This window comes from Actinacidiphila sp. DG2A-62, assembly GCF_035825295.1.
GTDB lineage: Bacteria > Actinomycetota > Actinomycetes > Streptomycetales > Streptomycetaceae > Actinacidiphila.
Genome location: NZ_JAYMGI010000002.1, coordinates 1319938 through 1377608 on the forward strand (window position 1 = coordinate 1319938; position 57671 = coordinate 1377608).

The window sequence follows — 57671 nt, forward strand, 5'->3', positions numbered from 1 at the left end:
CGGTGGCGCCCGCGGCCGGTGCGGCGGAGGCGGCGGAGGCGGACGACTGCGGGTACGGCGAGGCCATGGGGCTGCTCCCTGGAATGCGACGGCTGTCGGCTATGCGCGTCCCGGTCCCGGGCGTCCGCCCGGCGCCGGAGCACGCACCCCGCCAGGGTAGCCGTCAAGGCCGCGACGGCTCGAAGCCATTCCGAGGAGCGGACGGGTGGTGCCGGAAGGTGTCAGAATCGTCCCTGCGAGTATGAGAGTCGACAATGTCGACCACGCACGGCGGTCCGCGCCGTGCCCGCAGACCCCTGGGAGTGCGATCGATGCCCGGTCCCATCCAGTCGCTCGAACGCGCCGCGGCAATCCTGCGCCTGCTGGCGGGCGGTGAGCGCCGGCTGGGCCTGTCCGACGTGGCCTCCTCGCTGGGCCTGGCCAAGGGCACCGCGCACGGCATCCTGCGCACCCTGCAGCAGGAGGGCTTCGTCGAGCAGGACCCGGTCTCGGGCAAGTACCAGCTGGGCGCCGAGCTGCTGCGGCTGGGCAACAGCTACCTGGACGTGCACGAACTGCGGGCCCGCGCCCTGGTGTGGACCGACGACCTGGCCAGGTCCAGCGGCGAGGCGGCGTACCTGGGCGTGCTGCACCAGCAGGGCGTGCTGATCGTGCACCACGTCTTCCGGCCGGACGACAGCCGGCAGGTGCTGGAGGTGGGGGCGATGCAGCCGCTGCACAGCACCGCGCTGGGCAAGGTGCTCGCGGCGTTCGACCCGGTGGCGCACAGCGAGGCGGCCGAGGGCGAGCGGGCGGCGCTGACCGCGCGCACGGTCACCGCCGCCGCCGACTTCGAGGCGGTGCTGGACCTGGCCAGGGCGCGCGGCTGGGCGGCGGACCTGGAGGAGACCTGGGACGGCGTCGCCTCGGTCGCCGCGCCGGTCTACGACCGCCGCAGGATGCCGGTGGGCGCGGTGGGCATCACCGGCGCGGTGGAGCGGGTGTGCGACGCGGACGGCATCAGGTCCCGGCTGGTGGCGGCGGTGCGGGACTGCGCGCGGGCGGTCTCCCGCGACCTGGGCGCCGGGCGCTTCTGAAGTCCGGGGCGCCCCGGGTTCGGACCCGCCCGGGGGCGCGTCCGCGCGCCCTCCTCGTCCGGTCGGCCAGGCGGCCCTTGACTGGTCGGTCACACAGCTCTTGACCCGCTGACATCCGGCGAGCAAGACTGCCAAACAGCGGTCGACAATGTCGAACACCGGACGGGACCGGAACGCCGCTCATGGACGAAGACAAAGGAGTCGCTGTGTCCCATGGCCATATCGTCGTAGGCGAGCTCTTCGGCACCGCCGTGCTGATCCTGCTGGGCGGCGGCGTCTGCGCGGCCGTCACCCTGAAGAAGTCCAAGGCCAAGGACGCCGGATGGGTGGCGATCTCCTTCGGCTGGGGCCTGGCCGTCCTCGCGGGCGCCTACATCGCCAACGGCTACTCGGGCGGCCAGCTCAACCCCGCGGTGACGCTCGGCGTCGCGATCAAGAGCGGCGAGTGGGGCGACGTGCCCTTCTATCTGATCGGCCAGTTCGCCGGCGCGATCATCGGCGCGTTCCTGGTGTGGGTGGCCTACATGGGCCAGTTCCAGGCGCACCTGACCGACCCCGAGGTGGTCAAGGGGGCGGAGGGCGACCCCGCCGGGCCGGCCACCGACGACCCGAAGCTGCCCGGCGGCCCGGTGCTCGGCGTGTTCTCCACCGGCCCGGAGATCCGCAACCCGGTGCAGAACCTGCTCACCGAGATCATCGGCACCGCCGTGCTGGTGCTGTTCATCCTCACCCAGGGCATGACCAAGGGCCTGGCCCTCAACGGCCTGGGCATCCTGCTGACCGCGCTGCTGGTGGTCGGCATCGGCCTGTCGCTCGGCGGCCCGACCGGCTACGCCATCAACCCGGCCCGCGACCTGGGCCCGCGTATCGTGCACAGCCTGCTGCCGCTGCCGAACAAGGGCGGCTCGGACTGGGGCTACGCGTGGATACCGGTGGTCGGCCCGCTGGCCGGCGCCGCGATCGCCGGCGGCCTGTACCGGCTGGCCTTCACGTAAGACCGGCGCGCCGCCCCGCCCACTCCTGCCACCCGACCCCAGCGCACCCCTCCGAGGAGCACCACCGTGACCGAGACCCCCGCGAAGCAGCCCGCCGCGCACGGATCGCACGGCAGCGGCCCGTTCATCGCCGCGATCGACCAGGGCACCACCTCCAGCCGCTGCATCGTCTTCGACCGCGACGGCCGGATCGTGGCCGTGGACCAGAAGGAGCACGAGCAGATCTTCCCCCGGCCCGGCTGGGTGGAGCACGACGCCGCGGAGATCTGGGCCAACGTCCAGGAGGTGGTGGCCGGCGCCATCGGCAAGGCCGCCCAGGACGTGCCCGGCTTCACCCCCGCCGACGTCAAGGCGATCGGCATCACCAACCAGCGCGAGACCACCCTGCTGTGGGACCGGCACACCGGCGAGCCGGTGCACAACGCGCTGGTCTGGCAGGACACCCGCACCGACGCGCTCTGCCGCGAGCTGGGCCGCAACGTCGGCCAGGACCGGTTCCGCCGCGAGACCGGCCTGCCGCTCGCCTCCTACTTCGCCGGCCCCAAGATCCGCTGGCTGCTGGACAACGTCGAGGGGCTGCGCGAGCGCGCCGAGGCCGGCGACATCCTCTTCGGCACCATGGACTCCTGGGTGATCTGGAACCTCACCGGCGGAGTGGACGGCGGCGTGCACGTCACCGACGTGACCAACGCCTCGCGCACCCTGCTGATGAACCTGCACACCCTGGACTGGGACGAGAAGATCCTCGCCTCCATCGGGGTGCCCGCCGCGGTGCTGCCCGAGATCCGCTCCTCCTCCGAGGTCTACGGGACCACGAGCGTCGGCGGGCTGGCCGACGTGCCGGTGGCCTCCGCGCTCGGCGACCAGCAGGCCGCGCTGTTCGGCCAGACCTGCTTCGGCAAGGGCGAGGCCAAGTCCACCTACGGCACCGGCACCTTCATGCTGATGAACACCGGCGGGACCCCGGTGAACTCCTACAACGGCCTGATCACCACGGTCGGCTACCGGATCGGCGAGGACGCGCCGGTCTACGCGCTGGAGGGCTCGATCGCGGTCACCGGCTCGCTGGTGCAGTGGATGCGCGACCAGATGGGCCTGATCAGCACCGCGGCCGAGATCGAGACGCTCGCCTCCTCGGTGGCGGACAACGGCGGCGCGTACTTCGTGCCCGCCTTCTCCGGTCTGTTCGCCCCCTACTGGCGGGACGACGCTCGCGGCGTGATCGCCGGGCTGACCCGCTACGTCACCAAGGCGCACATCGCGCGGGCGGTGCTGGAGGCCACCGCCTGGCAGACCCGCGAGATCGCCGACGCGATGACCAAGGACTCCGGCGTCGACCTCACCTCCCTCAAGGTCGACGGCGGCATGACCTCCAACAACCTGCTGATGCAGACGCTGGCCGACTTCCTCGACGCGCCCGTGGTGCGCCCGATGGTCGCCGAGACCACCTGCCTCGGCGCGGCCTACGCGGCCGGCCTCGCGGTCGGCTTCTGGCCGGACACCGACGCGCTGCGGGCGAACTGGAAGCGGGCGGCCGAGTGGACGCCGCGGATGGACGCGGACCAGCGCGACCGCGAGTACCGGAACTGGCTCAAGGCCGTCCAGGCGACCATGGGCTGGATCGAAGAGGAGCACTGAGACACACCATGACCACCCTGCACGCCGTCCCGGCCCTCGGGACGCATCCGACCTCCGGCGCCAACCCCGGCCGGGCGCAGACCCGTGACCTGCTCGGCCGCGCCACGTTCGACCTGCTGGTGATCGGCGGCGGCATCCTCGGCATCACCACCGCCTGGCATGCCGCGCAGTCGGGGCTGCGGGTGGCCATGGTGGACGCGGGCGACTTCGCCGGCGCGACCTCCTCGGCGTCGTCCAAGCTGCTGCACGGCGGCCTGCGCTACCTGCAGACCGGCGCGGTGCGGCTGGTCGCCGAGAACCACGTCGAGCGGCGCGCCGTCTCTCGGGACGTCGCGCCGCACCTGGCGAAGCCGCTCACCTTCTACCTGCCGGTGTACAAGGGCGGCCCGCACGGAGCGGCCAAGCTCGGCGCGGGCGTCTTCGCGTACTCCGCGCTGTCGGCGTTCCGCGACGGCGTCGGCCACGTCATCACCCCGGCCCGCGCGGCGCGGGACGTGCCGGAGCTGCGCACCGAGAACCTGCGCGCGGTGGCCGTCTACGAGGACGGCCAGATGAACGACGCGCGGATGGCGCTGATGACGGTGCGGGCCGCGGTGGACGCCGGGGCGGTGGTGCTCAACCACGCCGAGGTCACCGGGCTGCGCTTCACCTCCGGCCGGGTGACCGGCGCGGAGCTGCGGGACCGGCTGGACGGCGCCGAGTTCGGCGTGGACGCCCGGCTGGTGCTCAACGCGACCGGGCCGTGGGTGGACCACCTGCGGCGGATGGAGGACCCGGCCGCCGCGCCGTCGATCCGGCTGTCCAAGGGCGCCCACCTGGTGCTGCGCCGCACCGCGCCGTGGCAGGCGGCGCTGGCCACGCCGATCGACAAGTACCGCATCACCTTCGCGCTGCCGTGGGAGGACATGCTGCTGCTCGGCACCACGGACGAGGCGTACGAGGGCGACCCGGCCGATGTGCGGGTCACCGACGCGGACATCGCGCAGATCCTCGACGAGGCGTCGCTGTCGGTGCGCGACCGGCAGCTGTCCCGCGACCTGATCACGTACTCCTTCGCCGGGCTGCGGGTGCTGCCCGGCGGGCCGGGCGACACCGCGAAGGCCAAGCGCGAGACGGTGGTGACCGAGGGCCGCGGCGGCATGCTGTCGGTGGCCGGCGGCAAGTGGACCACCTTCCGGCACATCGGCCGCACGGTGATGGACAAGCTGGCCGCGCTGCCCGGACACCCGCTGTCCGAGGACATGGAGCCGATGGACCGGCTGCCGCGGCACGCGCCGCTGCCCGGCTTCGCCAGCCCCGGCGCGGTCGCCCACCGGCTGCTGGTCGACGGCGCCGCGCCGGGCCCGCGGATGGCCGCGGACACCGCGCGCCACCTGGCCGGGCACTACGGCTCGCTGGCCTTCGACATCGCCCGGCTGGCCAACGAGGACCCGCGACTGGCCGAACGCGTCCACCCGGACGCCCCGGAGATCTGGGCGCAGGTCGTCTACGCCCGCGACCACGAGTGGGCCGAACAGGTCGACGACGTGCTGCGCCGCCGCACGACGCTGACCGTGCGCGGCCTGGACACGCCCGAGGTGCGGGCGGAGACGGCCCGGCTGCTGGCCGAGCGCGCCCGGGACTGAGCGGGGGCTGGCTCGGGGACTGACTCGGGGGCCGGACCGGGGTTGGTCCGGGTCCACCAGGGACTGAACCGGGACTGACCCCGGACCGAACCGGGGCCGGTCCGGTGCTGGGCCGGGGCCGGTCCGGGGTTACTGCGGGTCGGTCACGCCGGTCAGGGCGTCCAGCTCGGCGAAGAGCACGGCGGGTTCGGTCCCGCCGTGCTCGGCGAGCAGCGCCCGCCAGCGGTCGCGGCCCTCGCGCCAGTACGCCGCCGGGTCGCCGCTCGCCACCGCCCGGAGGGTACGGGCGGGCAGTTCGGCCTCCGCGGCCCGGGACGGGGTGAGCCAGTGCGCGGTGCTGTGCTCGGCGAGTCGGGCCATCCACAGCAGGTGGCGGGCGGCGTGCGCGAGCGCGTCCTGCGCCCGCAGCCGCTCGCCGCGGGCGGTGACGTGCAGGGCGAGCACCAGCCAGTTGGCGAACCGGCCGCACAGCTCGGCGATCTCGTCCGGCGCGCGGGGGATCGCCGGCCGCTGCGGGAGCGCGGCGAGCACGGGTGCGAGCAGTCCGTCCCGGTCCACCACGAGCATCCGGTCCACCGGCGCGCCGCGGTGCGGCCAGTGCGCGACCGACGCGATGTCCGCGGTGGTCGCGAAGTGGAACTCCCCGCGCACCGGGCCGGGGAAGAACGCGACGTGCGTGCCGAACTCGTTGCGCACCACCAGCCGGGCCGGCGCCACCCGCGCGCACCAGGCGGCCGGGTCGACCTCGGCGTGCCGGTCCGGCCGGAAGAACAGCCAGAACTCGACGTCGCTGTGCGCGTCCCCCTCCCCCGCGGCGAACGATCCGTACATCAGGGCGGCGCCGAGCCGGTCGTCGCCCTCGCACAGCTCGCGGGCGCGGGCGATCAGTTCGTGCTGGATCACGCGGGACAGTATGGATGGTGGCCGGAAACAGCCGCACCCGGTTTGCCGTGGCATCGGTGGGCGGGCGCCACGGCGGCGCATAATGGCCGAAAGACATCGGAGGGCTGGCCGCGGGCGCCGGGGCCCGCGACACGGGGAGCAGCGGACATGGCGGTCACCGACGAGGCGATCGGGAAGATCAAGGAGATGATCGTCTCCGGCGCGCTGCGGCCGGGCGACCGGCTGCCGAAGGAGAGCGAGCTGGCGGCCGAGCTGGGCCTGTCCCGCAACTCCCTGCGCGAGGCCGTGCGCGCGCTGTCCCTGATCCGCGTCCTGGACGTGCGCCAGGGCGACGGCACCTACGTCACCAGCCTGGACCCGCAGCTGCTGCTGGAGGCGATGAGCTTCGTGGTGGACTTCCACCGCGACGACACGGTCCTGGAGTTCCTCGCGGTGCGCCGCATCCTGGAGCCGGCCGCGACCGCGATGTCCGCGGCGCTCATCTCGCAGGACGCGCTGGACGCGCTGGAGAACGCGCTCGACGCGCTCGGCCAGGAGCCCTCGGTGGACGAACTCATCGCCTCCGACCTGGAGTTCCACCGGGGCGTCGTCCGGGGCTCCGGCAACTCGGTGCTGGTGTCGCTGCTCGACGGGCTCTCCGGGCCCACCACCCGGGCGCGGATGTGGCGCGGGGTCACCCAGGACGACGCGGTGAGCCGCACGCTGCGCGAGCACCGCGCGATCCTGGCCGCCCTGCGCGACCGCGACGCGGAGACGGCCCGCGCGTGGTCCACGATCCACATCGCCGGCGTCGAACAGTGGCTGCGCGCGAGCCGGTGACCCGGGGCCGCGGTCACCGCCCCGCGCGCGCGGCGTGCGCCGCGGCGTGTGCCGCGACCGTCGCCGCCAGCGGCAGCGGCACGTCCTCGGCCAGCAGCCCGCGCTCGACCAGCGCGTGCCACAACGCGTCGGGGACGTCCCGGCCGAACAGCTCGGCGTTGTCGCGGACCTCGGCCGCGCTCGCCGCGCCGACCAGCGCGCAGACCACCGACGGGTGGCCGAACGGGAAGCGCAGCGCCGCCGCGCGCAGCGGCACGCCGAACTCCTCGCACACCGCGGCGAGTTCCCGCGCCCGCCGGACCAGCTCCGGGGGCGCCGCCGCGTAGTCGTACGGCGCGCCGGGCCGCGGGTCGGCGAGCAGGCCGGAGTTGTACACGCCGCCGACGACGACGCGGGTGCCGCGCCGCTCGCACACCGGCAACAGGTCGTCCAGCGCGGTGCGTTCCAGCAGGGTCCAGCGGCCGGCGCACAGCACCACGTCGAGGTCGAGGTCGGCGACCAGGCGGGCCAGCACGTCGCTGCGGTTCATCCCGAAGCCGATCGCGCCGACGACGCCCTCCTCGCGCAGCGCGGCCAGCGCGGGGAAGCCGGTCGCGTACACCTCGTCCAGGTGGTCCTCGACGTCGTGCAGGTAGACGATGTCGACGGCGTCCACGCCGAGCCGCCGCAGCGACGCCTCCAGGGTGGCGCGGATGCCGTCGGCGGAGAAGTCCCAGACCCGGGCCCTGGGCGGGACGTCCACGAAGCCCTGGCCGTCCGGCGCCTCGCCGGGCGCCAGGTCCCGCAGCCGCCGGCCGACCTTGGTGGACAGCAGGTACGAGCCGCGGTCGCGCCCGGCCAGCGCCCGCCCGAGCCGCTCCTCGGAGCGGCCCAGCCCGTAGTGCGGCGCGGTGTCGAGGTAGGTGCGCGCGCCGCCGGAGGTGTCGAAGGCGGCGTCGACCGTCGCCCGCGCCTCCTCCTCGCCGATCGCCCGGTAGAGGTTGGCCAGCGGAGCGCAGCCCAGGCCGAGCCGGGGCAGTGCGGGTACGGGCATGGGGTCGTCCTCTCCTCTCGTCCGCGCACGGTCGGGAGGATCATCGCACCGCGTCGCGCGCATCGTCACGCGCATCGTCACGCGCCCCGCACCACCAGACATCGGATCTCTGGTCGGTGATCCGGCCGACCACCGGGCGACCGGGCACGACGCGCCGGGGATCTGCCCGGACCGGGCCGGGCGACCCGCCGTCGCGGTTGGGGCCCGGCGGGCGGTACGCCGTAGGCTGGTGCCGCACGGCAGGCGGCGGCACGGAAAGCGGCGCGGACCTGCGAACAGCACAGCAGCCGGACGGGGACGGCACCGCCCCCTCCGGTCGGAAGGAGGCGCTGGGTGATCGAGCTCGAGGGCGTGCCCGAGCTGATCGACCCGGTCATGGTGGCCGCGTTCGAGGGCTGGAACGACGCCGGGGACGCAGCATCCACCGCGGTCGGCCACCTGGACCGGGAGTTCAAGGGCGAGGTCTTCGCCGCGCTCGACGCGGAGGACTACTACGACTTCCAGGTCAACCGGCCCACGGTGTGGATGGACGGCGGGACCCGCAAGATCACCTGGCCGACGACCCGGCTGTCGGTGGTCCGCGTCCAGTCGCCCAGGCCCAGGGACCTGGTGCTGGTGCGCGGCATCGAGCCCAGCATGCGGTGGCGTTCCTTCTGCAACGAGATCCTCGGCTTCGCGCACGAGCTGGGCGTGGAGATGGTGGTGGTGCTCGGGGCGCTGCTCGGCGACACCCCGCACACCCGGCCGGTGCCGGTCACCGGCGTCACCTCCGACGCCGACCTGGCCACCGCGCTGAATCTGGAGGAGTCCCGGTACGAAGGCCCCACCGGCATCGTCGGCATCCTCCAGGAGGCGTGCACCCACGCCGGCATCCCCGCGGTCAGCCTGTGGGCGGCGGTTCCGCACTACGTCTCGCAGCCGCCCAACCCCAAGGCGACGCTGGCGCTGCTCAACCGGCTGGAGGATCTGCTGGACCTGCGCATCCCGCAGGGCGAGCTGCCGGAGGACGCGCGCGCCTGGCAGGTCGGCGTGGACCAGCTGGCGGCCGAGGACAGCGAGGTCGCCGAGTACGTCCAGACGCTGGAGGAGGCCCGCGACACCGCCGAGCTGCCCGAGGCGTCGGGCGAGGCCATCGCCAAGGAGTTCGAGCGCTACCTGCGGCGCCGCGACCCCGGCGACTACGCGACCTCCGAGGGCGGCGACGGCGTCCCGCAGTTCCGCGACCGCACCCCGCCGGCCCGTGACACCGCGGATACGTCGGACGCCTCGAAGGACGCGGGGGACGCGGCGGACGCCCCCGACGACGTCCGGGACGCCCGGAGCGCCGACGACGGCGACGGCGACGGCGAGGCGGCCGAGGCGGACCCCGGCGAGGATCGTGGCCGCGACCGCGGCGGCGAACGCGACGGCGAACCCGGCGAGGACCGCGGTCAGGACGGCGACACCGCCGGCTGACGCCGCACCCGGGCCGTACGCCCCCGGCCGTGCGGCGCCCCTCGGATCGTGCGGCAGCCGCGCCCGCACGGCTCCGGTGGGCCCCGCCGCACGCGCACACCGCGCCCGCGCACGAGCGGCGCCCGCCTCCCCGGCGGGCGCCGCTCGCCGCTGTCGGAACCGGAAGCGCCGGCGCGCGTACCGGACCGCGCCGCCGCGCCTAGAGCGCCACTCCCAGCAGCGCGTCCACCGCGCGGGAGGCCAAGCCCGGCGCGCCGGTGTCCGTGCCGCCGCCGGCGGCCTGCGCCGCCGCCCACGCGTCGACCGCGGCCAGCGCGCGCGGCGCGTCCAGGTCGTCGGCCAGCGCCTCGCGGATCTGCTCGACCAGGGCGTCGGCGGGCGGCCCGTCCGGCCGGGAGACCGCGGCCCGCCAGCGGCCGAGCCGTTCGACCGCCTCGGCGAGCACCGCGTCCGTCCACTCCCAGTCCGACCGGTAGTGGTGGGCGAGCAGCGCGAGCCGGATCGCCGCCGGGTCGACGCCCTCGCGGCGCAGCGTGGAGACGAAGACCAGGTTGCCCTTGGACTTCGACATCTTCTCGCCGTGCAGCGCCACCATGCCGGCGTGCACGTAGGCCTTGGCGAAGGGGTAGTCGCCGGTGAGCACCTGGGCGTGCGAGGCGCCCATCTCGTGGTGCGGGAAGGCCAGGTCGGAGCCGCCGCCCTGGACGTCGAAGCCCATGCCGAGGTGGTCGAGCGCGATCGCCACGCACTCGATGTGCCAGCCGGGCCGGCCCCGGCCCAGCGAGGCGCCGTCCCAGCTCGGCTCGCCGGGGCGGGCCGCCATCCACAGCATCGGGTCCAGCGGGTTCTTCTTGCCCGGCCGGTCCGGGTCGCCGCCGCGCTCGGCGGACAGCGCCCGCATCGCGGCGGCGTCGAGCCCGGCGACCTTGCCGAAGTGCGGGTCGGCCTCGACCGAGAAGTAGACGTCGCCGTCCAGGTCGTAGGCGGCGCCCGCCTCCCGCAGCCTCTCGACCAGCGGCACGATGCCCGGTATGGCCTCGACCGCGCCGATGTAGTGCGCCGGCGGCAGCATCCGCAGCGCGGTCATGTCCTCGCGGAACAGCGCGGTCTCGCGCTCGGCGAGCGCGGTCCAGTCGTCGCCGGTGGCCACCGCGCGCTCCAGCAGCGGGTCGTCCACATCGGTGACGTTCTGCACGTACTCCACCTGGCGCTTCGTGTCCAGCCACACCCGCTGCACCAGGTCGAACGCGTTGTAGGTGGCCGCGTGACCGATGTGGGTGGCGTCGTAGGGCGTGATCCCGCAGACGTAGATGCGGGCGACCGGACCGGGGTCGACGGTGACGGGACCGCCGGTCGAGGTGTCGTGGAGACGGAGGACGCGTCCGGCGCCGGGAAGGGCGGGGACGTCGGAGGCTGGCCAGGCATGCATGAGAGGAGACTAACCGGACGACCCGGCAGCAAAACGGCGGGGAGCAGCGACGACGCCCTGTCGGCCCCGGTCCGGCGGCCCGCGGGGCCCGCGCCCCCGACCGGCCCCGACCGCTGCCGGCGGGGCCGCGCGGTGCTCAGACCGGCGGCCAGGGGATGGCGGGCCACCCGCCGCCGGGCGAGGGGTGCCTGCCGGTCTCGCGCAGCCGGTCCACCCGCTCCCGCAGCGCGGCCGTCTCCGCCTCGGTGAGCAGCTCGGCCAGCCGGTCGCCGAGCGGTCCGCGCAGGTCCGCGGCGATCCGTTCGAGCACCGGTCCGGCCTCGTCCGGCAGCGGTTCGCCGGCCCAGCCCCACAGCAGGGTGCGCAGCTTGTCCTCGGTGTGGAAGGTGACGCCGTGGTCGATGCCGTAGAGCCGGCCACCGGCGGCGGGGAGCAGGTGGCCGCCCTTGCGGTCGGCGTTGTTGATCACCGCGTCCAGCACGGCTATCCGGCGCAGCCGCGTGTCGTCGGCGTGCACCAGCAGGGCGGTGCGGCCCTCCTCCAGCTGCGCCTCGGCGACCCGCTTCCAGCCGGGGCCGGCTCGCGGTCCTCGGTGAGCGCGAGCAGCGCGCCCTCCTCGTCGCCGGCCGAGTCGATCCACAGCTGCACCATGCCCTGGCCGTACGGGCCGTCGCGCAGCACGGTCGGCGGAACCAGCCCCCAGCCGGTGGCCTCGGAGACCAGGTACGCGGCGACCTCGCGCTCGGCCAGGGTGCCGTCGGGGAAGTCCCACAGCGGCCGCTCACCGGACACCGGCTTGTACACGCAGGCGACCGTACGGCCCTGGTGGGCGCACTCGCAGTACAGCACCGCGTTGGAGGCGTCCTGGACCCGGCCGCGCACGGTCAGCTCGCCGTGGGTCAGCGCCGCGATGTCCGCCGCCGGGTCCGCGGCGGGCTCCGCGGCCGGCTCGGCGCCGGCGCTCAGGCCGACCTCCGGTAACCGTTCTGACGCGGGCATACGTGTCCTTCCGGGTCCAGGGGCAGGCTGCACAGCGGACAGGGCGGCCGGCAGGCCGAGACGACGTCGAGGGCGCGCTTGGCGAAGGAGCGGGCCTGGGCGCCGGTGAGCAGCACCCGCAGCAGCGGCGGGCCGTTCTCCTCGTCCTGGAGCATCTCCTCCTCGGTGGCCTCCAGCTCCTCCTCGTCCTCGGCCGCGATCTCGACCAGGGCCTGGGCCTCGATGACCATCCGGTCGTGGGCGCCGTCCCATGCCAGCGCCATGGTGCCGACCCGGAACTCCTCCTCGACGGGGACGTCCAGGGGCGCGGTGTCGGACAGCTCGGCGGGCGCGACGGCCGGCACCGGCGCGTTGCCGCCGCTGCGCCGCACGACCTCGTCCAGCAGTTCGTCGATGCGCTCGGCGAGCGCCGCCACCTGGGTCTTCTCCAGCGCGACACTGGTGGTCCGGCCCTTGGCGGTGGCCTGCAGGAAGAACGTCCGCTGGCCGGGCTGGCCGACGGTCCCGGCGACGAAGCGGTCGGGGTGTTCGTAGAAGAAGACCTGACGCGGCACGCCTTGCTCCGTTTACTTGTCTGAACGGTGGGGAGTCCGTGGTGCTCAGCGGTGGTGCCGCCGGTCATCCACCCTACTGCGGAAGCCGATCACGAGGGGCCGGTGGAGCCTCCCACCACGGCGTCGCCCGCCGGGATCGCGGCGGCGCCGTCCCCGGTGGCGGGCGACGCCCCCTGCGGCGCGTCCGCGGGCCTGGGCGGGGGCGCGAGGCCGCTGAGGTCGCCGGTGTCGCCGAGCCGGAGCAGGAACGGCCGGTGCGGGGTGTAGCCGATCGCGGTGACCGAGCAGGGCGCCGCGGTGATGCGCTGGAAGAGGTCGAGGTGCAGCCCGAGGGCGTCGGCGACCAGCGCCTTGATGATGTCGCCGTGCGAGCAGAGCGCGTACACCGCGTCCGGGCCGTGCTCGGCCTCGATCCGGGCGTTCCAGTCGCGGACCGCGTCCACCGCCCGGGCCTGCATCGCGCGCAGGCTCTCGCCCTCCTCCCCGGGGAAGACGGCGGCCGAGGGGTGGCGCTGCACGGTCTCCCACAGCGGCTCGGCGGCGAGCTCGGAGAGCTTGCGGCCGGTCCAGTCGCCGTAGTGGCACTCGCCGATCCGCTCCTCGGTGTGCAGCGGCAGTTCCGGGCGGGTGTCCAGGAGCGGTCCGACGGTCTCCCGGCAGCGCTGGAGCGGGCTGCAGACGACGGCGGCCAGCGGCAGGCCGGCCAGCCGGGCGGCGAGCGCGGTGGCCTGGGCACGGCCGGTCTCGTCGAGGGCGACGCCGGGACTCCACCCGGCCAGCACCCCCTCCGCGTTGGCGGTGGAACGGCCGTGCCGGACGAGGATGACGGTGGGCATGTCCGCCACCGTAACCCTTGGGGCGCGCGGGCGTTGTGCTGGGTGACGGCCGTGGCGGGGAAGATCCCCCGAGCCCCCACCACGGCCGCGGAAAATCCCGGCGGATCGCGGCATCCGCGGCGCCGGGCACTCCTCGCTGCCGCCGCGCCTCGATAGGGTGCCGGTGCCAGTCGCCGCCGACCGCCGGGCGCGGCGTTGACCGCGGGCCCCGGTGGGCGTCGGGCGACGGGCCCCAGGGGCGTGAGGCCCCCGGGCGCCGGTATCGCGAAGCGGGTGGAGATGTTCGGCAAGGCCACGAGGAGCCGTCCGCAGGCCCCGCCGGGAGCGGCCGCGGCAGGCGCGGACTGGTCCCCCTACCCGCGGCTGGAGGACGCCGCGCGGGTGTACTTCCTGCACGCGGACGTCGCGCTGGAGGCGATCGACGGCGTGCTCGGCCGCCGCCGGGTGCGCGGTTTCACCCTGGAGCGGGTGGTGGACCTGACCGACGCGGGCACCTCGGTCTGGCAGGAGGCGGCGGTCTGCGACGGGCGGCGGCTGATCCTGTGGCACAGCGAGGAGCTGGCCGACGACACGGCGCCCGGCGGCACGGTGCTCGACTCCTCGGTGCAGGTGCTGCCGCTGGACACGATCGGGCACGTCGGGATGCGGACGCTGGTCGGCAGGGACGAGCGGGGCGGGCGGGTGGACCGCGGCGTGCACCTGGTGCTGGCCACCGCGACGCCGCACGAGCTGAGCGCGGTGGCCCCGGAGCCGGGGTCCGCGCTGCCCGCGTCGGCGAAGCTGCGCCCCGAGGCCTTCCGCTTCAGCAAGTCGCTGGACGACGGCGGGGCCGGGCAGATAGCCCGGCTGATCGCGTTCGGCCGGCTGATGGGCCGGCTGGTCCCCGGCGTCTGACGCGGCGTCCGGGGTCGGCGCGTCCGGCCGCCTCGATCCGGTGCGCCCGGTACCCCCGGTCGTGCCCCGCTGGGGGGTGGGTCACGCCAGGCCGGCGTGCTCCAGGGCCTGGACGCCGGCCCGCAGCGAGGCGATCCGCTCGTCCAGCGTGAAGCCCGCCGGCGCCAGCGTCAGCGTGGTCACACCGGCCTCGGCGTACTCGCGCATGCGGTCGGCGATCCGCTCGACCGGGCCCAGCAGGCAGGTGGAGTCGATGAGTTCGGCCGGCACCGCCGCGGCGGCCGCGTCCTTCTCCCCGGCCAGGTACTTCTCCTGGATCTCCGCGGCCTCCTTCTCGTAGCCCATGCGGCCGGCCAGCTGGTTGTAGAAGTTCTGCTTGCGACTGCCCATGCCGCCGATGTAGAGCGCGGTGTACGGGCGGAAGAGGTCGGCGAGCGCGGGGACGTCGTCGCCGACGGCCAGCGGCAGCGTCGGGCACACGTCGAAGCCGTCCAGGGTCAGGCCCGCCTTCTCCCGGCCGACCCTGATGTGCCGCAGCGCGGTCTCCTCCAGGTGCGCGGCGGAGGGGAAGATGAGCAGCGCGCCGTCGGCGATCTCGCCGGTCTGCTCCAGGTTCTTCGGGCCGATCGCCGCGATGTACAGCGGGATGTGCTCGCGGGTGGGGTGGACGGTCAGCTTGATCGGCTTGCCCGGGCCGCCGGGCAGCGGCAGCGTCCAGTGCTCGCCCTGGTACGTCAGCCGTTCGCGGGACATCGCGCGGCGGACGATGTCGACGTACTCGCGGGTGCGGGCCAGCGGCTTGTCGAACGCCACGCCGTACCAGCCCTCGGAGACCTGCGGGCCCGACACGCCGAGGCCGAGCCGGAACCGGCCGCCGGACAGCGAGTCGAGGGTCGCCGCGGTCATCGCGGTCATCGTCGGGGTGCGGGCGGGGATCTGGAAGATGGCCGAGCCGACGTCGATCCGCTCGGTCTGCGCGGCGACCCAGGACAGCACGGTCGCGGCGTCGGAGCCGTACGCCTCGGCGGCCCAGCAGACCGCGTAGCCGAGCCGGTCGGCCTCGCGGGCGACCGCGAGGTTGTCCGCGTCCATGCCGGCGCCCCAGTAGCCGAGGTTGATCCCGAGCCGCATCCCGATCCCCTTTTACTGATGAGTAACGTCGTTGTCCTCCCGGACTGTAGCGCCCGTACGCGGCAGGCGTCGCCTGTCGGGTACGTCACTGCTGCCCATTCGGCCGGTGCGGGCGCTAGCCTCAGCGGTCATGGAGCAAAGGCATCTCGGCCGGACCGGGCTGCGCGTGTCCCGGTTCGGGCTGGGCACCCTGACGTGGGGGCGCGACACCGGCGAGCGCGACGCCGCCGACCAGTTGAAGGCGTTCTGGGAGGCGGGCGGCACGCTCGTCGACACCGCGGACGTCTACAGCGACGGCGGCGCGGAGTATCTGCTGGGCCGGCTGGTCGAGGACCTGGTGCCGCGCTCCGATCTGGTCATCGCCACGAAGGCCGGCAGCGTGCCGGACCCCGACCGGCGGTTCGACTGCTCCCGCGGCCACCTGCTGTCCGCGCTCGACGCCTCGCTCCAGCGGCTCGGCACGGACTACGTGGACCTGTGGCAGGTGCACGCCTACGACGAGGGGACGCCGCTGGAGGAGACGCTCCAGGCGCTCGACATCGCGGTCGGCTCGGGGCGGGCCCGGTACGTGGGCGTGTCCAACTTTTGCGGCTGGCAGCTGGCCAAGGCGGCGGCCTGGCAGCTGGCGGCGCCGGGACGCACCCCGCTGGCCAGCACGCAGATGGAGTACTCGCTGCTGCAGCGCGGCGTGGAGCGGGAGGTGCTGCCGGCCGCGGCCGATCTGGGGGTGGGGCTGCTGCCGTCGTCGCCGCTGGGGCGGGGGGTGCTGACCGGCAAGTACCGGCACGGCACGCCGCCGGAGTCGCGCGGCGGCTCGCAGGACATGGCGGCGTTCGTGGCGCCGTACCTGGACGAGACCGCGCGGCTCATCGTGGACGCGCTGGCCATAGCGGCGGACGGGCTGGCGGTGCAGCCGCTGCACGTCGCGCTGGCGTGGGTGCGGGACCGGCCGGGGGTGGCCGCGCCGATCCTCGGCGCGCGCAACGCCGCGCAGCTCACGGCGGCGTTGTCGGTGGAGGCGCTTACGCTGCCGGAAGAGATCAACCTGGCGCTCGACGACGTGTCGGCGCCGCTGCACCGCTACCCGGACCACGACTGGAGCACGCTCTGAGTCCACGCCGGGCCCGTCCCCGGCGCCCGGTCCGCGCCGGGCCGCGGTGGGTCCGGCGTGCACTCCCCCGGGCCTGCTCCGGCCCGGTCCCGCGGCCCAGGACCCGCACCACGGAAGGCTTGTCGCTGTGACCCCCGAACCCACCCGCCCCGACCTCGGCGCCCTCACGGCGGCGGTGCGCTCCATCGAGCGCGGCGAGAACCCCGCGGCCCCGGCCCCCCGCGGCGACGCGGCGGCGGCCCGCCGCAGACGCCGCGAGGCGATGGCGGAGGAGCAGGCGGCGCTCCAGGCGGCGGAGGCAGCAGAGGCAGCCGGCTCCGCCGGCTCGCCCCCACCGCCCGGTTCCCCCGGGACGTCGCCCGAGCCGAGCGAGGACGAGCCGGAACCGGCCGCGGCGGACGCGGAACCGGAGGCGGATGCCGCCCGGCCCGTGCGTCCACCCGCGCCGGAGCGGGACGATGCGGGCGAGGACGCCTCCCCGGCCCCGGCGGACGGGCGCGTGGCGGGCGGCGGACCCGCGGGCGACCGGACCGGAGACGCCGACGACACGGACCCGGCAAAGGCAGAAGCAGAGGCCGCAGGCGCGGCGGACGACGAGGCCGCAGGCGCGGCGGCAGGCGGTCGACGCTCCGGCGGCGCCGCGGACGGCCCCCCGGGCCGGCGGACGGGCGCGTCCCTGAGGGCGACCGGTTCGCGGCTCGCGACGGGGGGGCACCGGAGGGCGCAGCCCCGGAGACCGCGGGTTCGGCTGCGGCGAGCGGCGCTCCGGAGGCGGCGGTCGGTGGCCGTGGTGTCGGGGGTGCGCTGGAGGCCCGTACGGCACGGGGTGCGCGACCGGACGCCGTGGGGCGGGCCGAGGCGGACGTGGCGGATCAGGCGGGCGCGGGCGCTGCGTCGCCCGGGGGACCGGGCGCGGCGGGCCGCGGTCCGCGAGCGGCTGACGCCGACGCGTCCTCGGCGGACGGCGCGCGCGCCGCGGGAGCTGCGAGCGGGTCCCCGGGAGCCGGGCGGGTCGTCGGCGGCGCGGAGGCGGTGCGGGGCCCGGCGGGCGCGTTCTCCGCCGCCGGGAAGGGGGACGGTCGCCCCGGTGATGCCGGCCGCGACGGTGCCCGGGGCGCCGGGGAGAGCCTGGCGGGCGGACGGGAGCGGCGGGACGCGGGGGCCGCGCAGGGCGACGTACCGGGCGGGGAGCTCGCGGGCGGACGGGAGCGGGCCGCACGGGGTGCGGGCCCTGGCCGGGGCGCCGCGGTCGTCGCCGTCGGGGGGCGGGGGGACGTCGACGCTGGGGCCGTTGCCCGGGTGCGGGAGGTGCTCGTGGCGGGCGGGGCTCCGCAGGAGTTGGCGGAGGAGGCCGTGCGGGTGCTCGGGCGGGGAGCCGCGGAGACGCTCAGGGACGACCCGTGGGCGGTGCTCGGGCTGGAGGGAGTGCGGCCGGAGCACGCGGACGCCTTCGCCCGCGCCGTGCTCGGCGCCGAGGCGACGCCCGGCGACGACCGCCGCTGCCGCGCGCTGGTCGGCCACCTGATGGAGCTCGCGGCCGAGCGCGGCCACACCGCGCTGACCGGTCAGGCGCTACAGGCCGCGCTCGCGCAGAACGCCGTGCCGGACCCCGCCGCCGCCGTCGCCGCCGCGGTCGAGGACGGCCGGCTCCTGGTGTTCCGCGCCGACGGCGACGACGAGCCGCAGGACGCGGCGGACGGCGAGGACGGCGGGGACGGGGACGCCGCCGACGCCCCCGTGCTGCTGGGCCTGGACCGCTACGCCCTCGCCGAGGAGAGCCTCGCCGACGGCCTGGTCCGGCTGCTGCGCTCCTTCGAGGCGGAGGCCGCGGACACCGACCCGGCCCTCTGGGAGCGGGCCGCGGCCGACGCGCCCTCGCCCTCCGCCGCCGAACTGATCCGCGCCGTCTCCGGCAGCGGCCTGGTGCTGCACTCCGGCGGCGAGGCGGCCCGCGCCGAGCCCGTCGCCCTGGTCGCGGCCGCGCGCGCCGCGGGCCTGCGCGCGTACGCCGCCGCGTACACCGACGACGGCAGGCGGCGGCTGGCCGCGGCCCTCGGCGGCGGCGCCGCGGGTCCCCGGCCCGCGCCCGACGCCCCGGACCGTGTGGCCGCATCGGACGCCGGCGTGGACGTTTCTGAGGCCGGCCTGGACGCCTCGGAGGCCGCCGTGGATGCTTCGGACGCCGCCGTGACCGTCGAGGACCTGCTGGACGGCGCCCGCGGCCCCGGCCGCAACCCGGACGGCAGCCTCGCACTCGACCTGCTCGCGGTGCTCGACGCGCCCCAGCTGTCCGTCGTGGAGGCCACCGACCTCGTGGAGGCGCTGCCGGACGGCGCCCGCCTGGTGCTCAGCGGCGACCCGTACGCGCTGTGGTCCGCCGGTCCCGGCCGCGTCTTCGCGGACCTGCTGGCCGCCAAGGTCTGCCCGCGGGTCACCTCCCGCACCCCGGACCCCGGCCCGATCGGCGAGCTGGTCTCGTGCGTGGGCGTCGGCGAACTCGCCGCCGTGGACGCGCCGGACAAGGAGGTCGTCGTGGTCCCGGCGCGGGACCCGCGCGAGGCCGTGCACCGCGTCGTCCAACTCGTCGCCGACTCGGTGCCGCGCGCGATCGGCGTGCCCGCCGACCGTACGCAGGTGATCGTGCCGGCCCACGGCGGCCCGGTCGGCACCCGCGCGCTCAACGCGGCGCTGAAGGAGCGGCTCAACCCCGGCCCCGGCAGGTTCGCCGGCTTCGACCCGGGCGACCGGGTGGTGCACGTGCCGCGCCCCGGCCGGGTGCTGCCGGCCACGGTGGCCGGCGCGGACCAGGACGGGCTGCGGCTGGACAGCGCGGACGGGCCGCTGCTCGTACCCCGCCAGGACGTGGCGGCGACGGTACGGCACGGCTGGGCCGTCACCGGCCACCAGGCGGCGGGCATGCGCTGGCCCGCGGTCGTGGTCGTGGTGCCGGGCGACGCCGGCCCGCTGCTCACCCGCTCGTGGGTCTACACCGCCTTCGGCCGCGGCGAGCGCCACCTGTCCGTGGTCCAGGGCGCGGACCAGACCCTCCCCCAGGCCGTCGCGGGGCCGGCCGCGAAGGACCGTACGACCCGCCTGGTCTCCGTCCTGCGCGAGCTGGCCGCGGAGGGCTGACGGACCCGGGACCGCCGCCCGGGCAGGGCGGGGCGGACGGACCGACGGACGGACGACCCGGCCGGACGACCCGGCCGGGCGGCCCCGGCGGGGGGCGGCCCGGCCGTCGCCGGGGTCAGTCCGTGTCGAGCGCGCTCAACTCGTCGTCGAAGACCGCGCTCACGTCGAAGCGGCAGACGACGAGTTGGGGATCGGCCTGGTCGAAGGGGGCCTCCAGCCATTCGCCCGGTTCGCTCGGCTCGGCCGCCGCGACCCAGAGCGTGGAGTCGCCCTCCTCAAGGCCGAACTCCTTGTGCCGCTGCGCGATCTCGTCGGGCTCGTACTCCCCGAAGATCACGCCGAGCGCCCCGCCGACCGTCGTCTCCGCGTCCGGGTCGTCCTCGCCGGCCCGCCTGGCCTGGGCGAAGAGCCGCTGCGGCTCGACGATCGTGTAGTCGCGGCGGATCAGCACGCTGACCGCCTCGGGGTCCTCGGGCCGGCGTACTCCGGCAGTCCGTCGCCGGCGGCACCTCGAAAGGGGTCACCTCGTCGTAGGTGTCGTACAGCAACTCGTCATAGGTCTCGGCGGCCGAGGCCAGCGCCTCGAACGCCGCGAAGACGGCGGGATCGTTCTCCCCGGTACGGTTCTCGATCGCTTCGAGGTGGAGGTCGAGCGCGGCCTTGACCGCCTCGACTGCGGCACGGACCTCGGCCGCCGCGGGCTGCACGTCATCAGACATGAGGCGAACGCTATCCGCACCGGGGCGTTGCCCGCACAATAGATAACGATGCCGGAATACGAATTCAGAGAGATGTACGTGCCGCGCGGGGTCTCCCGCAAGGAAGCGGCACGGTTGCTGACGGACGAGGCCGAGTACAGGCACTGGGAGCTGGACCGGGTCCAGCTCTATCCCGACGGCAGCCGGCGGGTGCGGCTGCGACGCCGCATCATCCGACAGGTCCGGGCCACGTGGTGAGCTGTCGCTGAACGCGCGGTGGCCGCGGGGTGATCCCGCGGCCACCGTCGTCTCGGGCCCGCGCCGGACGCGGTGCCGGGTCGCGCCGGGCAGGCGTCGGGCGCCGGGCCCATCTCGGGCGCCGGGCCGGGCGTGCGCCGGGCGCTGTGCCCTGCGCCGCGCCTGCCCTCCCGTCAGCGCCGGGCGGCGCTCGCACGGCGGTACAGCACCGTGCCGCCGAGCAGCAGGGCGCCGGAGGCCGCGGCGGCCAGTCCGATCCCGTCCGCGCCGGTGTGCGCGAGGGTGGCGGCCGAGCCGTCCGCGACGGGGGTGTTCGCGGCCGGGGTCGTGTGGCTCGCCGGGGTGGCCGGGTGCGTCACGGGCGTCCCGCCGCCGGGGGTTCCGGGCGTTCCGGGAATGCTGGGGGTGCCTGGGGTTCCGGGCGTTCCGGGGTTGCCGGGGGTGCCCGGCGTGCCAGGCGTACCCGGGTGACCGGGCGTGCCAGGAGTCCCGGGGGTGCCAGGGGTGCCAGGGGTGCCAGGGGTTCCGGGCGTACCAGGAGTGCCCGGGGTCCCCGGCGTACCCGGGTGGCCGGGCGTACCGGGATTGCCCGGCGTACCGGGCGTACCCGGGTGGCCAGGCGTGCCGGGATTGCCCGGCGTGCCCGGGTGGCCGCCCGAAGGCGACGTCGACGTGTTCGCGCAGGAGTTGCCGAACACCGGGTTCAGCAAGCCCACGACGTCGATCGTGTTGCCGCACGCGTTGACCGGCAGGTGCACCGGCACCTGCACCGCGTTGCCCGAGCCGACGCCCGGCGAGCCCACGGCCGCGCCGGATGCGCCGGCGTCCGCGGAAGCGACACCGCCCGCGGCGGCGAGGACTCCGCTCGTCGCCACGACGGTGAGCAGGCCCTTCTTCGTGACCTGTCGCATGTTGTCCCTGCTTTCGATCGACCGGGGCGCCCGTCGGTCCTGCGTGCCGGTCCCCGGAAAACGGAGAGCGGCCCCGGGGCGCGGCTCTGCGCCTGGGGCCGTCCCAGCCCGGCCGTTCCACGGCCGGCGGGGATCACGACGAAGCGTTGACGCAGGTGTTGCCGAAAGCGGGGTTGAGCAGGCCGATCACGTTCACGGTGTTGCCGCACGCGTTCACCGGGATGTGCACGGGGACCTGGACCACGTTGCCCGACAGCACGCCCGGGGACTGGACGGCGGCGCCCTGCGCGCCGGCGTCGGCGGCGGCGATGCCGGCGCCCGCGAGCACGAGACCGCCGGTGGCAGCCGCGACGGCGGCGACCTTCTTAATCATTTCTTCCTCCTCATGGGACAGGTGTGGTCCCAGCCGCGGACCACACCCGTCGTAACGACGCCATGGGGGAAGGGCTACGAACGCAGTCGATCATTCACCCGTACCGGGGACACGCCGAACGGGCGGTCAGGTGAGCCGTCGGATCGTCGGATCGGCCGGCGCGCAACGGCCCGGCGAACCGAACGGCACGGCGAACCGAACGGCACGGCGAACCGAACGGCTCAGGCGTTGTCGATGAAGTGGTCGAGCACCCGGACGCCGAACCTCAGCCCGTCCACCGGCACCCGCTCGTCCACGCCGTGGAACATCCCGGCGAAGTCCAGCTCGGGCGGCAGCTGCAGCGGCGCGAAGCCGAAGCAGCGGATGCCCAGGGCGTCGAAGGACTTGGCGTCGGTGCCGCCGGAGAGCATGTACGGCACGGCGTGCGCGATCGGGTCCTCGGCCTTGAGCGCCGAGCGCATCGCCTCCACCAGCGAGCCGTCGAAGCTCGTCTCCAGCGCCTTGTCGGAGTGCAGCGTCTCGCGCTTGACCCGCGGGCCGAGCACCCGGTCCAGGTCGGCGAGGAACTCCTCCTCGTAGCCGGGCAGGAAGCGGCCGTCGACGTGCGCGGTGGCCTGGCCGGGGATCACGTTCACCTTGTAGCCGGCGCCGAGCATGGTCGGCGCGGCGGTGTTGCGCAGGGTGGTGCCGATCATGCGGGCGACGCCGCCGAGCCGGGTGAGCGTGGTCTCCATGTCCTCGGGGTCCAGCTCGACCCCGAAGGCGTCGGACAGCTCGTCCAGGAAGCCGCGCACCGAGGGGGTGACACGGACCGGGAACTCGTGCCGGCCGAGCCGGGCGACGGCCTCGCACAGCTCGGTGATCGCGTTGTCCTTGTTGGTCATCGAGCCGTGCCCCGCGGTGCCGTCCACGGTGAGCCGCATCCAGTGCATGCCCTTCTCGGCGGTCTCGATCAGGTACAGCCGCCGGTTCTCGTCCACGGTGAACGAGAAGCCGCCGACCTCGCCGATCCCCTCGGTGACGCCCTCGAAGAGGTCGGCGTGGTTGTCGACCAGGTGCCGGGCGCCGTAGACGCCGCCGGCCTCCTCGTCGGCGAGGAAGGCGAGCACGATGTCGCGCGGCGGCTTGCGGCCGGTGCGCAGCCGGTCGCGCACCACCGCGAGGGTCATGGCGTCCATGTCCTTCATGTCGACCGCGCCGCGGCCCCACACACAGCCGTCGGCGACCTCGCCGCCGAAGGGGTCGCGGGTCCAGTCGGCGGCGTTGGCCGGCACCACGTCGAGGTGGCCGTGGATGAGCAGCGCCGGGCGCGAGGGGTCGGCGCCCTCGATGCGGGCGACGGTGGAGGCGCGGCCGGAGTGCGACTCGAAGATCTGCGGTTCGAGGCCGACCTCGGCGAGCTTGGCCGCGACGTACTCGGCGGCGGCGCGCTCGCCGGGGCCGGAGTGGTCGCCGTAGTTGCTGGTGTCGATCCGGATCAGCTCGCTGCACAGCTCCACGACCTCGTCCTGGCCGCTGCGCGCGGCGTCGTCCGCGCCCGCACCCGTGCCCGTGGCCGTGCTCGCGCCCCGCCCGGGGACCGTCCCGCTCGTCGACTCGCTCACCTTGGTTCCTCCTGTTTCCCCGCTGCTTGCGCGAAGGGTCTCCCGTGACTGTCCCATCCTCCCCCGCGACCCCCGCACGGCCCAAGGGACGGCCGCCGGCCGGTGATCGCCGACGCCCGATCTTTGCTATGGTTTACCCGGTCGCCACAGCCCCGACAGGTTGCGGTGACATCCACCGGGTCCGGGTGGCGGAATGGCAGACGCGCTAGCTTGAGGTGCTAGTGCCCTTTATCGGGCGTGGGGGTTCAAGTCCCCCCTCGGACACTCGCACGACACACCACGGCATCGCCCGGGTCGGGATCGGCTCCCGCCCGGGCGTTGTGCTGTGCGCCCGCGGGTCGCCGCGTGGCCGAAACTCCGCGCAGCCGCTCGCACGCGGTGCGTGATCGCCGTCCGGGTGGGGCAGAACGTCTAAGCCCGTCGGGAGCCGGGCGCGACTGTCCGCGACGGGGACGGAGGGTGACGGTGCCGGGAGCGCCCGCGCTTGAGCTGCGATCCGTGCACCGCGCCTACGGGCACGGGCCGTCCGCGACGGTGGCCCTGGACGACGTCTGCCTGACCGTCGGGAGCGGTCGGTTCGTCAGCCTGATCGGGCCCAGCGGCTGCGGCAAGTCGACGCTGCTGCGCCTGGTCGCGGGCCTTGAGGAGCCGGACCGCGGCGAGGTCCTGGTGCACGGGGTGACCCCGGCCGAGGCGTGCGCCGCCAAGTTGATCGGCCTGGTGCCGCAGAGTCCGGCGCTGCTGCCGTGGATGTCCGTGCTGCGCAACGTCACGCTGCCGCAGAAGGTCAACCGCGGTGCGGCCGGGCGCCGCGAGCGCATGGCCGGCTTCGCCGAGCGGGACGCGGCGCCGTCGGCCGACGACATGCGCCGGCTCCTCGTCAGGGCGGGGCTCGGCGAAGTGGTGCACAAAGTTCCGGCCCAGTTGTCCGGCGGCATGCGCCAGCGGGTGGCGATCGTGCGCGCCTTCGGCCTGCGGCCCGACCTGCTGGTCATGGACGAGCCCTTCTCCGCGCTCGACGAGTTCACCCGCGAGCGGCTCCAGGACCAACTGCTGGACCTGTGGGAGGAGTTGCGGACGACGGTGCTGTTCGTCACCCACTCGGTGGCCGAGGCGGTCCGGCTCTCGGACACCGTGGTCGTCATGGCCCGCGCCCCCGGCCGCATCGTGGACGCCGTGCAGATCGACCTGCCCCGGCCGCGCGGCGAACACCTCCTCGCGGAGCACCGGTTCCACGCGTACGAGGACCTGGTCAGGGACCGGCTGCGCCGCGCCTGGCACGACGACGGCACATCGAGCGCATGAGGCGTATGAGGCGCACGAGGCGCACGAGAGAGGCGAGGCGCCCACGGGACCTGACGCGCACGAGGCAGGGGGGACGGATGACGCCGGGCGCCCGGTCCCTGGCCGCCCGGGCGCGTCCCGACGTGTGGCTGCCGCTGGTGGTGATGCTGGCGGTGCTCGCCGCTCTGTGGGAGTACGGCGCCCGGCGGCTGCCGTATCTGCTGCCGCCGCTGCGCGCGGTCGGCGGTTCGCTGACCTCGCACCTCGGCTACTACGTCGACAACGCCTCGGTCACCCTGGGCGAGGCGACCGCGGGGCTCGCGATGGGGTTCGCCGCCGCCTTCGTCCTCGCGGTCCTGACCAGCGAACTGGCCGTCGTCCGGCGGGCGGTGATGCCCGTCGCGGTCGTCCTCAACGTCACCCCGCTGGTCGCGATCGCGCCCGCCCTGGTGGTGGCCTTCGGCTTCGGCCCGCTGCCCAAGCTGATCATCACGGGCCTGATCTGCTTCTTCCCGATCCTCATCAACACCGCGACGGGCCTGCGGTCCGTGCCGCGACCGGTGCTCCAGGTGTACCGGACGGTCGACGCCGGCCGGCTGGAGGTGCTGTGGCACCTGCGGGTGCCGTACGCGCTGCCCTACCTCTTCGCCGCGCTGCGCATCGTCCTGCCGCTGTCGATCATCGGCGCCGTGGTGGCCGAGATGTCCGCGGCGGGCTCGACCCGCGGGCTGGGCACGGCGATCGGGACGGCCTCGTCGATGAACCAACTGCCCGTCGTCTACGCGTCGATCTTCGTGCTCGCGGTGATGGGCGTGGCCCTGCTGCTCGCCGTCACGCTGGTCGAGCGCCGCGTCCTGCGCCGGCACACCGGCGCCCCCGACTGACCCCTGGAGACGCCCATGCAGCCGCGCCCGCACCACCGCCTCCTCCGGTCCGCGCTCGCGGGCCTCACCGCCCTCGCGCTGGCGGCGGCAGTCGCGGCCTGCGGCTCCGGCTCGGACCCCGGTCCCGACGGCAGGTCCCGGACCGGCGCCAGGGGTTCGGCCGTCTCGGCGGAGCGCTGCGCCCGGAACGAGGCGGCCGGCCGGATCACCTACCTCTCCGGATACCAGTACCAGTCCTCGGTGTCGATCCTGGAGTACGTCGCCGCGGCGAGGCTGGGCTACTTCGACGACCTGTGCCTGACGGTGACGCTCAGGCCCGGCACCGGCGACACCGCGCAGAACACCAAGCTGCTGGCCAGCGGGCAGGCGACGGTGTCCGCCGTCGCCGAGCAGGACGTCATCCAGGCCCGCGCCAACGGGATCGCCGTCGAGGGCGTCTCCTCGTACTCCGATGCCGGCCTGGACGTCCTGATGACCAACAAGGACATCACCCGGCTCCCCCAGCTCGACGGCAAGGAGGTCGGCCACAAGGGCTACGTGCCGGCCGCCGTCGAGGCCATGATGGTCCGGGCGGGGGTCGACTGGGACTCGCTGAAGCTGGTGAAGGAGGGGTACGACCCCTCGGTGCTCCCCCGCCGGCAGGGCGGCCTCGAAGCGCTCACCGGGTTCGTCTCCAACGAGCCGAACCAGCTCAGGGCGGCCGGGAAGGACGTCACCGTGTGGCAGCCCGTCGACTTCGGCATCCCCAGCTCGCTGGGCGCGATGGCCGTCAACCCGGCGTTCGCCAAGGCCCATCCGCAAGCCGTCCAGGACGTCCTGCGCGCGGCGCTGCACGCCTACGCCTACTGCTCGGCGAGCGAGCGGCACATCGCCGAGTGCGTCGGCTACGCGGCGAAACTCTCCGGCCCGATGTACGACAAGGCGCTCAACACGACCATCTGGAAGACCGAGACGAAGGTCGTGGGCGACAACCCGACGCCCGCACAGCCGCTGGGCGGCATCGACCTGTCCAACGTCGGGAGGATCGCCGACATGCTGCGCCGGTTCGCGATCGTGCCGGCGAGCGTGACCGCCGACCGGGCGAAGGGGTGGTTCGACACGTCGTTCGTCGACGGCCTCTACTCCGGCGGCACGCTCGTCTGGCCCGCGCCGTAGCCGCACGGCGGTCCGAGGAATCTCACGGAAGGGGGCCCGCGCCCATGCCTGCGAAAGAGTACGGAATCTTCCTGCCCATCGGGAACGGGGGCTGGATGCTGTCCACGACCGCGCCGCATCCCGAGGCGAGCTACGCGTGGAACCGGCGCGCGGCGCTGTACGCGGAGCGCATCGGCCTGGACTTCGTGATGTCGATGGCGAAGTGGCGCGGCTTCGGCGGCAGCACCGACCACTGGGGCCGCTCGCTGGAGTCGGTGACGATGATGTCGGCGCTCGCCGAGGCCACGTCCCGGGTGCGGATCTGGGCGACGCTGCACGCGAACGTCCACAACCCGGCCGTCGCGGCGAAGATGCTCGCCACCCTCCAGGACGTCTCCGGCGGCCGGGCCGGGCTGAACATCGTGAACGGCTCCTACGCCGGGGAGTTCGAGCAGTTCGGCCTCTGGGACCCCGGGCTCGGCCACGAGGACCGCTACCGAATGACGGAGTTGTGGACCCAGGCGGTGGTCCGGCTGTGGACCGAGCCCTCGGTCACCATGCACACGCCGTACTTCGACCTCGTCGACTGCCAGTCCCGGCCACGCCCGGCCGTCCGCCCGACCGTCATCAGCGCGGGCCGGTCCGAGGACGCGCGCCGCTTCCAGGCGCGGTGGGCCGACGGCGCCTTCCTGGCCGCCGAGAGTCTGGACGAGATGCGGATGCTCTCGGCCGACGTCCACGCGCGGGCCGCGGCGCACGGCCGCGTCTGCCGGACGTACTCGATGCTCACCGTCGTGCAGGACGAGACCGACGCGCTGGCGGCGCGGAAGGTCGGCGCGTGGGGCGCCGGGCTGGACCGCGAGGCGCTCGCCCGCATGCGCAGGACCTGGGGCGTGCCCGAGGACCAGGCCCGCGCCTGGGCGGAGGGCGCCGAGGGCGAGGCGGCGTTCCAGACCGCGTACGTCGCGGGCTCCGCGGACACGGTCACCGAGCACATCGAGTACATCGTGCGCGAGGCCGAGCTCGACGGGCTCATGCTGATCTTCCCGGAGTACGACGAGGACCTGCTGCTGTTCGGCGAGACGGTGCTGCCCGCGCTGCGCGCGCACGACGCGGCGGCCTGACCGGCCGCGCTCCCCCGGTGCGCGGCGGCCCGACGCGTCCGGGCCGCGCTACGCCGGCGCGGCCTCCTCCCGCGGGCGCAGGTGCTCCACGAGGTGGGCGGCCAGCGCGCCGACCGTGGGCTTGTCCCACAGGACGGTGGGCGGCAGGTCCAGGCCGAACCGGCGGGCCAGCCGCACCCGCAGCGCGACCGTCATCACCGAGTCGATGCCCAACTCCACCAGCGGGCGCCGGAAGTCGATCTCCTCCGCGGCCAGGTTCAGCTCGGCGGCGACCTGGTCGCGCACCTCCAGCGCCACCGCCTCGCGCGCCTCCCGCTCGGGCAGCGCGTCCCAGTCGAGCACGAAGCCGGCGCCGTCGTCCCCGGCCGCCGGGTCCGGCGCGGTCAGCTCGCGCAGCATCGGCGGCCGGGTGCTGCCGGGCGCGGTCGGCAGCACCTTCAGGACCGCCTGGTACGGGGCCGGCCGCCGGTCGGCGTAGGCCCAGGCGCGGAACGCCTCGGCCGGCGAGACCGCCTCCAGGCCGCGGGAGTTGGCCTCCAGCATGGTCCCCTCGATCGCCTCGGACATGCCCACCCCGCGCCAGGAGGTCCAGCCGATGCTGGTGGTCGCCCCGCCGCCGGCGCCGCGGTGCGCGGCGAGGGTGTCGAGGAAGGAGTTCGCCGCCGCGTAGGCGGTCTGCCCGGTGAGCCGGGCGAACTGTCCCGAGGAGGAGAACAGCACGAAGAAGTCGAGCGCGCCGGGCGGGAAGAGCCGGTGCAGCACCATCGCGCCGTCCGCCTTCGGCGCCAGCACGCGGCGCAGCCCGTCCCGGTCGACGTTGCCGAGCAGCGCGTCGTCGACCGCGCCGGCCGCGTGCACGACGCCCCGCACCGGCGGCAGCCCGTGCGCCGAGGGCGCGAGCGCCGCGGCGACCGCCGCCGCGTCGGCGATGTCCACCTCCAGCACCCTGACGGTCGCGCCCAGCGCCTCGAGCGCCAGCACGCCGTCGATCCGGCGGCGCAGCGCGGGGTCGGTGACCTCCTCCCAGCGCTCGCGCGGCGGCAGCCCGTGCCGGCCGGCCAGCAGCAGCCGGGTCGCGCCGCGGTCCACCAGCCAGCCCGCCACCAGCAGGCCGAGGCCGCCGAGGCCGCCGGTGACCAGATATGTGCCGCCGGGCCGGCACTGCACCGCGGGCGGGCCCGCCGGCCGGTCCACCGCGGCCAGCCGCGGCACCGCGAGCTGCCCGCCGGCCAGCGACACCACGTCCTCCTCGCCGGGCATCGCGGCGAAGACCCGCAGCAGCGCGGCGGCGTCGGCGCGGTCGGGGGCGGCGCCGAGGTCGACGGCCCCGCCCCACAGCTCCGGGTGCTCGCCGGCCACGATGCGGGCGACGCCCCACAGCGTGCCGTGGGCGAGCGCGGACTCGTCGGCCGCCTCCCGTACGCCACGGGTCAGCACCCACAGCCGCGGGTCCGCGCCCGCGCCGCCGGCACGGCCGGGGCCGCCGGGCGTGGCTTCCCTCGCGCCGGCGGCGGTGGCCGCGGCGGCGCTCGCGCGGGCGTCGGAGCGGGCCGAGGCGAGGCGCTGGGCGGTGCGGATCAGCGTCCAGGCGCAGTGCTCGGCCGCGGTCTCGACGGGCTCGTCCGGGCCGGGGAGCGCGGGCGCGACGACCACCGCGCCGGCGGCGGCCAGCAGCGCCGGCTCCGCGTCCTCGGCCGAGGTGAAGCGGGTCACCCGCACGCCGGCGCGGCGCCACTGCTCGGCCAGCGCCGCGCCCTCGGGCGCGTCACCGACCAGCACGATCCCGGAGCCGGCCAGGACGGAGTCCGGGCCGGCGTCCGCGTCGACGGCCACACCCCCCGTGCCGCCGCCCGCGAGGGCGTCCAGCGGGCGCCAGACGATCTCGTGGACCAGGTCGTGCGCCGACGCCGCCCCGCGGGTCTGGTCCTGCAGCGGCGCGAACCGCAGCCCGGTGACCTCGCAGACGATCGCACCGGTGTCGTCGGCGACCAGGACGTCCACGGTGTCCTCGGGCGAGCGGTCCGAGCGGCGCGTGTGCACGGTGATCCTGGCCGGCGGCTCGCCGCGGAAGGCGACGCCGCCCATGTAGGAGGACATCCACAGCCGGTGCGCGTCCTCGGGTGTCACCAGCACCGCGCTGATGGTCAGCGCGCCGTCCACGACGTGCGCCCAGCTCGCCGCGTGCCGCGCGGGCTCCGGCTCCAGCGTGAGGACCGACAGCTGCTCGTCGGCGCTGCGGCGCAGTTCGTCCAGGCCCCAGGGGAACGCGTACCCGCCGACGCCCTTGGTGGTGAAGAGCGCGTCCACCCGCGGCCAGTCCCACACGTCGTCGCAGCGCTCGCGCACCGCCGCCGCGTCCACCCGTCCGGCGGCCGGCTCACGGCCGGGATCGGCGGTCGCGGTGGTGTGGGTGATCCACTCGTACTCCTCGTCCTCCGGCCCGGCGCCGCCCGCGTCCGCCGCCGCGCCCTCGCCCGGACCGGCCTCCGGCGCGACCCTGCTGGCCAGCCGCAGCGAGTTCTCGCTGAGCACGACCTGCACCACCCGCGGCGGGGTGACCGCCAGCGGCGTGCGCAGCACGATGTCGCTGAGGCCCGGCAGCCGGCCGTCGCGCGCCGCGGCGATCGCGAACGTGTTGATGATCGACGCGGCCGGGGTGATCTCCACGCCGACCACCAGGTGGTCCTGGGGATACGGCCGGCAGGTCAGGTCCAGGTAGGTCTGCCACACCTGGCGCGGCGGCGCGCCGGAGACCGTCATCCGGCCGCCGAGCAGGCTGTGCCGCTCCGGGTCGTGGCCGCCGCCGGGCCCGGCGGCGCCGCCCGGCCCCTGCGGGAAGATCCAGTACGGGCGATGCTGCCAGGCCACGCCCGGCAGCGCGAGCAGGCTGCCGGCCGGCTGCGCGGACCGCCAGTCCACCGCGGCGCCCGCGCAGTACAGCTCGGCCAGCCCGGCGAGCACCGACGGGAGTTCGGGGGTGTCGCGGCGCAGAGTGTGGGCGACCACGGCGTCCTCCGCGCCCAGCTCCGCCGTCGTCTCGCGGACCGAGTGGGCCACCACCGGGTGCGAGGAGACCTCCAGGAACAGCCGGTGGCCGTCCTCGGCCGCCGCCGCCACGACCGCCGCGAACCTGACCGGCTGCCGCAGGTTGGCCGCCCAGTAGGCGCTGTCGCGGGGCGCGTCGCCGCGCGGGTCCTCCAGCGCGGTGGAGTACAGCGGGACGCGGGACGGGCGGGGGCGCAGCTCGCCGGCCGCCGCCGCGACCTCGCCCACGACGGCGTCGACGTGCGCGCTGTGGAAGGCGATGTCGGTGTCCACGTCCCAGACGGCGAGGCCCTCCTCGCGCCACTGGGCGGCGGCCCGGCGGACGGCCTCGGCGTCGCCGGAGACCACGGTCGAGCGCGGGCTCGCGGCGATGGCCGCGACGACGTCCTCGCGGCCGTGCAGCCGGGCCGCCGCCTCGTCGAACGCCAGGGCGACCAGCGCCATCGCGCCTGCGCCCTCCAACTGCCGCAGCGCGGCAGCGCGGCGGCAGGCGAAGCGAGCGGCCTCCCGCACGTCCAGGACGCCCGCGGCGACCGCCGCGGCGATCTCGCCGACCGAGTGGCCAATCACCGCGCCGGGCCGCACCCCGTGCGCGCGCCACACCTCGCTCAGGCCGATCTGCATGGCGAAGGTCATCGCCTGCGCCTGGGAGGAGGTCCACGGGCCGCCCGCGGTGATCGCCTCGCGCGGGGTCCAGCCGGCCTCCTCGCGGAAGACGTCCGCGAGGGAGTCGATCGCGGCGGTGAACGCGGGCTCCCGGTCCAGCAGGTGCCGGCCCATCCCGGACCACTGGGCGCCGTGCCCGGAGAAGACCATGACCACGTCCGCGGCCCGGCCGGCGGTGGTCCGCGCCGTCGCCACCCCGGCGGTCCTGCGGTTCTCGGCCACCGCGCGCAGCCGCGCGGACAGCTCGCCGGCGTCCGCGGCGACGACCGCGGCGCGCTGCGCCAGGTGCGAGCGGCGCAGCGCCAGTGTGTGGCCGACCGACGCGAGGTCCGCGTCGCGGTGCCCGTCCAGCCAGTCCGCGGTCCGCGCGGCGAGGTCGCGCAGCCCGCCCTCCGACATCGCGGACAGCGGGAAGACGGCGCTCCCGCCGCCCGCCCGGTCACCGTCCGTCTCCGCCTGACCGCCGGCCGCCCGGTCACCATCCACCTGACCACCGTCCGCGCCCGCGTCCGCCCGCCGACCACCCGCGCCGTCCGCCCCGGGACCGTCCACCGGCACGCCGTACGACCCCGGCGCCGGAGGCGCCACGTCGGCCGGCGCCTCCTCGACGATCAGGTGGGCGATCGAGCCGCCGACCCCGTAGCTGGAGACGCCGGCCAGCCGCGGGCGGCCAGCGGCCGGCCACGGCGTGCGCTCGGCGACCAGCCGCAGGCCCGAGGACGCCCAGTCGAAGTCCGGGTTCGGCACCGTGTGCAGGCTCGGCGGGATCTGGCCATGGCGCAGCGCCAGGACTGTCTTGATCAGTCCCGCGATGCCCGAACCCGCCTCGGTGTGCCCGAGATTGGGCTTGACCGATCCGATCAGGCACGGGTCGTCCGCGGTGCGCCCGGCGCCGAAGACATCGGCCAGCGCCTGCGCCTCCTCGCGGTCGCCCGCCGGGGTGCCGGTGCCGTGCGCCTCGACGTAGTCCACCGACCGCGGCGCGATGCCGGCCCGGGCGTAGGTGCGGCGCAGCATGTGCTCCTGGGCGGAGCCGTTCGGCGCCATCATGCCGTCGGAGCGGCCGTCCTGGAACACACCGCTGCCGCGGATCACCGCCAGCACGGGATCGCCGTCGCGGCGGGCGTCGGCCAGCGGCTTGAGGACCACGACGCCCGCGCCCTCGCCGCGCCCGTAGCCGTCGGCCGCGCGGTCGAAGGCCTTGCTGCGGCCGTCCGGCGAGGTCGCGCCCGCCGCGTCCAGGGCGACGAAGAGCGCCGGGGTCGCCATCACGTTGACCCCGCCGACGATCGCCACCGGCGACTCGCCGAGCCGCAGGCTCTGGCAGGCCAGGTGCAGCGCGGTCAGCGACCCGGCGCACGCGGTGTCCACCGCCATGCTCGGCCCGCGCAGGTCCAGCGCGTAGGAGATCCGGTTGGCCATGCCGTAGAAGGTGGTGCCGTTGACCGCGTAGGCGCCGGAGCGCGGCAGGTCCTCCAGCAGCCGCCGGCCGTAGTCGTTGGAGTTGGCGGAGACGAAGACGCCGGCCTCGGAGCCGCCCAGCGACAGCGGTGCGACGCCCGCGTCGACCAGTGCCTCCCAGGCCAGCTCCAGCACGATCCGCTGCTGCGGGTCCAGGTGGTCCGCCTCGCGCGGGGAGATCCCGAAGAAGTCCGCGTCGAAGCCCTCGATGTCGTCGAGGTACGAGCCCTTGCGGGTGGTGCGCCGCAGGATCGCGGTCGCCTGCGGTCCGGCCGCCGCGTACGGGTCCCAGCGCTTGCCCGGCATGTCGCGCACGGTGCTGCGGCCCTCGGCCAGATACGTCCAGAGTTTCCCGGGGAGTCGAGGTCCGGTGCGAACCTGCAGCTCATGCCGATGATCGCCACCGGCTCCTGTTCGCGGTCCCGCGTCCCTCGTGCCACGTCGCCCACGTCCCAGTCCTCTCCCGCGCGACGAGCCCCCCGGCGCCCGGCGACGCTGAGCGCGCGCCGACCTGGTCCGGATACCCCGATGGGCGTTTTCCCCATAGAACCCCCATAGAAGGGGAGAGACTGCGTTCCGTCCGGTAAGGGCTTTGGAAGGGATTCTGCGGCGGTCACCCGGCCGGCGCGAAGCACTTGCGGCACAAAGTGCTCTGTCTCACGTTCCGTCGGCGCGGGTGGCGCGGGTGGCGCGGGTGGCGCGGACGGCATGGGCGGCGCGGGCGGCATGGGCGGCGCGGGCGGCTTCGAAGGCGGAGCGCTTCACGCGGTACACCACGCCCGGCCGGTGCGGGCCCGGCGGCATGGACGGGTCGTCGAAGTCGTCGGCGGGGTCCCGGGTCATGCCGAGCTTGCGCATGACCCGCTGGGAGCGCCGGTTGGTCGCCGCGGTGACCGCGAGGATCTCCGGCAGCGCGAGGACGCGGAACCCGAAGTCCAGCACGGCGACGGCGGCCTCGGTGGCGTAGCCCCTGCCCCAGGCGGCGCGGGCCAGCCGCCAGCCGGCCTCGACGCCGGTGAAGGGCATCTCCTCGTCCACCGGGTCGAGTCCGGTGAAGCCGATGAACTCGCCGGTGGCACGCACCTCGACGGCCCACCAGCCCCAGCCGCGCTCCTCCAGTTCCCGATCGAAGCGCCGCGCCGACGCCTCCGCCTGCGCCCGGGGCACCACGCCGCCCAGATACGCGCGCACCAGCGGGTCGGCGTTCATCGCCGCCCAGGGTGCGAGGTCGCTCTCGTGCCAGCGGCGCAGTAGCAGGCGTTCGGTTCGCAGCTCGGCCATCGCGTCAACGTAACAGGGCGTCCCGGGCCGGTGCGCGGCCTTTTCCGACCGGGACGAACCGCCGCATTCCACCCGGCGTACGCCGACGCGCACAATGGCCGGAAAGCAGCGTTCCAGAGCAAGCTGCGAGAAGTCTTCGCGCTCGCGAGCACTTCAGGATGTGGGACTGCCGCTCCCACCGGAGCGTGTCACCCATCGACTGGTACGACTGGTACACCACGGGGATCTGGCGCAGGCACCGCGCCGGGAGGCAGCCGCGCGAAGGCGGGCGGCGTTCCGCTTCCGGCCCGGCGCCGACCGCCGTCTTCTCGCGGCCGCCGCAGGCGCCCCCCGCGAGCACTCCCCCGCGCACGCCGGAGCTCCACTCCGTCCGGCGGACGTCTCCATGCCCGCCGCTCGCGCCGCCCCGCTCCGCCGTGTTCCGCCCTGCCCTGTTCCGTCCTGTCATGCCCCGTTCTGCTCTGCCCCTTCCCCACCCCGGCCAAGGAGGCACTCGGGTGACCAACCTCGACATACCCCAGGCACCGGTCAGCACCGGTACGCAGTCCTCGACCTTCGTCACAGGAATCTTCCCGCGCCGGCGCGTCGTCGTGCTGGTGCTCAGCCTGATCGCCGGCCTGGTGATCTCCTACCTCTGGTCGGCGAAGCTGGTCGACGACCAGATCGGTGTGAACTCCGCGAACGACATGCTGGGCCACGACCCGCAGGCGCCGATCAGCAGCATCGCCTCGGGCGTGCTGTTCGCGTTCGTCTCCGGCATGGCGGGCTCGTTCACCGCGTGCAACATCGCCGCGTTCGGCGCGGTCGGCCCGCTGGTCGGGCAGCACGAGTCGCGCAGGACCCGGCTGGCGCAGACGCTGCGGCCGATCGGCTGGCTGTCGGTGGGCATGATCACCGTCTCGGCGGCCTACGGCGTCATCGTGGGTCTGGTCGGCACCCACATGCCGCAGTTCTCCACCGCGCAGACCAGCGGGATCTCGCCCAGGACCGCGCAGTCGATGATCGCGTTCGGCCTGGTCGGGCTGGCCATGGTGGTGCTCGGGCTGGCCTCGGCGGGCCTGATCCCCGACCCGCTCGCGGGGCTGTCCCGGCGGTTCGCCAACGCACCGCTGGTGATCATGGGCGCGCTGATCGGCGGCTTCCTGATCGGCCGGCCCTACCCGCTGTTCCGCAACCTGTTCCGGCACGCCGCCGAGGAGCACAACCCGTTCTACGGCGCGCTGGCGTTCGCCCTGCAGTCGGTCGGCAACATCGTGGTGATGACGCTGCTGTTCCTGCTGCTGTCGTACGGCACCGGCGGCCGGGTGCAGCACTGGCTGCAGGCCAAGCCGGGGCGGATCGCCACGGTCACGGCCTCGGCGTTCTTCGTCGCGGGCGCGTTCACGCTGGCGTACTGGGAGCTGCGTGTGCTCGGCCGACTGGGCTACATGTGGTTCCCGACCGCGCCATGGAACAACCACTGACCAAGGAACAACCACTGACCAACCACTGACCAACCGCTGACCAGCCACCGACCCGACCGCACCGACCCGCGACGGCGGGGCCGGCACTCGTGCCGGCCCCGCCGTCGTGCGTGCGGATCGGATGGGTTCCGCGGGGCGGCGCGGTAGGCGCGCCCGCGGTGTGCCGGGCGGCTCAGGCCGGGCGCTCGCGGGCCCGCTTCATCGTGGTCGCAGCCTCGTCCGGGTCCTCGCCGGCGCCGACCAGCATGCCGCAGACCTGCGCCTCGAAGCAGGCGTCCGCGTCGTAGGGCTCGATGAGGTAGCCGCCCAGTTCCAGGGCGACCAGGCCGTGCAGCGCGATCCACATCTGATGGGCCACCAGTTGGGCGTCGCCGGGCCTGAACCGGCCCTGGGACATGCACCGTTCGATGGCCTTGACCAGGGTGGTCAGGGTGTAGCGGCCGTGCTGGCGGTCCTCGTCGGTGAGCGCGAAGCCGCCGAGGTTGGAGCCGCCGAACATCACGCCGTACAGCGCCCGGTGCTCCAGCGCGTTGCGCCGGTAGGCCCAGCCGAGCACCACCACGTCCTCGACCGGGTCGGCGGTCTCCTCGACGTCGGTCATCCGCTGGTTGAGCAGCCGGAAGCCCTCGCGGACCATCGCGCGGACCAGATCGTCCTTGCCGCCGAAGCGGGTGTAGACCGCCATCGTCGACGTCCCGACCGCCGCGGCCAGCCGCCGCGTCGAGAGCGCCTTGGGCCCTTCCTCCGCCAGCAGTTTGGCGGCGGCCTCGACGAGATGGCTGCTGAGGTCGGGGTCGACCTGACGTGGGCTCACCCTTGACATGATTCCACGGCACTGCGAACCTGTACAACAACAGCGTTATATAACGGCGATATACGAGGCGGGCAGCGATGCTTGACTACGACACGCACAGCACGTCGCACCTCCTTTCCAGGGCCTACCGGCCGGTCGCCGATGAGGTCACGGTCTCGTCCCCGGCGATCACCGGGACGCTGCCGAGCGAACTCGACGGCAGCTTCCTGCGGATCGGCCCCAACTCCCTGAGCGCACGCCGCGGCGGCCACGATCCCGCGGTCGAGCACACCTTCGCGGGCGACGCGATGGTGCACGCGGTGCGGCTGGGCGGCGGGCGCGCGCACTGGTACCGCAACCGCTGGGTGCGCACCGACCGGGTGGCCGCCGAGCTGGGCGAACTGCCCACCCCCGGCCCCCGTTACGGACTCGGCGACAACGCCAACGCCGGACTGGTGCAGCACGCGGGAAACGTGCTGGCGCTCGGCGACGCCGGCGTGCTGCCGCACCGGCTCGGCCCGCAGCTGCAGACCGTCGACCGGTTCGACTTCGGCGGCACGCTGCCCGACGGCTTCGGCGCCCGCCCGGTGCAGGACCCGCTGACCGGGGAGCTGCACGCGGTGGCCTACTACCACGAGCTGAACCACGTCACCTACGTGACCGTCGACGCGCTCGGCAAGGTGCGCCGCGCCGAGCCGATCGCGGTCAAGGGCACGCCGATGATGCACGCACTGTCCCTGACGGACCGTCACACCGTGCTGTACGACCTGCCGGTGACCTACAGCGCGGCCGACGCCGCCGCCGGGTCCCGGGTGCCGTACCGCTGGGACGACTCGCACGGCGCGCGCCTGGGCGTGCTCCCGCGCGACGGCGGCGACGCCGACGTGCTGTGGATGGACATCGACCCCTGCTACGTCTTCCACCCGGTCAACGCCTACGAGCGCGGCCGGGAGATCGTGGTCGACGTGATCCGGCACGAGCGCGCCTTCGACCGCGACCCGCTGCACCCGGTGGAGTCCGAGCCGGCGATGTGGCGCTGGACCATCGACCGGGTCGGCGGCACGGTCAGCGAGCGCCGGCTGTTCGAGGGCGCCGAGGAGTTCCCCTGCATCGACGAGCGGATGACCGGCACCCGGCACCGCTGGTCCTGGTCGGTCGGCATGGCGCCGGGCCTGGCCGGGGCGCTGGGCGGCCGCGAGCTGCTGCGCCACGACCTGACCGCGATGCGCACCGACGTGCACGACCTGGGTCCCGGCCGCGAGGGCGGCGCCCCGGTGTTCGTGCCGCGCGGGCCGAGCGCGCCGGAGGGCGACGGCTGGGTGCTGACGATGGTGTACGACCACGCCACCGACCGCAGCGACCTGGTGGTCGTCGACACCGCGGACTTCACCGGCGACCCGGTCGCCGTGGTGCACCTGCCGGTGCGCGCCCCGCACGGGCTGGCCTCGCTGTGGACGGCGGGCCGCTGACCGGCACATCCCTACATGGCGCAATCCACGACAAGCGCCCGCTCGTCCGGCACTCCGGGAGAAGTCGCGGGAAACCGGCCGGAACGACACTCGATTCAGCGGGACGCAACCGACCCGTGACAGGCCAGACCAACGATCGATTGTGGGGGATCGCATGCTGGTGAGTGTGACGGGCGGGACCGGCTTCGTCGGCTCGCACACGGTTGCCGCGCTGCTGCGCGCGGGCCTTCGGGTACGGCTTCTGGTACGGGACAAGGCGGCTGTCGCCCCGGCGCTCGCGCCGCACGGCTACGGCCCCGACGCGGTGGAGATCGCCACCGGCGACGTGCGCGACCGGGCCGCGGTGGACGCGGCGGTCGGCGGCGCCGACGCGGTGCTGCACTCGGCCTCCGTCTACTCCTTCGACGTCCGGCGCGCGGCGGAGATGCGCGAGGTCAACCGGCTGGGCACCGAGGTGGTGCTGGACGCGGCCCGCGCGGCGGGCGCCGGCCGGATCGTGTACGTCTCCAGCATCGTGTCGATGTATCCGCCGTCCGACGGACTGCTGACCGTGAACACCCCGGTCGGCCGGCCGAAGGACGTCTACATGGCGACCAAGGCGGAGGCGGAGGAGGTGGCGCGCCGGCACCAGGCCGAGGGGGCGCCGCTGACCATCGTCTACCCGCCGGCGCTCTTCGGACCGCACGACCCGCACGTGGGCGACCAGGTCGCCCGGGTGCGCGACGTGTTGCGCGGGCTGATGCCGATCTGGCCGCTGGGCGGCTACCCGGTCGGCGACGTCCGCGACACCGCGGCCCTGCACACCGCGCTGATCACCGGCCCGGCCGGCGAGTCGGGGCGGGTGTTCGGGCCGTACCACAACCTCTCCACCCGGCAGTACATGGCCACGCTGCGCGAGGTGACCGGCCGGCGGCTGCCGACGGTGTTCCTGCCGGGCGCGGCCATGGTGCCGGTGGCCCGGCTGGCCGACCTGGCCCAGCGGGTCTGGCCGTGGCACATCCCGGCGGAGTTCGGCGCGGTGTACACCTGCGCGGTCGACGCCAGGATCGCGAACGACGAGCCGACCTACGGGGTGCTGCCGCGACCGGTGGCCGAGACGATGGCGGACACCGTCGAGTGGATGAGGACCAACGGACTGCTGACGGCACGACAGGCAGGACGCCCGCGTCGGGAATGACGCGGGCGTCCGGCCCGGCCGGCCGGGGCGGGAGCGATGAGGTGCTCCCGCCCGGCGCCGGAGGTGCCCGAGGCGATCGTGCTGCCGGGGCTCACGGTGCGCGCGGTGTGGCGTGTGACGCGAAAGAAGGAACGCACGGGCAAGCGGTGCGTTGCGTGCGCTGTGCCGACTGCCGTCCTGCGAATGCGCGTTCAGGTCAGTGCGCGACCTGGGCGAGCTGGTTCAGGGCGCCTCCGTCGAGTCCCGGCAGTGCGAGCAGGATCGGCAGGTCGAACGGGCCCAGCGGGCGCAGCTTCAGGTCCGAGCTGTACATCCGGCCGCCGCGGGCGGTCACCGGCCAGGCGGTGCCGACCAGGCGCGGCCGGCGCAGCCGGGGCCGCGGGTCGAGCTGGTCGTCGATGCCCACGGCCGCCGCCCGTACGAACCACTGGCCGTCCGGGACCTCCAGCCGGAACGGACCGGGCTTCTCCAGGACGTCGCACGCCTGGGGTATGCCCTCCACCACCGGCGTGTTGAACGCGGCGACGTAGATCCGCATCCGCATGTCGCTGTCCGGGGCGTGTAATTCACCGGTCACGGTGGACAGCTTCTGTCCACCGGAACAGGCGGCGACCATCGGTTCGACCGGTGGCATGCCGCAGTCGGCCAGGATGCGGTACCGGGCCGGCGAGGTGCCGACGCTGCGGGTGAAACGACTCGTGAACGTGCCGAGGCTGTTGTATCCGACCCGGTAGGAGATGTCGGTGACGCTCGCCCCGGATTCCAGCAGGTGCCGCTTGGCCATGTAGAGCCTGATGGCGCTGAGGAAACGGCCCGGTGAGATTCCGGTGACATCCCTGAACAGCCGGGAATAGTAGAACTTGCTGAAGATCGCCTCGTCCGCGAGTTCCTCCAGCGTCAGTGGATCATGATAGCGATTCCACATGATGCCGATTGTGCGTTTGATCGCTGCCTCTGCCGCCAACTCCATCCGAATTCCCCCGTCTTGGATGTGATCCGCCTGCTTGAGATCGCGCGGTTCCGCTGTGAATTCAGGAGACCTACCCGGTGTGCGACGTACATATCCGGGCCGTGTGCGGTCCGTTCGCTCATTTCTTCGTGATCATCCATGAAGCGGCCTCGCGGGCGGCCGACAGGCTCGCCCAGGCCGTGGCCTCGATGAGGCGCGCGTCCTGCCCGTCCGCGGTGGCCCGGTAGGCGTCCACCACCGCGTCGTCGATCTGGTACGAGGCGAAGGCCGTCAGCAGCGCCAGCCGGCCCGCCGCGCGGTCGTCGGGCGCGAGCACCCCGACCGCCTCCTCCACCCAGGCCCGGCTGATCCCGGGCGGCGTCCCGTCCCACGCCTTCAGCCTGGTCAGCACGAGTTCCCGCACGTCAGCGGGGAGTGCCTGCTCGCCGACCCGGTCGATCGCCGCCGCCGCCCGGGAGAAGGCGTCGATCAGCACCGGGTTGCCGGCGGTCCACGCCATGTCCGCCGGGAGCGGCGCCCGCGGCAGCAGGTCCATGCTGGTGCCCGGGGTGACCGCGTCGCGGTCGGCGGAGCGCTGCAGCCAGTTGAGCACCGGCGTGACCACCTTCAGCGCCTGCACCGGCGCCTTGGGGGGCAGCGGCGCCTCGCCCAGGAAGACATTCACCATGCGGTTGAGATAGTGCATGAGCACGGCCGTGGCGACGAGTTCGGGAGCGGCTTCCTCTCGAAAGGGAAGTTCATCGGCTACTGCGGCCCCCCTGATCGCGTTGGTTTCCGCCCAGTCCCGCACCCGGACGGATCCGGCCCCGGCACCGAGCGCGTCCAGCATAGCGCCGTGCATCGTCACACAATAAGGGCAGGAGTTGCTGCGCGAAATACCGTCGGCCACTGCTTCTTTATCCGCACGGTCGGCGGCGCCGGGCGCGACCAGCGTTTCCCTGAGCATCAGCCAGACCGCGGCCGTCGTAGCCGGACTCGCGGCGTGCAGGGCGACCGGAGGGGCAAGTACGCCGAAATCGCGCTCTACCTCTCGATAGATACGCGATACGGCCGGTTCAGGCGTGTCGAAGGGAACCGGGGCGACCCGTCGGATCTGGACCAGCGAACGCGATCGCAGCCTGACCCGCACCATCGTCGCAAGCATGACGTCCTCTCTCGTGCGCTTCGGATCGTGCTCCGCCGCCTCCCGGGCGCGTGCGGACGGCCGGGAGGCGGCAGGGCCGGGGGCCTGCCGCGGCGGGCGGGGGCGCCCGCCGCGGGCCGTGCGGTGGTGCGTCGCCGGCGCGCGGCTCGCGCGCGCCGCGGTGTCAGCGGGCCAGCGCCGCCGCGATCTTGGCGGTGCCGCGCCGGGCGCTGGTCTCGCCGCCGGGGCCGGGGGCGCCGTAGCTGACCTTCACCCCGCGCTCCTGCAGCGCCTTGACGATGCCGGGCACCGCGCGCTCGGCGAGCGCGGCGATGGTCATCGCCGGGTTGACCGTGAGGCCGGTGGGCACCGCGGAGCCGTCGGTGACGAAGATGCCCGGGTGGCCGCGCAGTTCGTGCTTGTCGTCCAGCGCGGAGGTGGCCGGGTCGTCGCCGATCCGGCAGGAGGCCAGCGGGTGCACGGTGTACGCGCCGACCACGTCGTTGGTCCACGGCTCCACCCGGGCCAGGCCGTCGCGCTCCAGGATCTCCTTGATCGAGGCGTCGGCCAGGCTCCAGCCGCGCAGGGTGTTCTCGGTCGGCCGGTACTTCAGGGTGCCGAAGCCGAGCAGCTGCTGGGAGATGCGGTCGGAGTTGCCGACCTTCGGCGGCGGCCCGAAGACGCCCTCGTTGTCGTCCTCGGACATGATGAAGATGGTCAGCCAGGACTTCCACTGCTCGACGAGCTTCTTCTTGTCCTTGCCGAACCAGGTCGGGCCGGTCGCGTCCGGCACCTGGGCGAGGATCGTGCCGAAGCCGGGCGGGAAGTACAGCTGCTCCAGCGAGTAGCGCTCGAACTCGGGCCGCGAGCCGTCCAGGTAGTCCCAGGAGGCGACGGTGGGGCCCTTGCCGATCTGGTTGGAGGCGTAGGGGAGGTCCTCGCTGGTGGACAGCCCCAGCAGTTCGCGGACCTTCTCCTCGTCCATGTAGGCGGTGTTCAGCCGCTCGCCGTTGCCGGAGAAGAAGCGGCCGACGCCGTACGGCATCGCGCCGAGGTTCTTCTCCGAGCGCTGCAGGATCGCCGGGGTGGCGGGCGCCGGCCGCGACGATGACCACCTTGGCGTCGATGGAGCCCTGCTCCAGGATCACCCGGTAGTCCACCTCGTGCACCCGGTTCCAGCTGACCCGGTAGCTGCCGTCCTCGTTGCGGGCGATCTCCTGCACCTCGTGCAGTGGCCGGATCTCGGCCCCCGCGGCGACCGCGGCGGGGATGTAGTTGAGCAGCAGCGAGCGCTTGGCGTCGAACTTGCAGCCGGACATCATCCAGTTGCAGTTGGTGCACAGCTCGTCGTCGATCGCCGAGGGCAGCGGGTTGGCGGTGTGGCCGGCGGCGTTGCACGCGGCGCCCCACAGGCCGCCGGCGTAGGTGGCGGTGTTCCAGTCCGAGAGGGTGACCGGAAGCGCCTCGGCGACCCGGTCGTACCACGGGTCGAGGGCGTCGCGGTTGATGGCGCCGGGCCAGATGCGGCGGCCGATGCTGCCCTGGCGCTCGAAGATGAAGCGCGGGGCGCGGGGCATCGCGGCGAAGTAGACCACCGAGCCGCCGCCGACGCAGTTGCCGCCCAGCGTGCTCATCCCGTCCCCGATGGTGAACTCGAAGGCCCGGGTGGTGGAGGAGCCGAACATGAAGTCGTGGTCGAAGTCGTCCTTCTCCAGCCAGGGGCCGCGCTCCAGCACGGTGACCTTGGCCCCGCCGGCGGCCAGGTGGTACGCCGTGATGGCGCCGCCGAAGCCGCTGCCGATGATCAGGACGTCGGTGCTCTCGGTCGCGGTCACGCCAGGCTCCCGGTGATGGGGTCGGTGTCGGGGTGTACTCGGGCCGTCTGCCGGCGGTAGGAGAAGTTCGGGAACCGCCAGATCCCGTCCTCGTCCGGCGGCCGCCAGGCCACCGTGAGCAGACCGGGCTGGCCGGTCCTGATCGCGTCGACGGTGTGCATGTGGGCGTTGGTGTCGAAGGCCATGTTGCTGAACATGGCCAGGCCCGCCCACAGCTGCTTCTCGGGGTGCTCGGGGTCGAGCAGCCGGCGCAGCAGCGTGATCCGGTCGTCGTAGTCCAGGGAGACGAAGGCGGGAACGGAGTCGTCGCTGGGCAGCCCCTTCTCCTCTCGGTACTTCACCGCGTGGGCGTTCAGCGCGGTCGCCAGGTCGTCGAGCATCGGCTCCATGCCGCCGGCGTCGGTCTCCAGCAGCGGGACGGCGCCCGCCGCGACGGCGCCGCCGCCCTCAGAGACTCCCGCAATCGCCCGGTCATCGGGAGAGCGTTTTTCGCCGGGAACGATCGTGTCCGCGAACGCCTCCAGTGTCGCGGTCCGCACCGCTTTGTCGGCTGCAATCTCCGGTTTCACCGCAATTCCTCTCGTCTCACAGCAGAAAATTCCCTGCACCCTGCGACCGGCCCGCCCGACCCGAGCCGAAACCACTACTGCCGAGTACGGCGTGAAAAAACGCTGTTGCGAATTAGGGACCGCGCCGGATCACGCGTCGGTTCGACACCGTCCCGCAGGCCCGCGCCCGGTCGGGCAGGGCGTGCGCGCGCCCGCCGACGACCACCGCGGTCCGCCGGGTCGATGAGATGTACGGGAGCCGTACCTTCTGCCCCCCGGGGGCCGCCCGGCGGTCGCCGTGTGCGTCCCCGGACAGTGCCATGGCGGGCTTCTCTCCTCGTGACGGCCGTGCTCCGCGAGCATGTTCGAACCGCGCGTCATGGAGGCCATCCTTCGGCCCAGCCAAGATCCGCCGCATCTTCCGTATTGCGCTGTCTCCTGTCCCGCACGGTCCCGGGGACCTCCCTCGGGCCGCCCACCTGGGCACAAAAGCAAGCACAGAGAAGACGCGGACTTCACCCCCCAGCAGAATCAATGTCCAGATCTACCAGCCTGGCATGCCCGCCCTTATAGGCAATACACGATGCCGCGCGTCGGCTGGTCGGCTTTTACGACGGAACGGGAAGAGGCGGCGCCGCTCCGCTCAATCGCGCCGCGGCTCAGCCATGCCCCGGAGAACTTCCCGGTCCATTCATAAGCGCTCTACCCGCCAGCGGAAAGGAATGAAACGTGACCGCAATGCAGGATGTGCACTCCGACCTCGCCACCGAGGCTGCGGAGCTCGACGCCGTGGTCAGCGGTCTGTCCTCCGACCAGTGGAACCAGCCCACGCCGGCCCCGGCTGGACGATCGGCCACCAGATCGCCCACCTGGCCTTCATCGCCAGTCTGGCCAAGCTGGCGGCGACCGACGCGCAGACCTTCGAGGCGGTCGCCGCCGAGGGCCGCAAGGACTTCCAGGGCGCGGTCGACGCGAAGCTGCGCGAGTTCCTGGCCGACCCGCAGCCGCTGGTGCTCCAGCGCTGGCGCGACGAGCAGCGCGCGGCCGGCGAGGCGCTCGCCGCGCTGCCGAAGAACGGCATGGTGCCGTGGCTGGTCAACCCGCTGCCGGTGGGTGTGCTGGCCGCCGCCGGGATGATGGAGCTGTACGGCCACGGGCAGGACATCCGCGACGCCCTCGGCGTCAGCCGCACCCCCAGCGACCGGATCGGCCACCTGGCCTTCTTCGGCACCCGCACCCGGGACTTCGGGTACCTGGCGAACGGCATCGAGCCGCCGGCCGAGGAGTTTCGGTTCGAGCTCACCGCGCCTTCCGGCACGGTGTGGACCTTCGGTCCCGAGGACGCCGAGCAGCGCGTCAGCGGCCCGGCCGACGACTACTGCCTGCTGGTCACCCGCCGCCGGCACCGCGACGACCTGGCGCTGACCGCGGTCGGCGCCGAGGCCGACCGCTACCTGGACATCGCCCAGGCCTACCGCGGACCGGCCGGCGAGGGGCGCAAGCCCGGCCAGTTCGCCGCGAACTGACCCGCCGGGGCCGCTCTCCCGCGCCCCGGCGGGTCCACCACGCGTCGGCACGCGCCGGCCTTCCAGCAGCACTTCCGGAATTCCACCCGGTCCACGGACGAGGAGATCCTGATGGAACCACGACAGCGCCTGCGCCGGCTCGTGCCAGGAGTCGCGACGCTGCTCGTCGCCACAGCACTGTTCTTCGGCGTCAACGCCGCGGCCGCCCGACCCAGCGGCAGCGACGTCGAGGGCACCTACAAGTTCCAGGAAATGCCCATCGCGATGCCGGCGGGCTACAACGACCAGAAGATGAACACGGTCCGCAAGGTCAACCCGGCGTACTGGAAGATCCGGACCTGGATTTCCTCGGTCGGCGCGAGCATCGCGATGAACGACCTGACCGGTCACGGTGTGGCCGACAGCATGTGCATCGTCGACACCCGCACCAACGACGTGGTGGTGACGTACACCCCGACCGCGCGCCCGCAGGACCGGTTCACGCCGTTCGTGCTGAACGCCGCGCCGGTGCCGGTGGACGACACGATGGCGCCGACCAACTGCACGCCGGGCGACTTCAACGGCGACGGCCGGATGGACCTGCTGGTCAGCTACTGGGGCCGCACGCCGATCCTGTGGCTGGCCAAGTCCGACGCCACGACGGTCTCCAACGCCGCGTACGTCCCGCAGGAGGTGGTCCCCAGCGCGTCGCCCGACGGCAAGTACCACGGCCCGCGGTGGAACACCGACGCGAACTACGTCGGCGACCTCGACGGTGACGGCCACCCGGACATCGTGATCGGCAACTACTTCCCGGACTCCGACGTCCTGGACCCGCACGGCCAGAAGAACGTGGTCATGAACGACTCGCTGTCCAGCGCGAAGAACGCCGGCGGCGACCACGTGCTGCGCTACGTCAAGAGCACCACCGGCACCCACCCGACCGCGGCCTACGTCGAGGACCACGCGGCGATCGGCTTCCAGCAGGCCACCGGCTGGACGCTGGCCATCTCCGGCGCCGACCTGTCCGGCGACGGGCTGCCGGAGCTGTACGTGGCCAACGACTTCGGCCACGACCACCTGCTGTACAACCGGTCGAAGCCCGGCCAGATCAAGTTCACCGAGGCCACCGGCAAGCGCGGCGCCACCACGCCGAAGTCCTTCGTGCTCGGCAAGGGCTCGTTCAAGGGCATGGGCGTCGACTTCGGCGACGTCGGCCACGACGGCAAGTTCGACATGATGGTCAGCAACATCGACGAGCCCTGGGGCCTGGTGGAGAGCAACTTCCTCTTCATGAACAAGTCCAAGGACCAGGCCGACATGAAGAAGCAGCTGGAGGACGGCGACGCGCCGTTCTCGCAGCAGGCGCAGGAGAAGGGCGTCGCCTGGACCGGCTGGTGCTGGGACGTGAAGTTCGGCGACTTTCTCAACAGCGGCAACCTGGACATCGTCCAGACCGACGGCTTCGTCAAGGGCAAGATCGACCGCTGGCCGTGGCTGCAGGAGATGGCCATGACCAACGACGACCTGCTGTCGAACCCCGCGATGTGGCCCAACGTCGGCCCCGGTGACGACATCGCCGGCGACAACAAGCTCGCCTTCTACGCGGCCACCAAGGACGGCAAGTTCGCCAACATCAGCAAGGACCTGGGCCTGGCCGTGCCGACGCCGACCCGCGCCATCGCCACCGCCGACACCACCGGCACCGGCGCGCTGGACTTCGCCGTCGCCCGCCAGTGGGGCCCGCCGGTCTTCTACGCCAACAAGGCCAAGCTCGGTGACTACGTGAGCCTGAACCTGTACCGCCCGGCCACCGACGGCGGCAAGGCCGGCGAGGGCCTGAACGGCATGGGCACGCCCGCCTACGACGCCACGGTGACCATCACCAACAAGGAGGGCACCCAGGTGTCCGAGCTGGACGGCGGCGGCGGCCACGGCGGTTACCGCAGCTTCGACGTCCGCTTCGGCCTCGGCATGTACATGGGCACCAGCAGCGTGAAGATCCAGTGGCGTGACGTCAACGGCACCGAGCACACCCAGACCCTGAACAACGTGACCACCGGCAGCCACAACGTCGAACTGACCGACCACGCCCAGCTCATGGACCACGGCAAGGCCGGCATGGGCGGCATGGACAAGACGGGCGCGTCGGACGACATGGGCAGCATGGACAAGACGACGACGGAGATGACTCGCTGATGACTGACACGGTCCTGCACCAGCCCGTGGGCGGTCCCTCGCCCGCCTGCCCGGCGACCACGACGCCACCGGCCCCCAAGCGCAAGGGCAACAACGACCCGCGCTACCTGGCGCTGCGCAACTTCGCCATCAGCATCTCCATCTTCAACACCTTCGGCTACACCCTGCTCGGCTTCGAGCAGCCGTGGCTGTGGCCGTTCATCGCGGTGGCCTCCGGCTACACCATCGAGATCACCTTCGAGCTGATCAGCGCCTGGGCGCAGCAGCGCCAGCCGCGCTTCATGGGCAACGGCATGCGCGGCCTCTACGAGTTCCTGCTGCCGGCGCACATCACCTCGCTCGCGGTGAACATGCTGCTGTACGCCAACAACCAGCTGCTGCCGATCATCTTCGGCGTCTTCGTCGGCGTGGCCGGCAAGCACGCGCTGCAGGCCCCGGTCAACGGCCGGATGCGGCACTTCATGAACCCGTCGAACTTCGGCATCACGATGTCGCTGCTGCTGTTCGGCAACTGGCTGAGCATCGCGCCGCCGTACGAGTTCACCGAGAAGGCCAACACCTTCTGGCGGGTGATGATCCCAGTCGTCATCGCGACCGCGGGCACCGTCATCAACGGCGTGCTCACCAAGCGCGTGATGCTGATCATGGGCTGGATGGGCGGCTTCCTCATCGAGGGCGCCATCCGCCACGGCATCTGGCACGTGGCGCTGTTCTCGGCCTGGGGGCCGATGACCGGTGTCGCCTTCGTGCTGTTCACCAACTACATGATCACCGACCCGGGGACAACACCGTCCAAGGGCCGTAACCAGTTCATCTTCGGCGCCGGCGTCGCCGTGATGTACGCGGTGATGATGGAGTTCAACGTCGTCTACACCCTCTTCTTCGCCACCAGCGCGGTCTGCCTGATCCGCGGCCTGATGTGGTGGGGCATTCACTTCTACAAGAAGTCCCAGGCCAAGCAGGCGGCTCCGGCCGCCGTGGCCCCGGGCGGGAACGTGGGGGCGGTCGCGTGAGCGAGACCGAGAAGAACGAGCGGATCGCGGTGGTCGGCATAGCCTGCCGCTACCCGGACGCCGACGGACCCGAGGAGATGTGGCGCAACGTGCTGGCCGGGCGGCGGGCCTTCCGCCGGCTGCCGGACGTGCGGATGCGGCGCGAGGACTACTACTCGCCCGACCCGGAGGCGCCCGACCGGTTCTACACCCAGAAGGCGGCGGTCCTGGAGGGCTACTCCTTCGACCGGGTCAAGCACCGGATCGCGGGCAGCACCTACCGCTCCACGGACCTGACGCACTGGCTGGCGCTGGAGACCGCCGCCCGCGCGCTGGAGGACGCCGGGTTCCCCGAGGGGAACAACATGGCGGGCCTGAACACCGGCGTGGTCATCGGCAACTCGCTGACCGGCGAGTTCAGCCGGGCGAACATCATGCGGCTGCGCTGGCCGTACGTGAAGCGCACGGTGGGCGCGGCGCTGCGCGAGCAGGGCTGGGACGACGTGCAGCTGGGCGAGTTCCTCGGCGCGCTGGAGGAGCGCTACAAGAGCCCCTTCCCGCCGATCGACGAGGACTCGCTGGCCGGCGGCCTGGCCAACACCATCGCGGGCCGGATCTGCAACCACTTCGACTTCAAGGGCGGCGGCTACACCGTCGACGGCGCCTGCTCCTCGTCCCTGCTGTCGGTGACCACGGGCGCCAACGCCCTGGTCAGCGGCCAGCTGGACGTGGCGATCGTGGGCGGCGTCGACCTGAGCATCGACCCGTTCGAGGTGATCGGCTTCGCCAAGACCGGCGCCCTGGCCAAGGGCGAGATGAAGGTCTACGACAAGGGCTCCAACGGCTTCTGGCCCGGTGAGGGCTGTGGCATGCTCGTCCTGATGCGGGACGAGGACGCCCGGGCGCGCGGCCTGTTCCGCTACGCCACCATCGCCGGCTGGGGCTACTCCTCCGACGGCAAGGGCGGCATCACCCGCCCCGAGGCCAGCGGCCACCGGCTGGCGATCCAGCGGGCGTACGCGCGGGCCGGCTTCGGCTTCGACACCGTCCGCTACATCGAGGGCCACGGCACCGGCACCGCGGTCGGCGACGAGACCGAGCTGCGGGCGTTCACCGAGGAGCGCCTGGCGGCCGGCGGCGTTGAGGCCGCGATCAGCACCGTCAAGGGCAACTTCGGGCACACCAAGGCCGCGGCCGGCGTGGCCGGCCTGATCAAGGCCATCCTCGCGGTGCGCCACCAGGTGATCCCGCCGGCGACCAGCCACTACGAGGACCACCCGGTGCTCACCGCGGAGACCAAGGCGCTGCGGGTGCCGGACCAGGCCGAGCTGTGGCCCGAGGGCGCCCCGATCCGCGCCGGCATCTCCTCGATGGGCTTCGGCGGCATCAACGCCCACCTGGTGGTGGAGCACGCCGACGGCGCCAAGCGGGAGAAGATCGGCAAGGTCACCAAGCGGCTGGTGCGTTCGCGCCAGGACGCCGAGGTGCTGCTGCTGGACGCCGAGAGCACCGGCGACCTGCGCGGCCAGGTGGCGCACCTGGCCGAGTTCACCCAGCAGCTGTCCTTCGCCGAGCTGGGCGACCTGGCGGCCACCCTGCACAAGGAGCTGGGCTCCCGCAAGGTGCGCGCCGCGGTCGTGGCGCGCAGCCCGGAGGAGGCCGCGGCCCGCTTCGCCAAGCTGCTGACGCTGCTCGACGGCGGCGCCCGCTCGGTGGTGGACTCCAAGGAGGGCATCTTCCTCGGCAGCCGCCGCAAGGCGCCGAAGATCGGCCTGCTCTTCCCGGGGCAGGGCGCCGGCCGCCGGGCCGACGGCGGTGCGATCAGCCGCCGCTTCGAGTCCGTCGAGGCGCTGTACCAGGCGAACCCGCTGCCCGAGGGCGTCGACATCGTCAACACCGCCGTGGCGCAGCCGCGGATCGCCACCTCCTCGGTGGCGGGCCTGCGGGTGCTCGACGAGCTGGGCATCACCGCGATCGGCGCGGTCGGCCACAGCCTCGGCGAGCTGACCGCCCTGCACTGGGCGGGCGCGATGGACGAGGACACCCTGCTGCGCACCGCCGCGATCCGCGGCGCCGCGATGAGCGAGGAGGGCGACAGCGACGGCACCATGGCCGGCATCTCCGCGCCGCCGGAGGAGGTCGAGCCGCTGCTGTCCGGCGAGCCGGTGGTCATCGCCGGTTACAACGGGCCGCGGCAGACGGTCATCTCCGGTCCGGTCGCGGCGATCGCGCGGGTCACCCGCAAGGCCGCGGGCCAGGGCCTGGACGTGTCCAGGATCGCCGTCTCGCACGCCTTCCACTCCCCCGCCGTGGCCCCCGCGGCCGCGACGCTGCGCGCGCACCTGGACAACGAGACGTTCGGCGAGCTGACCGGCACGGTCGCCTCCACGGTGACCGGCGGCGTGCTGCCGGCCGACGTCTCGGTGCCCGAGCTGCTGGAGCGCCAGGTGCTGCAGCCGGTGCGGTTCACCGAGGCGCTGGAGGAGCTGGCGGCGGACGTCGACCTGTTCCTCGAGGTCGGCCCCGGCCGCATCCTGCGGGGTCTGGCGACCGAGATCGCGCCGGACATCCCGACGGTCTCGCTGGAGACCGACAGCCCCTCGCTGCAGGGCGTCCTGCAGGCGGTGGCGGCGGCGTTCGCGCTCGGCGCGCCGGTGAAGACCGAGGCGCTGTTCGCGGACCGGTTCACCCGGCCGCTGTCGCTGGACAAGGAGTTCAGCTTCCTGGCCAGCCCGGCGGAGTCCGCGCCCGAGGGCGAGTTCCTCACCGTCGCCGCGTCGGCGTCGGTGGCCGCGCCGGCGCGCCGCGCCGCGGTCCCGGAGCAGCGCGGGTCGGGTCAGGTGGCCGTGGCGGTCGCCGAGCCCGGCGGCGGCGCCGGCTCTGGCGGCGCGGGCGACGCCGGAACCCCGGCGCCGACCGGCGAGAGCACACTGCAGATGCTGCTGCGGCTCGCCGCCGAGCGGGCCGAACTGCCGCTGGAGGCGGTCCGGCCGGAGAGCAACGCGATCGACGAGCTGCACCTCAGCTCGATCACCGTCGGCCAGATCCTGGCCCAGACCTCGCGCGAGATGGGGGTGACCGCGCCGCTGGCGACCTCCGCCATGGCGACGTCCACCCTCGCCGAACTCGCCGCGATGCTGGACGAGCTGGCCGCGACGGAGAACGCGCAGGACAGCGAGGTGCAGATCACAGCGCCGGGCGTGGGTCCGTGGGTGCGGGCCTTCGCGGTGGACAAGGTCCCCGCGCAGGCCGGACCCGCGCTCGGCTCGGGCGAGTCGGGCAACTGGCAGCTGTTCGCCACCGAGCGGCACCCGCTCGGCGAACCGCTGCTGGCCGAGCTGAGCCGGGCCGGGCTCGGCGACGGCGTGCTGCTCGCACTGCCCGAGGACACCGATGAGGAGCACACCGGGCTGATGCTGTCCGCGGTGCGGGCCGTGCTGGCCCAGCCCGGCAGCCGGCTGGTGACGGTGGGCTCCCGCAGGGGCGCGGCGGGCATCGCCAAGACCCTGCACCTGGAGAACCCGGCGGTGGCCACCACGGTGGTCAGCCTCCCGCTGGCCGGCGACCTGTCGCCGGAGCGGCTGCGGAAGGCCGTCGCGGACATCACCGCCGACGTGGGCGCCACGTCGGGCTTCAGCGAGGTGTTCTACGACGCCGACGGCGAGCGCACGGTGCCGGTGCTGCGGCCGCTGCCGCCGGTGGCCGCCGCTCCCGGCTCGCTGCCGCTGGACAGCACCGACGTGCTGCTGGTGACCGGCGGCGGCAAGGGCATCACCGCCGAGTGCGCGCTGTCGCTGGCCCAGGACACCGGGGCCTCGCTGGCGCTGCTCGGCCGCTCCGACCCGGCCCGGGACCCCGAGCTGGCGATGAACCTGGAGCGGATGCGCGCGGCCGGCGTGTCGTTCGAGTACCTGCGGGCCGACGTGACCAACGCCGACGAGGTCAAGGCGGCGGTCTCCGCCGCCCGCGAGTCGCTCGGCCCGGTCACCGCGGTGCTGCACGGCAGCGGCCGCAACGAGCCGCAGGGGCTGGCCAGCCTCGACGAGTCCTCGTTCCGCCGGACGCTGGCGCCGAAGATCGGCGGTCTGGAGGCGGTGCTCGCCGCCACCGACCCGGCGGAGCTGAAGCTGCTGGTGACCTTCGCCAGCATCATCGGCCGGGCCGGTCTGCGCGGCGAGGGCGACTACGCCACCGCCAACGACTGGCTGACCGACTACACCCACCGGATCCAGGAGCGCTTCCCCGAGACCCGCTGCCTGGCGCTGGAGTGGTCGGTGTGGTCCGGCGCCGGCATGGGCGAGCGGCTCGGCGTGCTGGAGTCGCTGATGCGCGACGGCATCGCGCCGATCTCGCCGGCCGACGGCATCGCGGTGCTCAACCAGCTGCTCGCCGACCCGCAGGCGCCCACCTCGGTGGTCGTCATGGGCCGCGCCGAGGGGCTGCCGACGCTGACGCTGCCGGAGCGCGAGGTGCCGCTGCTGCGGTTCCTGGAGCGGGTCCAGGTCCACTACCCCGACGTGGAACTCGTCGTGGACGCGAACCTGACCGCGCAGGACGACCTGTACCTGGCCGACCACCTGCTCGACGGGGACCTGCTGTTCCCCGCCGTGCTGGGCATGGAGGCGATGGTGCAGACCGCGGGGGCGCTGACCGGCCGCAAGGAGGCCCCGAGCCTGCGCGACATGGAGTTCCTGCGGCCGATCGTGGTGCCCGTCGAGGGCAGCACGACGATCCGGATCGCCGCGCTGGCCGAGGACGAGCGGACCGTGCGGGTGGTGATCCGCAGCGCGGACACCAACTTCCAGGCGGACCACTTCACCGCGGTGCTGGAGTACGGGACGGCGCGGCAGGAGGAGGCGGCCGAGGCGCCGCGCACCTCGGCGCTGCCGCTGGACCCGAAGGCGGAGCTGTACGGGCCGGTGCTGTTCCAGGGCGGCCGTTTCCAGCGGCTGGCCGGCTACCGGCAGCTGCAGGCCAAGGGCGCGGTGGCGGAGATCTCCAACATCTCGCCCGACCCGTGGTTCGGTTCGTTCCACCCCGGCGAGCTGGTGCTCGCCGACCCCGGCACCCGTGACGCGATGATGCACGCGCTGCAGTGCTGCGTCCCGGACGCCACGCTGCTGCCGGCCGGCATCGAGCGGCTGGACCTGGCCGACCCGCAGCGTGCCGCGGGCCTGGACCAGGTGACGCTGCACGCGGCCGAGCGGTCCCGCGAGGGCGACACGTACATCTACGACCTGGAGGTCCGCGACCCCGAGGGCGGCCTGGTCGAGCGCTGGACGGGTCTGAAGCTCCAGGCGGTCCGCAAGCTGGACGGCTCCGGGCCGTGGGTCCCGACGCTGCTCGGCCCGTTCCTGCAGCGCCGCACCGAGTGGCTGCTGCCGCGGGAGATGCGGGTCGCGGTGCTGGAGGACGGCGACGAGCCGGCCAAGGGGGTGGCGGCGCGCCGCCGCCGCGCCGCCGCGGCGCTGGAGGTCGCGCGCGGCATGCAGACGCACGTGCGCTACCGCCCGGACGGCAAGCCGGAGACCGACGGCGCGCACATCTCGGCGTCGCACGGCGCCGGGGTGACGCTCGCGGTCGCCGCGGACGTGCCGGTCGGCTGCGACGTCGAGCCGGTCAAGGCGCGGTCCGCCGAGGACTGGTCGGGCATGCTCGGCGCCGAGGGCTCGGCGCTGGCCGCGCTGCTCGCGCAGGAGACCGGCGAGTCCCTGGACATCGCCGCCACCCGCGTGTGGGGCGCCGTGGAGTGCCTGCGCAAGACCGGGCACGCCCGGGTCGAGCTGGTCGCCGCGGGCGGCGCCCGGGACGACAAGTGGGTGCTGCTGCGGTCCGGCGACGCGACCGTCGCCACCTTCGTGACGTCGCTGCGGTCGGTCGACGACCCGGTGGTGTTCGCACTGTGCGTGGAAGGGAGTGAATGATGCCCCAGCCGTACTACGAGATCCGGCACATGGTCGGGTTCGAGGAGACGAACCTGGTCGGCAACGTGTACTACGTCAACTACCTGCGCTGGCAGGGGCGGTGCCGGGAGATGTTCCTCCAGCAGAAGGCGCCGGCCGTGCTGGACGACATCCGCGACGACCTCAAGCTCTTCACGCTGAAGTGCGAGTGCGAGTTCTTCGCGGAGATCACCGCCTTCGACGAGCTGTCGATCCGGATGCGCCTGGAGGACCTGACCCAGACCCAGGTCCAGTTCGCCTTCGACTACGTGCGGGTGCGGGAGGGCGGCGTGGAGGACGTCGTCGCCCGCGGCCGGCAGCGGGTGGCGTGCATGCGCGGCCCGAACACCGACACCCGGCCGACCCGGGTGCCGGACGCGCTGGTCGCGGCCCTCGCCCCGTACGCCACCGGCGCGGCCGCCGCGATGGTCGGCAGCCGGTCGGAGGCCCTGACCGCCGCGCAGTCGGGGAGCTGATGCGCCATGACGAGTGCCGACGAGATCACCAGCGCGGCACGGGTCACTCCGCCGGCCGGGGGTTCGCCCCTGGCCGGCGGGCCCCCGCCCCGGTCGGGCAAATCACCCAGATCGCGGACATCGAGGAGATCGAGCACGACCGGGACACGCTGCGGTCGGTGTTCGGCGCCTTCGCCACCGGCATCACGGTGGTGACGGCGAGCCCCGACTCCCCGATGGGGATGACGGCGAACTCCTTCACCTCGGTGTCGCTGAGCCCGCCGCTGGCCCTGGTCTGCGTGGACCGCAAGGCCGCGATCCACGACGCGATCCTGGCCGAGGGGATGTTCGCGGTCTCGGTGCTGTCCACCGAGCAGGAGCAGGTCGCGAAGTACTTCGCCAGCCACTCCCGGCCGCGCGGTGAGCAGGAGTTCGCCGCGGTGGAGTCCGAGCCCGGCCCGTGCACCGGGGCGCCGGTGCTCTCCGGGGCGCTGGCCTGGGTGGAGTGCAGCCTGGTCGCGGTGCACGACGGCGGCGACCACTCCATCTTCGTGGGCTCGGTCCTCGACCTCGGGCACGGCTCGGGGAGCGAGGCGCTGCTCTTCCACGGAGGCCGCTTCCACCGCATCACCTCCAGCGCCGCCTAGCGCACACCGCGCACCGCACACGAAAGGTGGGCCCGGCCGGATCTCCCGGCCGGGCCCGCCTCGTGGCGTCCGCGCGGTCAGCTCGCGGCGTGCACGGTCATCGGCAGTCCGCCGCGGATGCGCAGCGTCAGCATCGGCTCGCCGAAGGCCTTGAAGCCCGGGCCCGCGGTCAGCTTCAGCTCGCGGGCGACCGACGCGAGCACGACGGTCGCCTCCATCATCCCCAGCGTGTTGCCGACGCAGAAGCGCGGACCCGCGCCGAACGGGATGTACGCGTACCGGGCCCGCTTGGCGGCCTTGCCGGGCGCGAACCGCTCCGGGTCGAAGCGGTCCGGGTCCTCCCAGAAGTCCGGGTGCCGCTGCAGGGTGTACGGGCAGATCAGCACGTCCGCGCCGGCCGGCACGTGGAACCCGCCGATCTCGTCCTCCTGCTGGGCGATGCGCGGCAGCAGCCACACCGCCGGGTACATCCGCATGACCTCTTCGAGGACCTGCGTGGTGTACGTGAGCTTGTGCATGTCCTCGAGCGTCATCGGACCGTCGCCGAGGACCTCCACGGCCTCCTGGTGCAGCCGCTCGCGGACCTCCGGGTGCTTGTCCACCAGGTAGAACGCCCAGCTGAGGGTGGAGGCGGTGGTCTCGTGGCCGGCCAGCAGCAGCGTCATCAGGTCGTCGCGCATGCTGGCGAGCGCCCGGGCCCGGTCGGTCTCCCGCTCGGTGGACTGGATCAGCCGCGACACCACGTCGTCGCCGTCCTTGCTGGGGTGGGCGCGCCGTTCGGCGGTGAGCCGGGCGACGACCTCCAGCAGGTTGCGGCGGGCCTTGCGGAAGCGGTTGTGCATCGGGAACGGCGCCCAGGTCGGCACCGCGTTGAGCGTCATCATCTCGAACATGGCCTGGTTCTGGACGGCCTCGAAGTCCTCGCCGAGCGTGGCGTACTCGCTCAGGTCGAAGTCCAGCAGGGTGCGGCCGAGCACGCCCAGGGTCAGGTCGGTCATCAGCGAGCGCACGTCGACCGTGCCCTGGCCGATGTGCGAGCGCAGGCTCTTGACCAGGTTCTGGGCCTCGTCGGCGACGGCCCCGAGCTGGGCGTTGATGCGCTTGGCCTGGAAGACCGGCTGGATCGTCTTGCGCTGCGCCTTCCAGCGGTCGCCCTCGCTGGTCAGCAGGCCGTCGCCGATGACCTTGCGGGCGTGCTGCAGGCCGATGCCCTTGTGGTAGTTGAGCGGGTTGTCGGCCAGCACGTGCTTGGCGTAGTCGGGATGGTTGAACAGGTAGAGGGTCTTGGGGCCGAGCGGGATGCGGGTCGCGTCCCCGTAGAGCCTGGCGGCCTCGGCGATCACCTCGATCCGGTTCTTGTTCATCCGGTACAGCAGCGACAGCGCGTGGCTGCGGCCGGGACCGGGCGGCCGCAGTCCGCGGCGGGTGGGCGTGGCGACGGCGGTCACTGCTGGCCCCCCTCGCCGGCGCTCGGCCCGGTCCGGCTGCTCGGCGGACGCCGGCGGGTCCACCAGGTCGACCGGCACCAGCTGCCGGGCGATCGTGGTGCGCCACACCTCGTAGGACGGCACCTCCTCCTTGTCGTACGGCGGCGACGGCTTGGACGCGTCGCTGACCGCGGCCGCCTGCTGGCCGGTCACCCCGGTGAGCACCTTGGCGGCCAGGTCGCTGTGCGGGACCAGGGTCCCGGACTCCACCCGCGCGGTCACGGCGAACGCGCTGGCCTGGGCGACCTGCCCCAGGTGGGCGCCGGCGCGCTCCTTGAACCGCAGGATCTCCTGCTCGGTGACGCCGCCGGCATAGGTGATCGCCAGCCCCGCGCCGCTCCACAGGTCGCCGTGCCGGTCCTGCGGGAAGGCGTCGATCATGTCGCCGACCAGGTCGGGGTCGGTGCCGGCGACGAACCACATGGCCCGCCCGATGCCCTGGTCGATGCAGCGGTCGGCGTACCACCGCGGGCCGTCGAACGGCCAGGGGAAGGCCGGCTCGCGGTACTGCTGGTGCACGTACTTCTTGGTCTTGAAGTACGCCTGGTGGAAGCCGTAGCCGTCCAGCACCAGCCAGCGCAGCAGCGGGTCCTTGACGTCCACCAGCGGCCAGCGGAACCGCGGCAGCCGGGCCATCGCCCAGCCGACGCCCACGTACACCATGTAGATGTGGTCGCCGCCGCGGCCCTGCAGGAACCGCTCGATGAAGTCGT

At 73.8% G+C, this 57671-nt stretch carries 39 protein-coding genes, 1 tRNA gene and 5 pseudogenes (2 of these 45 only partly in view); 24 read left to right on the plus strand and 21 right to left on the minus strand.

Annotated elements, in window-relative coordinates; genetic code table 11:
- Window positions 1-67 carry the beginning of a methionine synthase gene (gene metH, locus VSR01_RS06060; RefSeq protein WP_326448249.1) on the minus strand. The gene continues 3494 nt to the left of window position 1, outside the view, so the window shows 67 of its 3561 coding nt (coding positions 1-67); it begins with the start codon at window positions 65-67; its stop codon lies beyond the left edge, outside the window.
- Between the two features lie 244 nt (window positions 68-311).
- Between metH and VSR01_RS06065 the strand changes: the two genes are divergently transcribed.
- The 4 genes from VSR01_RS06065 (at window position 312) to VSR01_RS06080 (ending at window position 5334) form a co-directional block, all read left to right on the plus strand.
- The gene (locus VSR01_RS06065; RefSeq protein ID WP_326448250.1) at window positions 312-1076 is read left to right on the plus strand and encodes an IclR family transcriptional regulator; all 765 of its coding nucleotides are present in this window, start codon (window positions 312-314) and stop codon (window positions 1074-1076) included.
- Between the two features lie 206 nt (window positions 1077-1282).
- Window positions 1283-2071, plus strand: coding sequence for an MIP/aquaporin family protein (locus VSR01_RS06070; RefSeq protein ID WP_326448251.1), 789 nt, complete (start codon window positions 1283-1285; stop codon window positions 2069-2071).
- A 66-nt stretch (window positions 2072-2137) separates the two neighbouring features.
- A complete protein-coding gene (glpK, locus tag VSR01_RS06075) occupies window positions 2138-3709 on the plus strand; it encodes a glycerol kinase GlpK (RefSeq protein WP_326448252.1) in 1572 nt (523 codons plus the stop codon).
- Between the two features lie 8 nt (window positions 3710-3717).
- A complete protein-coding gene (locus tag VSR01_RS06080; protein WP_326448253.1) occupies window positions 3718-5334 on the plus strand; it encodes a glycerol-3-phosphate dehydrogenase/oxidase in 1617 nt (538 codons plus the stop codon).
- Between the two features lie 129 nt (window positions 5335-5463).
- Here VSR01_RS06080 and VSR01_RS06085 read toward each other — a convergent pair whose 3' ends face one another.
- Window positions 5464-6237 (minus strand): hypothetical protein, encoded by a 774-nt coding sequence (locus VSR01_RS06085; RefSeq protein ID WP_326448254.1) that lies wholly within the window; start codon window positions 6235-6237, stop codon window positions 5464-5466.
- Window positions 6238-6384: 147 nt separating this feature from the next.
- Here VSR01_RS06085 and VSR01_RS06090 point away from each other — a divergent pair, with 147 nt between their 5' ends.
- Complete coding sequence (locus VSR01_RS06090) at window positions 6385-7056, plus strand: FadR/GntR family transcriptional regulator (RefSeq protein ID WP_326448255.1); 672 nt, start codon at window positions 6385-6387, stop codon at window positions 7054-7056.
- A 13-nt stretch (window positions 7057-7069) separates the two neighbouring features.
- Here the strand turns inward: VSR01_RS06090 and VSR01_RS06095 are convergent, their stop codons facing one another.
- Window positions 7070-8089 (minus strand): aldo/keto reductase, encoded by a 1020-nt coding sequence (locus VSR01_RS06095; RefSeq protein WP_326448256.1) that lies wholly within the window; start codon window positions 8087-8089, stop codon window positions 7070-7072.
- A gap of 333 nt (window positions 8090-8422) precedes the next feature.
- On the opposite strand from VSR01_RS06095, the gene VSR01_RS06100 reads away from it, so the two are divergent.
- Window positions 8423-9544, plus strand: coding sequence for a PAC2 family protein (locus tag VSR01_RS06100; protein WP_326448257.1), 1122 nt, complete (start codon window positions 8423-8425; stop codon window positions 9542-9544).
- A gap of 199 nt (window positions 9545-9743) precedes the next feature.
- Here the strand turns inward: VSR01_RS06100 and mshC are convergent, their stop codons facing one another.
- The 4 genes and pseudogenes from mshC to VSR01_RS06120 form a co-directional block, all read right to left on the minus strand.
- Entirely contained in the window at window positions 9744-10973 is a 1230-nt protein-coding gene (gene mshC, locus VSR01_RS06105; protein WP_326448258.1) for a cysteine--1-D-myo-inosityl 2-amino-2-deoxy-alpha-D-glucopyranoside ligase, read from the minus strand.
- Between the two features lie 136 nt (window positions 10974-11109).
- Window positions 11110-11972, minus strand: a pseudogene (locus VSR01_RS06110) (SCO1664 family protein).
- Window positions 11936-12526 carry a DUF3090 domain-containing protein gene (locus VSR01_RS06115; protein WP_326448259.1) on the minus strand — a complete coding sequence of 197 codons (591 nt, stop codon included), beginning with the start codon at window positions 12524-12526 and terminating at the stop codon, window positions 11936-11938. The pseudogene VSR01_RS06110 and the gene VSR01_RS06115 overlap by 37 nt, the downstream one beginning before the upstream one ends.
- An 89-nt stretch (window positions 12527-12615) precedes the next feature.
- Window positions 12616-13362, minus strand: a complete 747-nt coding sequence (locus VSR01_RS06120; RefSeq protein ID WP_326448260.1) for a histidine phosphatase family protein — start codon at window positions 13360-13362, stop codon at window positions 12616-12618.
- 279 nt (window positions 13363-13641) lie between these two features.
- Here VSR01_RS06120 and VSR01_RS06125 point away from each other — a divergent pair, with 279 nt between their 5' ends.
- Window positions 13642-14256: a hypothetical protein gene (locus VSR01_RS06125; RefSeq protein ID WP_326453511.1), complete on the plus strand. Its 615-nt coding sequence runs from the start codon at window positions 13642-13644 to the stop codon at window positions 14254-14256.
- A gap of 81 nt (window positions 14257-14337) precedes the next feature.
- Here VSR01_RS06125 and VSR01_RS06130 read toward each other — a convergent pair whose 3' ends face one another.
- Window positions 14338-15387 (minus strand): LLM class F420-dependent oxidoreductase, encoded by a 1050-nt coding sequence (locus tag VSR01_RS06130; RefSeq protein WP_326448261.1) that lies wholly within the window; start codon window positions 15385-15387, stop codon window positions 14338-14340.
- 130 nt (window positions 15388-15517) lie between these two features.
- Here VSR01_RS06130 and VSR01_RS06135 point away from each other — a divergent pair, with 130 nt between their 5' ends.
- Together VSR01_RS06135 and VSR01_RS06140 are read left to right on the plus strand one after the other, a co-directional pair.
- Window positions 15518-16498 (plus strand): aldo/keto reductase, encoded by a 981-nt coding sequence (locus tag VSR01_RS06135; RefSeq protein ID WP_326448262.1) that lies wholly within the window; start codon window positions 15518-15520, stop codon window positions 16496-16498.
- 1299 nt (window positions 16499-17797) lie between these two features.
- The gene (locus tag VSR01_RS06140) at window positions 17798-19630 is read left to right on the plus strand and encodes a helix-hairpin-helix domain-containing protein (RefSeq protein WP_326448263.1); all 1833 of its coding nucleotides are present in this window, start codon (window positions 17798-17800) and stop codon (window positions 19628-19630) included.
- A gap of 115 nt (window positions 19631-19745) precedes the next feature.
- On the opposite strand, the pseudogene VSR01_RS06145 reads toward VSR01_RS06140, so the two are convergent.
- A pseudogene (locus tag VSR01_RS06145) lies at window positions 19746-20349 on the minus strand (hypothetical protein).
- A gap of 48 nt (window positions 20350-20397) precedes the next feature.
- Between VSR01_RS06145 and VSR01_RS06150 the strand changes: the two are divergent.
- Complete coding sequence (locus VSR01_RS06150) at window positions 20398-20586, plus strand: DUF5703 family protein (RefSeq protein WP_326448264.1); 189 nt, start codon at window positions 20398-20400, stop codon at window positions 20584-20586.
- A 173-nt stretch (window positions 20587-20759) separates the two neighbouring features.
- Here the strand turns inward: VSR01_RS06150 and VSR01_RS06155 are convergent, their stop codons facing one another.
- The 3 genes from VSR01_RS06155 to VSR01_RS06165 all read right to left on the minus strand — a co-directional run bounded on the left by VSR01_RS06155 (window position 20760) and on the right by VSR01_RS06165 (window position 23474).
- Window positions 20760-21497 carry a chaplin gene (locus tag VSR01_RS06155; RefSeq protein ID WP_326448265.1) on the minus strand — a complete coding sequence of 246 codons (738 nt, stop codon included), beginning with the start codon at window positions 21495-21497 and terminating at the stop codon, window positions 20760-20762.
- 133 nt (window positions 21498-21630) lie between these two features.
- Complete coding sequence (locus tag VSR01_RS06160; RefSeq protein ID WP_326448266.1) at window positions 21631-21870, minus strand: chaplin; 240 nt, start codon at window positions 21868-21870, stop codon at window positions 21631-21633.
- A 221-nt stretch (window positions 21871-22091) separates the two neighbouring features.
- Window positions 22092-23474 carry a M20/M25/M40 family metallo-hydrolase gene (locus VSR01_RS06165; protein WP_326448267.1) on the minus strand — a complete coding sequence of 461 codons (1383 nt, stop codon included), beginning with the start codon at window positions 23472-23474 and terminating at the stop codon, window positions 22092-22094.
- A 179-nt stretch (window positions 23475-23653) separates the two neighbouring features.
- On the opposite strand from VSR01_RS06165, the gene VSR01_RS06170 reads away from it, so the two are divergent.
- The 5 genes from VSR01_RS06170 (at window position 23654) to VSR01_RS06190 (ending at window position 27900) form a co-directional block, all read left to right on the plus strand.
- Window positions 23654-23738: transfer RNA gene (locus tag VSR01_RS06170), tRNA-Leu, on the plus strand.
- 201 nt (window positions 23739-23939) lie between these two features.
- On the plus strand, window positions 23940-24779 hold the full coding sequence (locus VSR01_RS06175) for an ABC transporter ATP-binding protein (RefSeq protein ID WP_326448268.1): 840 nt from the start codon (window positions 23940-23942) through the stop codon (window positions 24777-24779).
- Between the two features lie 77 nt (window positions 24780-24856).
- The gene (locus VSR01_RS06180; protein ID WP_326448269.1) at window positions 24857-25642 is read left to right on the plus strand and encodes an ABC transporter permease; all 786 of its coding nucleotides are present in this window, start codon (window positions 24857-24859) and stop codon (window positions 25640-25642) included.
- A 15-nt stretch (window positions 25643-25657) separates the two neighbouring features.
- Window positions 25658-26797, plus strand: a complete 1140-nt coding sequence (locus VSR01_RS06185; RefSeq protein ID WP_326448270.1) for an ABC transporter substrate-binding protein — start codon at window positions 25658-25660, stop codon at window positions 26795-26797.
- A gap of 44 nt (window positions 26798-26841) precedes the next feature.
- Window positions 26842-27900: an LLM class flavin-dependent oxidoreductase gene (locus tag VSR01_RS06190; RefSeq protein ID WP_326448271.1), complete on the plus strand. Its 1059-nt coding sequence runs from the start codon at window positions 26842-26844 to the stop codon at window positions 27898-27900.
- 48 nt (window positions 27901-27948) lie between these two features.
- Here VSR01_RS06190 and VSR01_RS06195 read toward each other — a convergent pair whose 3' ends face one another.
- A complete protein-coding gene (locus VSR01_RS06195) occupies window positions 27949-33675 on the minus strand; it encodes a type I polyketide synthase (RefSeq protein ID WP_442785649.1) in 5727 nt (1908 codons plus the stop codon).
- A gap of 54 nt (window positions 33676-33729) precedes the next feature.
- Window positions 33730-34353 carry a GNAT family N-acetyltransferase gene (locus tag VSR01_RS06200; RefSeq protein ID WP_326448273.1) on the minus strand — a complete coding sequence of 208 codons (624 nt, stop codon included), beginning with the start codon at window positions 34351-34353 and terminating at the stop codon, window positions 33730-33732.
- 497 nt (window positions 34354-34850) lie between these two features.
- Between VSR01_RS06200 and VSR01_RS06205 the strand changes: the two genes are divergently transcribed.
- Window positions 34851-35816, plus strand: coding sequence for a hypothetical protein (locus VSR01_RS06205; protein ID WP_326448274.1), 966 nt, complete (start codon window positions 34851-34853; stop codon window positions 35814-35816).
- Window positions 35817-35988: 172 nt separating this feature from the next.
- Here the strand turns inward: VSR01_RS06205 and VSR01_RS06210 are convergent, their stop codons facing one another.
- The gene (locus VSR01_RS06210; RefSeq protein ID WP_326448275.1) at window positions 35989-36630 is read right to left on the minus strand and encodes a TetR/AcrR family transcriptional regulator; all 642 of its coding nucleotides are present in this window, start codon (window positions 36628-36630) and stop codon (window positions 35989-35991) included.
- 77 nt (window positions 36631-36707) lie between these two features.
- Between VSR01_RS06210 and VSR01_RS06215 the strand changes: the two genes are divergently transcribed.
- Both VSR01_RS06215 and VSR01_RS06220 read left to right on the plus strand, forming a co-directional pair.
- Window positions 36708-38078 carry a carotenoid oxygenase family protein gene (locus VSR01_RS06215; protein ID WP_326448276.1) on the plus strand — a complete coding sequence of 457 codons (1371 nt, stop codon included), beginning with the start codon at window positions 36708-36710 and terminating at the stop codon, window positions 38076-38078.
- A 166-nt stretch (window positions 38079-38244) separates the two neighbouring features.
- A complete protein-coding gene (locus VSR01_RS06220; protein WP_326448277.1) occupies window positions 38245-39255 on the plus strand; it encodes an NAD-dependent epimerase/dehydratase family protein in 1011 nt (336 codons plus the stop codon).
- A 196-nt stretch (window positions 39256-39451) separates the two neighbouring features.
- Here the strand turns inward: VSR01_RS06220 and VSR01_RS06225 are convergent, their stop codons facing one another.
- The 4 genes and pseudogenes from VSR01_RS06225 to VSR01_RS06240 all read right to left on the minus strand — a co-directional run bounded on the left by VSR01_RS06225 (window position 39452) and on the right by VSR01_RS06240 (window position 43752).
- Entirely contained in the window at window positions 39452-40180 is a 729-nt protein-coding gene (locus tag VSR01_RS06225; protein ID WP_326448278.1) for a helix-turn-helix transcriptional regulator, read from the minus strand.
- Window positions 40181-40343: 163 nt separating this feature from the next.
- Entirely contained in the window at window positions 40344-41369 is a 1026-nt protein-coding gene (locus VSR01_RS06230; RefSeq protein WP_326448279.1) for a carboxymuconolactone decarboxylase family protein, read from the minus strand.
- Window positions 41370-41532: 163 nt separating this feature from the next.
- Window positions 41533-43183: pseudogene (locus tag VSR01_RS06235) on the minus strand (FAD-dependent oxidoreductase).
- Window positions 43180-43752: a DUF5987 family protein gene (locus VSR01_RS06240; RefSeq protein WP_326448280.1), complete on the minus strand. Its 573-nt coding sequence runs from the start codon at window positions 43750-43752 to the stop codon at window positions 43180-43182. The pseudogene VSR01_RS06235 and the gene VSR01_RS06240 overlap by 4 nt, the downstream one beginning before the upstream one ends.
- A 708-nt stretch (window positions 43753-44460) precedes the next feature.
- Between VSR01_RS06240 and VSR01_RS06245 the strand changes: the two are divergent.
- The 6 genes and pseudogenes from VSR01_RS06245 (at window position 44461) to VSR01_RS06270 (ending at window position 55471) form a co-directional block, all read left to right on the plus strand.
- Window positions 44461-45257, plus strand: a pseudogene (locus tag VSR01_RS06245) (TIGR03084 family metal-binding protein).
- Between the two features lie 111 nt (window positions 45258-45368).
- Window positions 45369-47435: a CRTAC1 family protein gene (locus VSR01_RS06250; protein ID WP_326448281.1), complete on the plus strand. Its 2067-nt coding sequence runs from the start codon at window positions 45369-45371 to the stop codon at window positions 47433-47435.
- On the plus strand, window positions 47435-48448 hold the full coding sequence (locus VSR01_RS06255) for an enediyne biosynthesis protein (protein ID WP_326448282.1): 1014 nt from the start codon (window positions 47435-47437) through the stop codon (window positions 48446-48448). Before VSR01_RS06250 ends, VSR01_RS06255 begins: the two co-directional genes overlap by 1 nt.
- Window positions 48445-54351: a type I polyketide synthase gene (locus tag VSR01_RS06260; protein ID WP_326448283.1), complete on the plus strand. Its 5907-nt coding sequence runs from the start codon at window positions 48445-48447 to the stop codon at window positions 54349-54351. Before VSR01_RS06255 ends, VSR01_RS06260 begins: the two co-directional genes overlap by 4 nt.
- Window positions 54351-54845, plus strand: coding sequence for an acyl-CoA thioesterase (locus tag VSR01_RS06265; RefSeq protein WP_326453512.1), 495 nt, complete (start codon window positions 54351-54353; stop codon window positions 54843-54845). The genes VSR01_RS06260 and VSR01_RS06265 overlap by 1 nt, the downstream gene beginning before the upstream one ends.
- Window positions 54845-55471, plus strand: a complete 627-nt coding sequence (locus tag VSR01_RS06270; protein ID WP_326448284.1) for a flavin reductase family protein — start codon at window positions 54845-54847, stop codon at window positions 55469-55471. Before VSR01_RS06265 ends, VSR01_RS06270 begins: the two co-directional genes overlap by 1 nt.
- Window positions 55472-55548: 77 nt before the next feature.
- Here the strand turns inward: VSR01_RS06270 and VSR01_RS37645 are convergent, their stop codons facing one another.
- Together VSR01_RS37645 and VSR01_RS37650 are read right to left on the minus strand one after the other, a co-directional pair.
- On the minus strand, window positions 55549-56835 hold the full coding sequence (locus VSR01_RS37645; RefSeq protein WP_442785650.1) for a cytochrome P450: 1287 nt from the start codon (window positions 56833-56835) through the stop codon (window positions 55549-55551).
- Between the two features lie 177 nt (window positions 56836-57012).
- Window positions 57013-57671: pseudogene (locus VSR01_RS37650) on the minus strand (DUF1702 family protein) (its annotated part continues 343 nt past the right edge of the window); the annotation flags it as partial.

Bases quoted from the DNA above. Each gene is read 5' to 3' on its own strand.
- VSR01_RS37645 (WP_442785650.1), bottom strand. From the start codon at position 56,835: ATGAACAAGAACCGGATCGAGGTGATCGCCGAGGCCGCCAGGCTCTAC.
- VSR01_RS06130 (WP_326448261.1), bottom strand. From the start codon at position 15,387: ATGCGGCTCGGGATCAACCTCGGCTACTGGGGCGCCGGCATGGACGCG.
- VSR01_RS06065 (WP_326448250.1), top strand. From the start codon at position 312: ATGCCCGGTCCCATCCAGTCGCTCGAACGCGCCGCGGCAATCCTGCGC.
- VSR01_RS06250 (WP_326448281.1), top strand. From the start codon at position 45,369: ATGGAACCACGACAGCGCCTGCGCCGGCTCGTGCCAGGAGTCGCGACG.
- VSR01_RS06090 (WP_326448255.1), top strand. From the start codon at position 6,385: ATGGCGGTCACCGACGAGGCGATCGGGAAGATCAAGGAGATGATCGTC.
- VSR01_RS06255 (WP_326448282.1), top strand. From the start codon at position 47,435: ATGACTGACACGGTCCTGCACCAGCCCGTGGGCGGTCCCTCGCCCGCC.
- VSR01_RS06225 (WP_326448278.1), bottom strand. From the start codon at position 40,180: ATGTGGAATCGCTATCATGATCCACTGACGCTGGAGGAACTCGCGGAC.
- VSR01_RS06125 (WP_326453511.1), top strand. From the start codon at position 13,642: ATGTTCGGCAAGGCCACGAGGAGCCGTCCGCAGGCCCCGCCGGGAGCG.
- VSR01_RS06080 (WP_326448253.1), top strand. From the start codon at position 3,718: ATGACCACCCTGCACGCCGTCCCGGCCCTCGGGACGCATCCGACCTCC.
- VSR01_RS06150 (WP_326448264.1), top strand. From the start codon at position 20,398: ATGCCGGAATACGAATTCAGAGAGATGTACGTGCCGCGCGGGGTCTCC.
- VSR01_RS06155 (WP_326448265.1), bottom strand. From the start codon at position 21,497: ATGCGACAGGTCACGAAGAAGGGCCTGCTCACCGTCGTGGCGACGAGC.
- VSR01_RS06230 (WP_326448279.1), bottom strand. From the start codon at position 41,369: ATGCTTGCGACGATGGTGCGGGTCAGGCTGCGATCGCGTTCGCTGGTC.
- VSR01_RS06120 (WP_326448260.1), bottom strand. From the start codon at position 13,362: ATGCCCACCGTCATCCTCGTCCGGCACGGCCGTTCCACCGCCAACGCG.
- VSR01_RS06190 (WP_326448271.1), top strand. From the start codon at position 26,842: ATGCCTGCGAAAGAGTACGGAATCTTCCTGCCCATCGGGAACGGGGGC.
- VSR01_RS06095 (WP_326448256.1), bottom strand. From the start codon at position 8,089: ATGCCCGTACCCGCACTGCCCCGGCTCGGCCTGGGCTGCGCTCCGCTG.
- VSR01_RS06200 (WP_326448273.1), bottom strand. From the start codon at position 34,353: ATGGCCGAGCTGCGAACCGAACGCCTGCTACTGCGCCGCTGGCACGAG.
- VSR01_RS06270 (WP_326448284.1), top strand. From the start codon at position 54,845: ATGCGCCATGACGAGTGCCGACGAGATCACCAGCGCGGCACGGGTCAC.
- VSR01_RS06265 (WP_326453512.1), top strand. From the start codon at position 54,351: ATGCCCCAGCCGTACTACGAGATCCGGCACATGGTCGGGTTCGAGGAG.
- mshC (WP_326448258.1), bottom strand. From the start codon at position 10,973: ATGCATGCCTGGCCAGCCTCCGACGTCCCCGCCCTTCCCGGCGCCGGA.
- VSR01_RS06135 (WP_326448262.1), top strand. From the start codon at position 15,518: ATGGAGCAAAGGCATCTCGGCCGGACCGGGCTGCGCGTGTCCCGGTTC.
- VSR01_RS06160 (WP_326448266.1), bottom strand. From the start codon at position 21,870: ATGATTAAGAAGGTCGCCGCCGTCGCGGCTGCCACCGGCGGTCTCGTG.
- VSR01_RS06215 (WP_326448276.1), top strand. From the start codon at position 36,708: ATGCTTGACTACGACACGCACAGCACGTCGCACCTCCTTTCCAGGGCC.
- VSR01_RS06185 (WP_326448270.1), top strand. From the start codon at position 25,658: ATGCAGCCGCGCCCGCACCACCGCCTCCTCCGGTCCGCGCTCGCGGGC.
- VSR01_RS06180 (WP_326448269.1), top strand. From the start codon at position 24,857: ATGACGCCGGGCGCCCGGTCCCTGGCCGCCCGGGCGCGTCCCGACGTG.